General features: G+C 70.0%; 48 protein-coding genes and 3 riboswitches (2 of these 51 running past the window's edge). Of the genes, 33 read left to right on the forward strand and 15 right to left on the reverse strand.

Features of this window, described 5'->3' with window-relative positions:
- The 18 genes from ACO07H_RS13490 to ACO07H_RS13575 all read left to right on the forward strand — a co-directional run.
- Nucleotides 1-1,387, forward strand: partial view of an ATP-binding protein gene (locus ACO07H_RS13490; protein WP_422014929.1) — the 3' portion only. The gene continues 728 nt to the left of window position 1, outside the view; 1,387 of the gene's 2,115 nt are visible here — the last part of the coding sequence; the start codon falls outside the window, past its left edge; the stop codon is at nt 1,385-1,387.
- 276 nt (nt 1,388-1,663) lie between these two features.
- Nucleotides 1,664-2,146, forward strand: coding sequence for a hypothetical protein (locus ACO07H_RS13495; RefSeq protein WP_422014931.1), 483 nt, complete (start codon nt 1,664-1,666; stop codon nt 2,144-2,146).
- Nucleotides 2,143-2,526, forward strand: a complete 384-nt coding sequence (locus ACO07H_RS13500) for a hypothetical protein (protein WP_422014933.1) — start codon at nt 2,143-2,145, stop codon at nt 2,524-2,526. Before ACO07H_RS13495 ends, ACO07H_RS13500 begins: the two co-directional genes overlap by 4 nt.
- A 154-nt stretch (nt 2,527-2,680) precedes the next feature.
- On the forward strand, nt 2,681-3,106 hold the full coding sequence (locus tag ACO07H_RS13505; protein ID WP_422014935.1) for a hypothetical protein: 426 nt from the start codon (nt 2,681-2,683) through the stop codon (nt 3,104-3,106).
- Between the two features lie 241 nt (nt 3,107-3,347).
- On the forward strand, nt 3,348-3,677 hold the full coding sequence (locus tag ACO07H_RS13510; RefSeq protein WP_422014937.1) for a hypothetical protein: 330 nt from the start codon (nt 3,348-3,350) through the stop codon (nt 3,675-3,677).
- Nucleotides 3,678-3,712: 35 nt separating this feature from the next.
- Complete coding sequence (locus ACO07H_RS13515; RefSeq protein WP_422014939.1) at nt 3,713-4,810, forward strand: hypothetical protein; 1,098 nt, start codon at nt 3,713-3,715, stop codon at nt 4,808-4,810.
- Nucleotides 4,811-5,024: 214 nt separating this feature from the next.
- Nucleotides 5,025-5,894, forward strand: a complete 870-nt coding sequence (locus tag ACO07H_RS13520) for a lipid A biosynthesis acyltransferase (RefSeq protein ID WP_422014941.1) — start codon at nt 5,025-5,027, stop codon at nt 5,892-5,894.
- Complete coding sequence (locus ACO07H_RS13525; protein WP_422014943.1) at nt 5,891-6,811, forward strand: aspartyl/asparaginyl beta-hydroxylase domain-containing protein; 921 nt, start codon at nt 5,891-5,893, stop codon at nt 6,809-6,811. Before ACO07H_RS13520 ends, ACO07H_RS13525 begins: the two co-directional genes overlap by 4 nt.
- A gap of 107 nt (nt 6,812-6,918) precedes the next feature.
- Complete coding sequence (locus ACO07H_RS13530; RefSeq protein WP_422014945.1) at nt 6,919-10,170, forward strand: amidohydrolase family protein; 3,252 nt, start codon at nt 6,919-6,921, stop codon at nt 10,168-10,170.
- 144 nt (nt 10,171-10,314) lie between these two features.
- Nucleotides 10,315-11,571, forward strand: coding sequence for an MFS transporter (locus ACO07H_RS13535; protein WP_422014947.1), 1,257 nt, complete (start codon nt 10,315-10,317; stop codon nt 11,569-11,571).
- A 9-nt stretch (nt 11,572-11,580) separates the two neighbouring features.
- Nucleotides 11,581-11,678: riboswitch (glycine riboswitch) on the forward strand.
- Between the two features lie 32 nt (nt 11,679-11,710).
- Nucleotides 11,711-11,834, forward strand: a riboswitch (glycine riboswitch).
- 27 nt (nt 11,835-11,861) lie between these two features.
- Nucleotides 11,862-12,974 carry a glycine cleavage system aminomethyltransferase GcvT gene (gene gcvT / locus ACO07H_RS13540; RefSeq protein ID WP_422014949.1) on the forward strand — a complete coding sequence of 371 codons (1,113 nt, stop codon included), beginning with the start codon at nt 11,862-11,864 and terminating at the stop codon, nt 12,972-12,974.
- Between the two features lie 18 nt (nt 12,975-12,992).
- Nucleotides 12,993-13,367 carry a glycine cleavage system protein GcvH gene (gcvH, locus tag ACO07H_RS13545; RefSeq protein ID WP_422014951.1) on the forward strand — a complete coding sequence of 125 codons (375 nt, stop codon included), beginning with the start codon at nt 12,993-12,995 and terminating at the stop codon, nt 13,365-13,367.
- 21 nt (nt 13,368-13,388) lie between these two features.
- Nucleotides 13,389-16,277 (forward strand): aminomethyl-transferring glycine dehydrogenase, encoded by a 2,889-nt coding sequence (gene gcvP / locus ACO07H_RS13550; protein ID WP_422014953.1) that lies wholly within the window; start codon nt 13,389-13,391, stop codon nt 16,275-16,277.
- Between the two features lie 130 nt (nt 16,278-16,407).
- Nucleotides 16,408-17,796 (forward strand): L-serine ammonia-lyase, encoded by a 1,389-nt coding sequence (locus tag ACO07H_RS13555; RefSeq protein ID WP_422014955.1) that lies wholly within the window; start codon nt 16,408-16,410, stop codon nt 17,794-17,796.
- 16 nt (nt 17,797-17,812) lie between these two features.
- The gene (locus ACO07H_RS13560) at nt 17,813-18,610 is read left to right on the forward strand and encodes an NRDE family protein (RefSeq protein WP_422014957.1); all 798 of its coding nucleotides are present in this window, start codon (nt 17,813-17,815) and stop codon (nt 18,608-18,610) included.
- Nucleotides 18,611-18,713: 103 nt separating this feature from the next.
- Nucleotides 18,714-21,560 (forward strand): diguanylate cyclase domain-containing protein, encoded by a 2,847-nt coding sequence (locus ACO07H_RS13565; RefSeq protein ID WP_422014959.1) that lies wholly within the window; start codon nt 18,714-18,716, stop codon nt 21,558-21,560.
- A gap of 76 nt (nt 21,561-21,636) precedes the next feature.
- Nucleotides 21,637-23,019, forward strand: coding sequence for a hypothetical protein (locus tag ACO07H_RS13570; RefSeq protein ID WP_422014961.1), 1,383 nt, complete (start codon nt 21,637-21,639; stop codon nt 23,017-23,019).
- 39 nt (nt 23,020-23,058) lie between these two features.
- Nucleotides 23,059-23,631 carry a hypothetical protein gene (locus tag ACO07H_RS13575; protein WP_422014963.1) on the forward strand — a complete coding sequence of 191 codons (573 nt, stop codon included), beginning with the start codon at nt 23,059-23,061 and terminating at the stop codon, nt 23,629-23,631.
- Here the strand turns inward: ACO07H_RS13575 and ACO07H_RS13580 are convergent.
- Together ACO07H_RS13580 and ACO07H_RS13585 are read right to left on the reverse strand one after the other, a co-directional pair.
- Entirely contained in the window at nt 23,621-24,361 is a 741-nt protein-coding gene (locus tag ACO07H_RS13580; protein WP_422014965.1) for a DUF72 domain-containing protein, read from the reverse strand. The two genes, ACO07H_RS13575 and ACO07H_RS13580, sit on opposite strands and share 11 nt — an antisense overlap.
- A 51-nt stretch (nt 24,362-24,412) precedes the next feature.
- Entirely contained in the window at nt 24,413-25,426 is a 1,014-nt protein-coding gene (locus tag ACO07H_RS13585) for a zinc-binding alcohol dehydrogenase family protein (protein WP_422014967.1), read from the reverse strand.
- Between the two features lie 103 nt (nt 25,427-25,529).
- On the opposite strand from ACO07H_RS13585, the gene ACO07H_RS13590 reads away from it, so the two are divergent.
- Complete coding sequence (locus ACO07H_RS13590) at nt 25,530-26,441, forward strand: LysR family transcriptional regulator (RefSeq protein WP_422014969.1); 912 nt, start codon at nt 25,530-25,532, stop codon at nt 26,439-26,441.
- Between the two features lie 6 nt (nt 26,442-26,447).
- Here ACO07H_RS13590 and ACO07H_RS13595 read toward each other — a convergent pair whose 3' ends face one another.
- The 6 genes from ACO07H_RS13595 to aroC form a co-directional block, all read right to left on the reverse strand.
- Nucleotides 26,448-28,397 carry a MacB family efflux pump subunit gene (locus ACO07H_RS13595; RefSeq protein WP_422014971.1) on the reverse strand — a complete coding sequence of 650 codons (1,950 nt, stop codon included), beginning with the start codon at nt 28,395-28,397 and terminating at the stop codon, nt 26,448-26,450.
- Between the two features lie 166 nt (nt 28,398-28,563).
- Nucleotides 28,564-29,757 (reverse strand): efflux RND transporter periplasmic adaptor subunit, encoded by a 1,194-nt coding sequence (locus ACO07H_RS13600; protein ID WP_422014973.1) that lies wholly within the window; start codon nt 29,755-29,757, stop codon nt 28,564-28,566.
- 14 nt (nt 29,758-29,771) lie between these two features.
- Nucleotides 29,772-31,112, reverse strand: a complete 1,341-nt coding sequence (locus ACO07H_RS13605) for an efflux transporter outer membrane subunit (RefSeq protein ID WP_422014975.1) — start codon at nt 31,110-31,112, stop codon at nt 29,772-29,774.
- A gap of 240 nt (nt 31,113-31,352) precedes the next feature.
- A complete protein-coding gene (locus tag ACO07H_RS13610; protein WP_422014977.1) occupies nt 31,353-34,601 on the reverse strand; it encodes an efflux RND transporter permease subunit in 3,249 nt (1,082 codons plus the stop codon).
- A 29-nt stretch (nt 34,602-34,630) separates the two neighbouring features.
- Nucleotides 34,631-35,794 (reverse strand): efflux RND transporter periplasmic adaptor subunit, encoded by a 1,164-nt coding sequence (locus tag ACO07H_RS13615; protein WP_422014979.1) that lies wholly within the window; start codon nt 35,792-35,794, stop codon nt 34,631-34,633.
- Nucleotides 35,795-35,943: 149 nt separating this feature from the next.
- Entirely contained in the window at nt 35,944-37,047 is a 1,104-nt protein-coding gene (gene aroC, locus ACO07H_RS13620; protein WP_422014981.1) for a chorismate synthase, read from the reverse strand.
- Between the two features lie 163 nt (nt 37,048-37,210).
- Here aroC and uxaC point away from each other — a divergent pair, with 163 nt between their 5' ends.
- From uxaC to ACO07H_RS13640, 4 genes are read left to right on the forward strand one after another with little or no spacing between them, the layout of a single operon-like run.
- Nucleotides 37,211-38,614, forward strand: a complete 1,404-nt coding sequence (gene uxaC / locus ACO07H_RS13625) for a glucuronate isomerase (protein ID WP_422014983.1) — start codon at nt 37,211-37,213, stop codon at nt 38,612-38,614.
- 2 nt (nt 38,615-38,616) lie between these two features.
- Nucleotides 38,617-40,221 (forward strand): UxaA family hydrolase, encoded by a 1,605-nt coding sequence (locus ACO07H_RS13630; RefSeq protein WP_422014985.1) that lies wholly within the window; start codon nt 38,617-38,619, stop codon nt 40,219-40,221.
- On the forward strand, nt 40,218-41,582 hold the full coding sequence (locus ACO07H_RS13635) for a tagaturonate reductase (RefSeq protein WP_422014987.1): 1,365 nt from the start codon (nt 40,218-40,220) through the stop codon (nt 41,580-41,582). Before ACO07H_RS13630 ends, ACO07H_RS13635 begins: the two co-directional genes overlap by 4 nt.
- Nucleotides 41,582-42,259 (forward strand): GntR family transcriptional regulator, encoded by a 678-nt coding sequence (locus tag ACO07H_RS13640; protein WP_422014989.1) that lies wholly within the window; start codon nt 41,582-41,584, stop codon nt 42,257-42,259. Before ACO07H_RS13635 ends, ACO07H_RS13640 begins: the two co-directional genes overlap by 1 nt.
- A gap of 45 nt (nt 42,260-42,304) precedes the next feature.
- On the opposite strand, the gene ACO07H_RS13645 is transcribed toward ACO07H_RS13640, so the two are convergent.
- Nucleotides 42,305-42,772: a CBS domain-containing protein gene (locus tag ACO07H_RS13645; protein ID WP_422014991.1), complete on the reverse strand. Its 468-nt coding sequence runs from the start codon at nt 42,770-42,772 to the stop codon at nt 42,305-42,307.
- A gap of 72 nt (nt 42,773-42,844) precedes the next feature.
- Between ACO07H_RS13645 and ACO07H_RS13650 the strand changes: the two genes are divergently transcribed.
- Nucleotides 42,845-44,143, forward strand: a complete 1,299-nt coding sequence (locus tag ACO07H_RS13650) for an O-acetylhomoserine aminocarboxypropyltransferase (protein WP_422014993.1) — start codon at nt 42,845-42,847, stop codon at nt 44,141-44,143.
- Nucleotides 44,140-44,937, forward strand: a complete 798-nt coding sequence (locus ACO07H_RS13655; protein ID WP_422014995.1) for an alpha/beta fold hydrolase — start codon at nt 44,140-44,142, stop codon at nt 44,935-44,937. The genes ACO07H_RS13650 and ACO07H_RS13655 overlap by 4 nt, the downstream gene beginning before the upstream one ends.
- Here the strand turns inward: ACO07H_RS13655 and ACO07H_RS13660 are convergent.
- Nucleotides 44,922-46,385 carry a flavin-containing monooxygenase gene (locus ACO07H_RS13660; protein WP_422014997.1) on the reverse strand — a complete coding sequence of 488 codons (1,464 nt, stop codon included), beginning with the start codon at nt 46,383-46,385 and terminating at the stop codon, nt 44,922-44,924. The genes ACO07H_RS13655 and ACO07H_RS13660 overlap by 16 nt on opposite strands.
- A 65-nt stretch (nt 46,386-46,450) precedes the next feature.
- On the opposite strand from ACO07H_RS13660, the gene ACO07H_RS13665 reads away from it, so the two are divergent.
- Nucleotides 46,451-46,759 carry an Mpo1-like protein gene (locus ACO07H_RS13665; protein WP_422014999.1) on the forward strand — a complete coding sequence of 103 codons (309 nt, stop codon included), beginning with the start codon at nt 46,451-46,453 and terminating at the stop codon, nt 46,757-46,759.
- Between the two features lie 15 nt (nt 46,760-46,774).
- Here ACO07H_RS13665 and ACO07H_RS13670 read toward each other — a convergent pair whose 3' ends face one another.
- Genes ACO07H_RS13670 through kbl form a run of 3 tightly spaced genes read right to left on the reverse strand, consistent with a single transcriptional unit; the run spans nt 46,775 to nt 49,763 of the window.
- Nucleotides 46,775-47,578: a MipA/OmpV family protein gene (locus ACO07H_RS13670; protein ID WP_422015001.1), complete on the reverse strand. Its 804-nt coding sequence runs from the start codon at nt 47,576-47,578 to the stop codon at nt 46,775-46,777.
- 47 nt (nt 47,579-47,625) lie between these two features.
- On the reverse strand, nt 47,626-48,570 hold the full coding sequence (locus ACO07H_RS13675) for an NAD-dependent epimerase/dehydratase family protein (RefSeq protein ID WP_422015003.1): 945 nt from the start codon (nt 48,568-48,570) through the stop codon (nt 47,626-47,628).
- Nucleotides 48,567-49,763, reverse strand: coding sequence for a glycine C-acetyltransferase (kbl, locus tag ACO07H_RS13680; RefSeq protein WP_422015005.1), 1,197 nt, complete (start codon nt 49,761-49,763; stop codon nt 48,567-48,569). The genes ACO07H_RS13675 and kbl overlap by 4 nt, the downstream gene beginning before the upstream one ends.
- A 99-nt stretch (nt 49,764-49,862) precedes the next feature.
- Between kbl and ACO07H_RS13685 the strand changes: the two genes are divergently transcribed.
- Entirely contained in the window at nt 49,863-50,423 is a 561-nt protein-coding gene (locus tag ACO07H_RS13685; RefSeq protein ID WP_422015007.1) for a helix-turn-helix domain-containing protein, read from the forward strand.
- Nucleotides 50,424-50,462: 39 nt separating this feature from the next.
- Nucleotides 50,463-51,419 (forward strand): Bug family tripartite tricarboxylate transporter substrate binding protein, encoded by a 957-nt coding sequence (locus tag ACO07H_RS13690; protein ID WP_422015009.1) that lies wholly within the window; start codon nt 50,463-50,465, stop codon nt 51,417-51,419.
- A 1-nt stretch (nt 51,420) separates the two neighbouring features.
- Here ACO07H_RS13690 and ACO07H_RS13695 read toward each other — a convergent pair whose 3' ends face one another.
- Together ACO07H_RS13695 and cadR are read right to left on the reverse strand one after the other, a co-directional pair.
- Nucleotides 51,421-51,990, reverse strand: a complete 570-nt coding sequence (locus ACO07H_RS13695) for a TMEM165/GDT1 family protein (protein ID WP_422015011.1) — start codon at nt 51,988-51,990, stop codon at nt 51,421-51,423.
- 8 nt (nt 51,991-51,998) lie between these two features.
- A riboswitch (yybP-ykoY riboswitch) is annotated at nt 51,999-52,177 on the reverse strand.
- 3 nt (nt 52,178-52,180) lie between these two features.
- Nucleotides 52,181-52,642, reverse strand: coding sequence for a Cd(II)/Pb(II)-responsive transcriptional regulator (gene cadR / locus ACO07H_RS13700; RefSeq protein ID WP_422015013.1), 462 nt, complete (start codon nt 52,640-52,642; stop codon nt 52,181-52,183).
- Nucleotides 52,643-52,720: 78 nt separating this feature from the next.
- Between cadR and ACO07H_RS13705 the strand changes: the two genes are divergently transcribed.
- From ACO07H_RS13705 to ACO07H_RS13725, 5 genes are all read left to right on the forward strand, one after another.
- Nucleotides 52,721-54,949, forward strand: a complete 2,229-nt coding sequence (locus tag ACO07H_RS13705; RefSeq protein ID WP_422015015.1) for a heavy metal translocating P-type ATPase — start codon at nt 52,721-52,723, stop codon at nt 54,947-54,949.
- Between the two features lie 318 nt (nt 54,950-55,267).
- Nucleotides 55,268-55,441 carry a hypothetical protein gene (locus tag ACO07H_RS13710; protein WP_422015017.1) on the forward strand — a complete coding sequence of 58 codons (174 nt, stop codon included), beginning with the start codon at nt 55,268-55,270 and terminating at the stop codon, nt 55,439-55,441.
- Nucleotides 55,442-55,614: 173 nt separating this feature from the next.
- Entirely contained in the window at nt 55,615-55,740 is a 126-nt protein-coding gene (locus ACO07H_RS13715) for a hypothetical protein (RefSeq protein WP_422015019.1), read from the forward strand.
- A gap of 115 nt (nt 55,741-55,855) precedes the next feature.
- Nucleotides 55,856-56,980: an efflux RND transporter periplasmic adaptor subunit gene (locus ACO07H_RS13720; RefSeq protein ID WP_422015021.1), complete on the forward strand. Its 1,125-nt coding sequence runs from the start codon at nt 55,856-55,858 to the stop codon at nt 56,978-56,980.
- Nucleotides 56,973-57,112, forward strand: the 5' end (the start) of a protein-coding gene (locus tag ACO07H_RS13725) for an efflux RND transporter permease subunit (RefSeq protein ID WP_422015023.1). 2,938 nt of this gene lie beyond the right edge of the window; 140 of the gene's 3,078 nt are visible here — the first part of the coding sequence; its start codon is at nt 56,973-56,975; its stop codon lies off the right edge, out of view. The genes ACO07H_RS13720 and ACO07H_RS13725 overlap by 8 nt, the downstream gene beginning before the upstream one ends.

Genomic DNA, 57,112 nt, shown 5'->3' on the forward strand with positions numbered 1-57,112 from the left:
GCGGCATCCGGACCTGGAGCAACGCCACTTCACGGACGGCAGCGACAACCTGGTGGCCAAGCATGGCGTCGGCCAGTACGGTCTGGTGGTCGTGGTGTCGCGCAACCTCCGCCAGGTGCTGTCGGGCTGGCACGGGGCCATGCAGCTGACGCTGACCACGCTGGGCCTGCTGCTGCTGATCCTGCTGGGCGCGGTCCACCTCGTGATGCGGGCCGAGCAGCGGCGCCTGCAGACGCAGCGCAGCATGGATGCGCAGCAGTCGCGCGCCAGCAAGCTGCAGGCGCTGGGCACGCTCGCGGGCGGCGTCGCGCACGACTTCAACAACGTGCTGGCCGGCATCGTCGGCCACACCGAGATGGCCCAGGACGGCACCGAGCCCGGCAGCGCCCAGGCGCGCCATCTCGACAAGGTCATGCAGGCCGCGCTGCGCGGCAGATCGCTGGTGGAGCGCATCCTGTCGTTCAGCAAGGGCGGCGCGCGCAGCGCCAGCGTCTTCGCGCTGGAGCCGCTGATCGACGAGGTGCTGGCGCTCATGTCAGGCTCGCTGCGCCCCGGCATCGTGGTGGAGCGCGACCTGGCCGCGCCCGGCGCCAGGCTGCGCGGCGATTCGACGCAGGCTTTCGAGGCGCTGATGAACCTGTGCACCAACGCCATGCAGGCGATGCCGGACGGTGGCCGGCTGAGCGTGCGCCTGGACCGCTGGCAGGCCGGGTCGCCGCAGGTGCTGTCGCACAGCCGCCTGGTGCCCGGCGCCTATCTGCGCCTGAGCGTGGCCGACCAGGGCAGCGGCATCTCGGCGCCCGTGATGGAGCGGCTGTTCGAGCCCTTCTTCACCACGCGCGGTGCGCAGTCGGGCACGGGGCTGGGCCTGGCGGTGGTGCACGGCGTGGTGGCCGAGCTGGGTGGCGCCATCGACGTGCAGAGCGACCCGGGCCAGGGGGCCTGCTTCACGCTCTACCTGCCCGAGTGCACGCAGGACGAAGGCGGCGTGCCCACCGTGCCGCGCGCGCTGCCGCCGGGCCGCGGTCAGCGCGTCATGGTGGTGGACGACGAGGCCGAACTGGTCGGCATGAGCATGGAGATGCTGGCCGCGCTCGGCTACTCGCCGGATGGCTTCGTGGACCCCGCGGCAGCACTGGAAGTCCTGCTGGAGCGCGGCCACAGCTACGCGGCCGTCATCACCGACGAGGTCATGGGCAGCCTCAGCGGCACCCAGCTGACGGCCGAGGTGCGCCGGCACCTGCCCGACCTGCCGGTGCTGCTGGTCAGCGGCTACGGCGGCGCGCTGCTGGCCCAGCGGGCCGCCCACGCGGGCGTGACGCGGCTGCTGGCCAAGCCGCTGCAACGGGCCGAACTGGCCGAGGCCCTGGCGCAGGTCCTGCGTTGACCCGCGCGCAGCGCAGCGGCTGATTGCATCTGCAACGCAGCGCAGCCGGGCGCGTCACAGAACCCGCGAGCGGCATGCGCACAGTCACGCCACGGCATCCAGTTGATGCGGTCGAGCTTGAAGGAGCTGGGGTCATGACAGCGTGGCACCCGAAGTCCCTGGCCGCGACAACGGCCGCTGCCCCGGCCAACGTCGGCTTGCAATCCGGCGTCCGAGCTGCCACGCCACCATCCCTGTCCATCCTGTCCCAGCGCTGACCTGGCACCCGGAGTTCCCATGCAATCTCCCGCTTTCTCCATGCAAACGCGCGCCGATGACGGCAGCGAAACAACCCTGCCGAGTGTTCCCGATCTGGTCGGCCAGCTCTACGAGGACGCACCCATCGTCGAACGAGGCCAGTTGCTGGAGCAGCTGCTGCGTCCGCTGGGCATCCTGTCGCTGTTCGCGATCTCCAACGGCGTGTTCGCCAAGGCCAAGCTGCGCGGCGGCTGGCATGACCTGCATGTGAGGTTCGACGACATCGGCGCCATCCATGGCAGCGACGTGGCCGACCTGGCCGCCTTTGCCCAGCAGGTCAGCGCCGAGGCGATGGACGGCCTGGCCCGGTTCCTCACCGCGTCGCCCGTCCTGCTGGGGTCGGCAACCGCCGCGCTGCTGATCTCGGTGCTGGCGAGGCGCCGGCAGGAGAGGATGGACATCCCTGCGGAGCCTGTCTTCCTGCCCGGGCCGGCCGCGCCTGGACAAGGGGTCCAGCCGTGAGCATGCCTTTGGATGCCGACGCCGAACCCGCCGGAGATGGTCCAGCCGATGTCGGTGCGGGCGCAGCGGGCTATGCCGTGCTGCTGATCCACGCGAATGACATGCCCGCGGCGTCGGGCGTTGCCGGCTGGCTGCAGCAGCTCAAGGCCGAGTACCTGCCGTTGTCCGCTCCACAGGTCGTGCCGATGCTGGACCTGCTGGTGCAGGACCAGCACGGCCGTGTCGTCCAGCACCTCGAGTCCGCGCTGTCCGTCCACCGCCTGTCGCTGCCTGCCGGGTCGTATCTGGTCACGGCCCGCATGGGGAAGATGCGGCGCGGCTACTACCTCAGCCTGGCGCCGGGCAGCGAGTTCGACCTGTTCCTGAACCTGGGCGTGTGAACGCGGCGAACGCGCCGGACATCCTGGGTGGGGCAGGGCGCCGGATTGCAAAGGTCACAAAGCGGTGGCCGCCCCGCAACGGCGGCGACATGCAGGCCGAGCACGATGGTGTGGCGGCATCTTCCGCGCTGCCGGCCCCTGTGGCCTCGACATCATGAACAAGCTCTTCGTCCTGGGTCTGGGCCTTGCCGGCTGCATGGCAGGCCATGCAGCCGACCTGTCGGCCAGCGCCGACGTGGTTCGGTCGCGCGTGGCGGGCATCGCCTATGAGAACGGCGGCATCGGCCGCGAGGAAGTGGCCGAGATGGCCCGCAGCCGCGGCCGCTACGACCTGCACCTGAGCTTCTCGCAAGGCCCGCACGACGCCTATGTGGCCGGCGCCGAGCTGCGTGTCATCGGCCCGGCCGGCACACCGGTTTTCCAGCTCGCCCACGCCGGCCCGTTGACCGACCTGGCGTTGCCGGCCGGACACTACCGCGTGCTGGCCCGCTTCGGTGCCAGCGAGCGGATAGCCCACGTGGACGTCAGCCCGGGCCACCCGACCGCTGTGGCGCTGCACTGGGACCACGACGCCGGCTGAGTACCGGCCGTCACCGCCGGCCCGTGCGCCAAGGCGCCGTATTGGTTGCGACGTGGATGCCCCATGAGCAGCTCGCCGGGGGGTAAACAGATTTGGCGACAATGTGCATTATGTAAAATCAATAAAGCGGGAACCAATCGCTGGGCAACGGCACACAACTGCCATGCCTCGCTCCCGCCCGCCCGCGCCTGCGAGGCGCCGGGAGGCTTTCCAGCAACGCCACGCGCAGGACCGCCTACCGATGATTCCCAAGCTCGACGACCTCAAGGACCGCACCAAGTACAAGCGACTGCTCAAAACCGAGCTGCAGGCCGTGAAAGCCAACCCGGAGGTCTGGGTGCTGTTCGACAAGTTCCAGTTCAACGACAAGGTTGCGCCCCTGCTGCTGGTTGGCGACATGGCCAGCAAGGTGCCGTTCGACGCCGTCAAGGACACGGACGCGCCGATCAAGGGCAAGGGCAAATCCGTGACGATGCACAGCAGAAGGAAGACGGCGTCGTCCAATCTCTGGACGACATCGCCGCGAAGTTCGAGAAGGCCGCCGCGCTCGCGAAGCAGGTGCAGGAGCTGACGGAGGACATCAAGAAGACCGAAAACTCGAAGAATGTGCAAGACGGACGCAAAGGCAAGCAGGCGCAGCAGCGCGCCGCGGAACTGGGTGACAAGCTGAAGCAGCTGAAGCCGCAGCTCGTCACGCTGCAGAAGGAGCTCGACGAGGCCGCCAAGTCCAAGACCAGCGACCAGGCCAAGGTCCGCGAGCTGAACAAGCTGCTCAAGTCTGCCCACGACGCGCTGTCGCTGGGCGCGACGGTCCAGGCCACCGTCGGCAAGCTGGCCGACAACCCCGAGTTGCTGAAAGCGCAGCAGGACATCTCCGCCAAGGTCGGCAAGATGAGCGAGGCGGTGAAGTGGCAGCAGGATCAGGTCAAGAAGACCGAGAGCGGGGTCAACACCCACGGCACCGGCCGCCACGGCGCGCAGACCGGCCTGGCCAAGCAGGCGCAGCGCGTGTCCAGCGACGTCACGCCCGACCAGCCGCACAACGAGGGCGGCACGGCGCGCATCAAGGGCACCTGGAAGACGCACAAGATCGACATCGTGAAGACGTCGCAGGGCAAGGAGAAGCTCGAGAAGCCGGCCCAGCTGGTCACGGCCGTGATCGACGAGATGAGCCGCACCTTCGCCGCGTCGACGTCGTCGCTGTTCCTGAACCCGGTGCTGGAGAAGGAAGCGGTGGACCGCGCGCTGGCCATTGCCAACCAGGCCAAGGACTGGACGCAGTGGCAGGACGGCACCACGTGGAAGCCGCTGACCAGCCTGACGGTGGTCGTGCCGCCGCCGGCGACGGCCAAGGGCTACGGCCTGCAGGTCGGCCGCGCCGACGGCTTTGTCAAGAAGACCGCTGCCGCCGCTGCCGCGCTGGTCAAGGACTTCGACAACGGCAAGATCAAGACCGTCGACGAGCTGTTCAAGAAGCTCGACGTGCAGCTGGTGACCGACCGCACCGGCGTCGGCGCCGCGCTGGTGCCGCATGCGCGCGTCGTGCTGGAGCGCGCCAGCAGCGCCGCCGCATGGAGCAGCAAGACTTACTTTCCGACGTCCGACCCGGTGGGCTGGGAATGCGCCAAGGGTGTGGACCTCGCGAACAAGCAGGTGCGCGGCAACGGCATCGCAGCGCGCGTGGCGGGCAACTTCACGCGCTGACGGCTGGCCGCCGGCAACGTACTCGGCAGCCCGAGCGCCCTCCCCGTTGAGTCCCGACGGCCGGCGGGGCCTCGGCCTGCGCTGACAATGCGCGCTTCGCCCCGCACCTGGCCGCCCGAGCGCAGGATGCGGCCCGGTTTTCGCTCAGCGCCCGATTCATGTGCCAGATCAATGACTTCGCTTCACGCCGGACGGTCCCGCCGGGAGCCCGCCGGTGGCGTTGAAGCTCCTTATCGGCCTGGTCTGGCTGCTGAGCTGGCTGCCCTTTCGCGTCATTGCCGCGCTGGGCTGGCTGATCGGCCACGCGGTGGCCAGCGTGCCGTCGTCACGGCGGCGCATCGGCCGGCGTAACCTGGCACGCTGCCTGCCGGACTGGACGGCGGCCGAGCGCGGCCGGTTGCTGCGCCGGCATTTCGTCGCCATGGTGCAGATGCTGCTGGAGTACGGCTACTGCTGGTTCGCGTCTCCGGAGCGGCTGCGGCAGTTGATGAAGATCGAGGGGCTGGAGCACCTGAAGGCGCTCGACGGTCGGCCGGTCATCCTGATGATGCCGCACTTCACCGGGCTGGACATGGCGGGGCTACGGGTGTCGCTGGAGACGCCGCTGGTCAGCATCTATTCGCGCCAGAAGGACGCCTGGCTGGACGAGTTCTTCCGCACGCGGCGGCTGCGCCTGGGCACGGGCATCATCTTTTCGCGCCAGCAAGGCACGCGGTCGGTGATCCGCGCGCTGCGCGACGGCTATCGCCTCTACTACCTGCCCGACCAGGATTTCGGCCATCGCGACTCGGTGTTCGTGCCGTTCTTCGGCGTGCCGGCCGCGACCATCACGGGCCTGTCGCGCATGGCGGCGGTGGCCAACGCAGCGGTGCTGCCCTGCTACCCGCGCCGGGAAGCCAACGGCTACACGCTGGTCATCGAGCCGCCGCTGGCCGACTTCCCGAGTGCGGACGCCACCGCCGACGCCGCGCGCATGAACGCCGTCATCGAAGCCCAGGCGCGCCGACAATTGCACCAATACTTCTGGCTGCACAAGCGATTCAAGTCGCGCCCGCCCGGCGAAGCTGACTTCTACGCCTCATGACCCACGACATTCCCTACTTCAAGATCGCCATCGTCGCGGTCTTCGTCGCCAGCACGGTCTACGTGCATTTCCGCGGCCGCGTGCGCCTGCGCTTCTTCCGCCAGTTGACCGATCACTCGACCTTCATGGCGCCGATCAACTGCCTGATGTATTTGTTCTCCAGGCTGCCGGCCAAGCCCTATCTGCCGGTGTCGGGGTTCCCGGAGCTGCAACTGCTGCAGGACCACTGGCAGGACATCCGCGCGGAAGCCTTCAAGCTGGCCGAGGCCGGCGAGATCAAGAAGTCCGACAAGTACAACGACGCCGGCTTCAACAGCTTCTTCAAGACGGGCTGGACGCGTTTTCACCTGAAGTGGTATGGCGACGCGCATCCTTCGGCGCGCGAACTTTGCCCGGTGACGACCGGGCTGCTGCAACGCATCCCGACCGTGAAGGCGGCGATGTTCGCGGCGCTGCCGCCGGGTGGCCGGCTGGTCACGCACCGCGACCCCTTCGCCGGCTCGGTGCGCTACCACCTGGGCCTGGTCACGCCCAACAGCGACGACTGCTACATCTCGGTGGACGGCGAGCGCTACGCGTGGCGCGACGGCGAGGGCGTCATCTTCGACGAGACCTACCTGCATTACGCCGAGAACCAGTCGGACGTGATGCGCATCATCCTGTTCTGCGACGTCGAGAGGCCGCTGACCAACCCGGTGGCCCGCTGGTTCAACCACTTCATCAGCCACACGCTGATCCGCGCCGCAGCCGCACCCAACTCGGACACTGACAAGACCGGCGGCATCAACAAGGCCTTCGCCTACGTGCAGCAGGTGCGCCTGTTCGGCAAGCGCATCAAGGCGAAGAGCCGCTTCGCCTACTACGGCCTGCAGTGGCTGATCTTCGGCGGCCTGCTGGTGTGGTGGCTGTTCGGCTGAACCGCCACGGCGCCACGCTCCGTGGCAACCCTGAATGACGAACGGGACGCCCTCGCAGCGGGCGTTAACCTGATGCGTTTGCCCTGACGCCTTCAACCAAGACTGCCATGCATCGTCTGAAAGCCATCCCCGCCCTCCTCCTCGCCGCCGCGTTGTCGGCCCACGCGCAGGAGGCCACGCCGGCCAAGCCGCCGGCCTGGAACGTCAACACGCCGCCGGGTGTGGCCAAGACGGCCCACATCGACGTGAAGACCGGCACCTGGATGAGCGTGGACGTGAGCCCCGACGGCAAGACGGTCGTGTTCGACCTGCTGGGCGACCTCTACACGCTGCCCATCGGCGGCGGCGAGGCCAAGGCGCTGACGCACTCCATCGCCTGGGAGCAGCAGGCCCGCTTCTCGCCGGACGGCAAGCAGATCGCGTTCCTGTCCGACGCCGGCGGCGGCGACAACGTCTGGGTCATGAACGTGGACGGCAGCAACCCGCATGCCGTCACCAAGGAAGACTTCCGGCTGCTGAACAACCCGGTCTGGCACCCGAACGGCCGCTTCGTGCTGGCGCGCAAGCACTACACCGGCACCCGCAGCGCCGGCTCGGGCGAAATCTGGCTGTTCGCCGTGGACACGGCCGATGCCGCCAAGAACAAGGGCGTGCAGCTCAACGAGAAGCCGAGCTGGCAGAAGGACCTGGGCGAGCCAGCCCTCTCGGCGGACGGCAAGTACCTGTACTACAGCCAGGACACAACGCCCGGCCGCGTGTTTGAGTACAACAAGGACGGCACGGCGGGCATCTACACCATCTTCCGGCAGGACTTGACGGACGGTTCCGTCGAAGCATTTGTGCAAGGCCCCGGCGGCGCGGTGCGCCCGACGCCCTCCCCTGACGGCAAATACCTCGCCTTCGTGCGCCGCGTGCGCAACCAGAGCACGCTGTTCCTGAAGGACCTCGCCACCGGCGTCGAGCGCCCGGCCTGGGGCGGCCTGTCGCGCGACCTGCAGGAGATCTGGGCGATGTGGGGCGTCTACCCCAGCTTTGCGTGGATGCCCGACAGCAAGGAGCTGGTCGTCTGGGCCGAGGGCAAGATCTGGCGCATCGACCCGTTCAAGGGCACGGCGGCCGACATTCCCTTCCACGTCAAGGACACGCGCGAGTTGCGCGAGCCGATGCGCTTCGCGCAGGAGGTGGCGCCGGACCGGTTCGCCGTGCACCAGTTGCGCGGCGCGCAGGTGTCGCCGGACGGCAAGCGCGTCGTCTACTCGGCACTGGGCTCGCTGTATGTGAAGGACTTGCCGGACGGAGCGCCGCGCCGGCTGACGAAGCAGAACGACGCGATGGAGTTCGCGCCCCAATGGTCGCGCGACGGCAAGAGCCTGGTCTACGCGACCTGGCGCGACGACACCCAGGGCACCGTGCGCCGGCTGGATGTCGCCTCAGGCAAGGACACCGCCGTCACCAAGGAGCCCGGCAAGTACCTGGACCCGCGGCTGTCGCCGGACGGCAAGCTGGTCGTCTACCGCAAGGTCAAGGGCGGTGGCCTGACCAGCCCCTGGCACAGCCTGGAGCTGGGCCTGTACCTCGCCGCGGCCGACGGCACGGGCAAGCCCGAGCGCATCGCCAACGAAGGCAGCGGCGCGCAGTTCGGCGCGAAGAACGACGAGCTGTTCTTCACCAAGACCAGCAGCACCAGCGAGGTCGAGCAGCGCTTCTCGCTGATGCGCTTGAACCTGCGCGACCGCAGCGAGACGGAGGTCGCCCGCAGCGACCTGGCGACGGAGTACAGCGTGTCGCCCGACGGCCAGTGGCTGGGCTTCACGGAGCGCTTCCACACCTATGTGACACCGCTGCCCAACGTGCAGGGTCAGTCCGGCAAGGCCATCGTCGTCGGCTCCAAGATGCAGGCCCTGCCCGTGCGCCAGCTCGACGTGAACGCCGGCAACGCGCTGCACTGGAGCGGCGACAGCAAGAAGCTGCACTTCACGCTGGGCGACGAGCTGTTCACGGCCAACGCCGAAGGAAAAGACAAGGCCAGCGCGCAGAAGATCGGCTTCGAGCAGGCCGCCGACAAGCCCACCGGCAAGATCGCACTGACCGGCGCCCGCCTCGTGACGATGAAGGGCGACGAAGTGATCGAAGGCGGCACCGTGCTGGTGGACGGCAACCGCATCGTCGCCATCGGCAAAGACATCGCCATCCCGGCGGACGCGAAGCGCATCGACGCCAGCGGCAAGACCATCGTGCCCGGCTTCATCGACGCGCACTGGCACGGCGCGATGAACGACGCCGGCATCATCCCGCAGCAGAGCTGGGTCAACCTCGCCTCGCTGGCCTTCGGCGTGACGACGCTGCACGATCCCAGCAACCAGAGTTCAGCCGTGTTCACGCAGAGCGAGATGCAGCGCGCCGGTCTCGTCACCGCGCCGCGCATCTACTCCACCGGCACCATCCTCTACGGCGCCAGCACGCCGTTCTCCTCCGTCGTCAACAGCCTGGACGACGCGCTGACGCACCTGAACCGCCAGAAGGCCGAGGGCGCCATCAGCGTCAAGAGCTACCAGCAGCCCCGCCGCGACCAGCGCCAGCAGGTGCTGGAGGCCGCCCGCAAGACCGGCATGATGGTGGTGCCCGAGGGCGGCGCGCTGTTCCAGAACAACATGAGCATGGTGGTGGACGGCCACACGACGGTGGAGCACTCGCTGCCCATCGCCGAGGTGTGGGACGACGTGACGCAGCTGTGGAGCCAGCAGGCCACCGGCTACACGCCCACGCTGAACGTCGGCTACGGCGGCCTGGACGGCGAGCACTACTGGTATGCCCGCACGGAGGTCTGGAAGCATCCGCTGCTCAGCCGCTACGTGCCCCGCGCGGTGCTGGAGCCGCGTTCCATCCGCCGCGTCACGGCGCCGGAGGAAGACTTCAACATCCTGCGCGTGGCACGCACGGCCACCCAGCTGTCGCGTGCCGGCGTCAACACCTCCATCGGCGCCCATGGCCAACGCGAAGGCCTGGGCACGCACTGGGAGATGTGGATGTTCGTCATGGGCGGCATGACGCCCATGGAGGCGCTGCGCACCGCGACCATCAACCCGGCGCGCAACTTCGGTTTCGACAAGGACCTGGGCTCGCTGGAGCCCGGCAAGCTGGCCGACCTGGTCGTCATCGACGGCAACCCGCTGGCCGACATCCGCCAGAGCGACCGCATCTCGCAGGTGATGCAGAACGGCCGCCTGTTCGATGCCATGACGATGAACCAGCTCGCACCCGTCGCCAAGACGCGCAAGCCGCTGTTCTTCGAAGGCGCGGACGGCGGCACCATGCCGGTCGATGCCGAGGCGCTGGAATCGGGCCACATGGGCGATTGACGAATGACGCGGGGCGCGGTCCGCGCGAGCCCGGCGCAGCCTTGCGCCTTGCAGGGGCGAGAAGGCCAACGGCGGCGCTGACAGGCCCCATTCCCTACACTTCGCCCGCTCCGCATCCAACGCCGTCCACCGGCCTTTCGCGCCTTGTCCTCGCCCTCCTCTGCTGCGCCCGCCGTGCCGGCGTCCAGCATCTACCGGCACGCCGGCTTCACCCACTTCCTCGTCGCCCGGTTGCTGGCCGTGCTGGCCACGCAGATCCAGGCCGTGGTCGTCGCCTGGCAGGTCTACGACCTGACCCGCGAGCCCATCGCGCTGGCCTATGTGGGCCTGGCGCAGTTCATCCCCATGCTGTTGCTGCTGCTGCCGGCCGGCGACCTGATCGACCGTTTCAGCCGCAAGCCCATCCTGGCGGCGAGCTGGGCCGTCAGCACCGTCTGCTCCGCGTCGCTGTGGTGGCTGTCGGGGCACGGCTCGGCGGGCGTGACCGGCATCTACGCCGTGCTGGTGCTGTTCGGCTGCGCGCGGGCCTTTTCGGCTCCGGCGCTGCAGAGCCTCTTGCCGCAGATCGTGCCGCGCGAGCAGCTCGCCCAGGCGCTGGCAGCCAACAGCATGCTGCTGCGCGTGGCCAGCATCGGCGGCCCCTTCCTGGGCGGCCTGCTGTACGCGGCGGGCGGCGGCGCGCTGACGTATGGCGTGTGCTTCGCCAGCCTGGGACTGGGCACCGTGCTGCTGCTGCGTGTGCCGGTGGCACGCGCGGTGGCCGTTGCCGCCGGCGGCACGATCTGGCAGCGCTTCGGCGCCGGCATCCGCTTCATCCGCGGCCGGCCGATCATCCTGGGCACCATCTCGCTGGACCTGTTCGCGGTGCTGCTGGGCGGCGTCGTCGCGCTGCTGCCGGTGTACGCGCACGAGGTGCTGCATGTAGGCCCCGCCGGCCTCGGCGCGCTGCGCAGCGCCATGGCCGCCGGCGAGGTCGTGACGGGGCTGTACCTCGCCACGCGGCCGTTCGACCAGCACGTCGGCCGTCGCATGTTCTGGGCCGTGGCCGTGTTCGGCATGGCCAACCTGGTGTTCTCGCTGTCGCACTGGTTCTGGCTGTCGCTGCTGGCACTCGCCGTGGCCGGCGCGGCGGACATGGTCAGCATGTACATCCGTGGCGCGCTGGTGCAGTTCTCGACGCCCGACGACATGCGCGGCCGCGTCAACGCGGTGAACATGCTGTTCATCGGCTCGTCCAACGAGCTGGGCGAGTTCCGTGCGGGTACCGCGGCGCATGCGCTGGGCGCCGTGCCGGCGGCCGTCACGGGGGCGCTGTGCACACTGGGCATCGTCGCGCTGTGGAGCCGGCTGTTCCCGCGGTTGCGCGCCGTGGACAAGTTCGAGGAAGCCTCGGCCGGCTGATGGCTAGAATGCCACCTGTCAGGAGAGCGCTCCGGGATTGTTGGGGGCCGCCGAAGGCGCAGGGTCTTGGGACTCGAACGCTCAGGCAAAAGGACTGACACACGTCTTGAGTGAGCGCCGCCACTGGCAGACACTCATGGCGTTCCTCACTGGAGAGAGGCCGGCCAATCCTGGATTGCAGCCGGTCCACCGAAGGGGCAAGCTTGTGCGGGACCGCCAACCGCCTTGTCAATCTCTCAGGTACCCCGGACAGCGAGGACATCCAAACCCGAATTCCGTCGGAGCCCTTGATGTCCTCTTTGCTGCAAACGCCTCTTCACGCCCTCCACGTCGAACTCGGCGCCAAGATGGTGCCCTTCGCCGGCTACGACATGCCGGTGCAGTACCCGACCGGCGTGATGGCCGAGCACAAGCACACGCGCGCCGCCGCGGGCCTGTTCGACGTGTCGCACATGGGCCAGGTGCGCCTGGTGGGCGCCGATGCCGCCGCCGCGCTGGAAACGCTGGTGCCGGTCGACATCGTCGACCTGGGCGTCTTCAAGCAGCGCTATGCCCTCTTCACCAACGAGCAAGGCGGCCTGCTGGACGACCTGATGGTCTGCAAGCGCCCCGACGACTTGTTCGTGGTCGTGAACGCCGGTTGCAAGGAGCAGGACATCGCTCACATGCAAAAGCACATCGGCAGCCGCTGCGAGGTCATCCCTGTCCCTGAGCGCGCGCTGCTGGCGCTGCAAGGCCCGCAGGCGGTGGACGTGCTGAGCCGCCTGAACCCCGAGGTCGCCCAGCTGACCTTCATGACGGGTGGTTTCTTCAGCCTCGATGGCATTGACACCTTCCTGACCCGCTCGGGCTACACCGGCGAAGACGGCTACGAGATCTCCGTGCATCAGGATGACGCCGTGGCACTCGCCCGCAAGCTGCTGAGCCACGCCGAGGTCAAGCCGATTGGCCTGGGCGCACGCGACTCGCTGCGTCTGGAAGCGGGCCTGTGCCTGTACGGCCACGACATCACCGAGGCGACCACGCCGGTCGAGGCGGCCATCACCTGGGCCATCCAGAAGGTGCGCCGCGCCGGCGGCGCCCGTCACGGCGGCTACCCGGGCGCCGCCGTCATCGACGAACAGCTCGCCAACGGGCCGCTGCGCAAGCGCGTGGGCCTGGTCGGCCAGGAGCGCATGCCCGTGCGCGAGGGCGCCAGGATCGTGACCGCGGACGGCACCGAGATCGGCGTCGTCACCAGCGGCACGCTCGGCCCGACAGTCAACCAGCCGGTGGCATTGGCCTACCTGGCCAAAGAACACGCCGCCGTTGGCACCGAAGTCTTCGCCGTCGTGCGCGACAAGCGCACGCCCATGGTCGTCTCTTCCACCCCTTTCACCCCCAACCGCTACTACCGCGGCTAATCCACGGAGCCTTCAACGATGAGCATCAAGTACACCCCCGACCACGAATGGCTTGAAGTCCACGGCGACGGCACGGCCACGGTCGGCATCACCGTGCACGCGCAGGACGCACTGGGCGACGTGGTCTTCGTGGACCTGCCCGAAGTGGGCAAGACCTACGCCGAGAAGGACGTCGCCGGCGTCGTCGAATCCGTCAAGGCCGCCGCCGACGTCTACATGCCCGTGGACGGCGAAGTCGTCGAAGTGAACGAAGCCCTGCGCGACGACCCGGCGCTGGCCAACACCGACCCGCTCAAGGCTGGCTGGTTCTTCAAGGTCAAGCTGAGCAACCCCGCCCAGCTCGACGCGTTGATGGACTCGACCGCCTACGACGCCCTGCTCAAGACTCTTTGATTCAAAGCTGTAGACCACGCCATGCCGACGCCGCTCTCTCAACTCGAAGACGCTTCCGAATTCCACGCCCGCCACATCGGGCCGGATGCCGTCGATGAATCCCTGATGTGCGCCGCCGTCGGCGTGGCCAGTCGCACCGCGTTGATCGACGCGGTCGTGCCCAAGTCCATCCGCCGCGCGCAAGGCATGAAGCTGCCCGCGCCCATCACCGAGGCCGGCGCGCTGGCCGAGCTGAAGGCGATTGCGGGCAAGAACAAGGTCTACAAGAGCTTCATCGGCCAGGGCTACTACGGCACGCACACGCCGGGTGTCATCCTGCGCAACATCCTCGAGAACCCCGCCTGGTACACGGCCTACACGCCCTATCAGGCCGAGATCTCGCAGGGCCGCATGGAAGCCATCCTGAACTTCCAGACGATGGTGACCGACCTCACCGGCATGGACATCGCCAACGGCTCCATGCTGGACGAGGCCACCTCGGCCGCCGAGGCCGTGACGCTGGCCAAGCGCGGCGTGAAGAGCAAGAGCAACACGCTGATCGTGGCCGGCGACGTGCACCCGCAGACCATCGAAGTGATCCAGACGCGCTGCGCCCCGCTGGGGATCGAGGTGAAGGTCGGCATGGCGCCCGCGCTGATGGCCGAGAACGACTACTTCGCCGTCGTCTGCCAGTACCCCAGCACCACCGGCCTCATCCATGACCTGAAGGCCTTCGCCGACCAGGCCCACGCCAAGAGCGCCGCCTTCATCGTCTGCACCGACCTGCTCGCGCTGACGCTGCTGGTCTCGCCCGGCGAGTTCGGTGCCGACATCGTCGCCGGCAACAGCCAGCGCTTCGGCATGCCCATGGGCGCCGGCGGCCCGCACGCGGCCTTCCTGGCCTGCAAGGACGAGTTCAAGCGCTCCATGCCCGGCCGCCTGGTCGGCGTGAGCAAGGACGCGCAAGGCCACCCCGCCATGCGCCTGGCGCTGCAGACCCGCGAGCAGCACATCCGGCGCGAGAAGGCCACGTCCAACATCTGCACGGCCCAGGTGCTGCCGGCCGTCGTCGCCAGCATGTACGCCGTCTACCACGGCCCGCAAGGCCTGAAGCGCATCGCCGAGCGCGTGGCCAGCTACACGGCCATCCTGCATGCGGGCCTGAAGCGCATGGGGCACAAGGTCGTCACGCCGCACGTGTTCGACACGCTGTTGGTGGAATGCGAGCCGGCTGGCGTCATGGCCAAGGCAGTGGCGGCTCAGGCCAACCTGCGCAAGATCAGTGACCAGCATGTCGGCATCGCACTGGACGAGACCAGCTCACGTGCCGACATCGAAGCCATCTGGAGCTGGTTCGCTCCTGCGGGTGCCACGGTCCCGACGGTCACCGAATTCGCCGCGGGAGTCGAAAGCCTGATCCCCACGCAGCTGCGCCGCACGACCGCCTTCCTGACCCACCCGGTCTTCAACACCCACCACAGCGAAACCGAGATGCTGCGCTACATCCGCAGCCTGTCGGACAAGGACCTGGCACTGGACCGCAGCATGATCCCGCTGGGCTCGTGCACGATGAAGCTCAACGCCACGGCCGAGATGATCCCCATCACCTGGCCCGAGTTCGCGGACGTGCACCCCTTCGCGCCGCAGGACCAGCTCGCCGGCTACACCGAGCTGGACCAGCTGCTGCAGGCCTGGCTGACCGAATGCACCGGCTACGCCGGCATCAGCCTGCAGCCCAATGCAGGCTCGCAGGGCGAGTACGCGGGCCTGCTGGCCATCAAGGCCTGGCACGAGTCGCGAGGCGACCACCAGCGCAACGTCTGCCTGATCCCCGAGTCCGCCCACGGCACCAACCCGGCTTCCGCGCAGATGTGCGGCATGACGGTCGTCGTCACCAAGTGCGACAAGGAAGGCAACATCGACCTGGCCGACCTGAAGGCCAAGTGCGAGCAGCACGCTTCACGGTTGGCCGCGATCATGATCACCTACCCCTCCACCTACGGCGTGTTCGACACGCACGTGAAGGAGATCTGCGCGACGGTGAAGGCCCACGGCGGCCGCGTCTACGTGGACGGCGCCAACATGAACGCGCTGGTCGGCGTGGCCGCACCGGGCGAGTTCGGCGGTGACGTGAGCCACCTGAACCTGCACAAGACCTTCTGCATCCCGCACGGCGGCGGCGGCCCGGGCGTCGGCCCGGTCTGCGTGGTCGAAGACCTCGTGCCCTTCCTGCCGGCGCACCGCACGGCGGGCTTGGGGCTTGCGACGAACATCGGCGCCGTCTCCGCCGCGCCGCTGGGCAACGCGGCTGTGCTGCCGATCTCCTGGATGTACATCCGGATGATGGGCGCCGAGGGCCTGAAGAAGGCGACCGAAGTGGCCATCCTGTCCGCCAACTACGTCGCGGCCCGCCTGAGCGACCACTACGACATCCACTTCTCCGGCGGCATCGCCGGCGTCAAGGGCGGCGGCGTGGCCCACGAGTGCATCCTGGACCTGCGCCCGCTGAAGGACAGCTCCGGCATCAGCGCCGAGGACGTCGCCAAGCGCCTGATCGACTACGGCTTCCACGCGCCGACGTTGAGCTTCCCGGTGGCCGGCACGCTGATGGTGGAGCCGACCGAGAGCGAGTCGCGCGCCGAGCTGGACCGCTTCATCGACGCGATGATCCAGATCCGCCACGAGATCGCCGACGTCGAGGCCGGCAAGGTCAGCCGCGAGGACAACCCGCTGGTCAACGCGCCGCACACCTCGATGGTCGTCAGCGCCACCGAATGGACGCACGGCTACAGCCGCGAAGCCGCCGCATTCCCTCTGCCCTCGCTGCGCCGCCAGAAATACTGGTCGCCGGTGGGACGCGTGGACAACGTGTGGGGCGACCGGAACCTGTTCTGCAGTTGCGTGCCACTGAGCGAATACGAAGAGGCTTGACCCACCCCCTACCGGCTTCGCCGGCCCCCTCAAGGGGGCGCTGCCAGTGGCCTGGCAAAGCCAGTTCCACAGCACAGCCGCTGGATGAGTCGGGCGGCCACAAGCCGCCCTCTACTGAATCGAGGCAGATATGGCCGTTTCCGTTTTCGACCTCTTCAAGATCGGCATCGGCCCGAGCAGCTCGCACACCGTAGGCCCGATGCGCGCTGCGCGATTGTTCGGCCTGCGGCTGCAGCACGACGGCCTGCTCGGCCAGGTGGCGCGCGTGCAGGTCATCCTCTACGGCAGCCTGGGTGCCACGGGCAAGGGCCACGGCAGCGACAAGGCCGTGCTGCTGGGCCTGGCCGGGCATGAACCCGACTCGGTGGATGTCGAGGCCATTCCCGCGCTGATGGAAGCGATCCGAGCGGGCGACTTGAACCTGGTCGGCCAGCACAAGGTCGCCTTCGACGAAGCCAAGGACCTGATCTTCAGGCGCCGCGAGACGCTGCCCTTCCACGCCAACGGCATGCGCTGCATCGCCTTCGACGCGGAAGGTGCCGAGATCGCCAACCGCGTCTACTACTCGGTCGGCGGCGGTTTTGTCGTCAGCGACGAGGTGGCGGCCGACGGCAGCAAGCAGAAGGTGATCGCGCCCGACACCACCGTGCTGCCCTACCCCTTCAAGTCCGGCGACGAGTTGCTGGCGTTGACGAAGCGCCACGGCATCTCCATCGCCGAGCTGATGCGGCGCAACGAATGCCACTGGCGCACCGAGGCCGAGATCGATGCCGGCCTGATGAAGATCTGGGCCGTCATGCAGGCCTGCGTCACGCGCGGCTGCAAGACCGAGGGCATCCTGCCCGGCGGCTTCAAGGTCAAGCGCCGCGCCGCGCAACTGCATCGCGACCTGACGGCCAACCCCGAGGCGGCGCTGCGCGACCCGCTGATGGTGATGGACTGGGTCAACCTGTACGCGCTGGCCGTCAACGAGGAGAACGCCGCGGGCGGGCGCGTCGTCACGGCGCCCACCAACGGCGCGGCGGGCATCATCCCCGCGGTGCTGCACTACTACACACGCTTCGTGCATGGCAGCACGCAACAAGGCGTCGTCGACTTCCTGCTGACCGCCGCGGCCATCGGCATCCTCTACAAGGAAAACGCGTCCATCAGCGGTGCCGAGGTCGGCTGCCAGGGCGAGGTGGGCGTGGCCTGCTCGATGGCCGCCGCCGCCCTGTGCCAGGTCATGGGCGGCACGCCGGAGCAGGTCGAGAACGCGGCCGAGATCGGCATGGAGCACCACCTGGGCCTGACCTGCGACCCGGTCGGCGGCCTGGTGCAGATCCCGTGCATCGAGCGCAACGCCATCGCCTCGGTCAAGGCCATCAACGCGGCGCGCATGGCGCTGCGCGGCGACGGCACGCACTTCGTCAGCCTGGACAAGGTCATCAAGACCATGCGCGACACCGGCGCCGACATGATGACCAAGTACAAGGAAACGGCCCGCGGTGGCCTGGCGGTCAACATCGTCGAGTGCTGAAGCGCCCCGCTGAGCCATGTGTCTCGCCGCGTTCGCGCTGAACGCCCACCCGCGCTTTCCGCTGGTCATCGCCGCCAACCGTGACGAGTTCTTCGCCCGCGCGGCGGCACCGATGGCCTGGTGGACGGACCGGCCCGACATCCTCGCCGGCCGCGATCTGACGGCCGGCGGCACCTGGTTCGGCCTGTCGCGTGCCGGCCGGCTGGCACTGCTGACCAATGTGCGCGAACCCGGCCGGCACAATCCGGCCGCACCCTCGCGCGGCGCGCTCGTCGTCGACTGGCTCACCAGCGATCTCGATGCAAGGGCTTTCGAGGCTGCGCTCAAGCCCGGTTACAACGGTTTCAACCTCGTCGCCGCCGATCTGGCACGCAATGCCTGGCATTGCATGGGCAACCGCGCGTCGGCAGCCCAGCGGCTGACGGACGGCATCCACGGCGTGTCCAACGCCTCGCTGGACACGCCGTGGCCCAAGACGCTGGGCCTCAAGGCCGCGATGGCCGAGGCCCTGGCGGCGGCCGACACGGCGGAGCAGCTCGCCGGGCAGCTCTTCGGCGCCCTCGCCGACCGCACGCAGCCGCCCGATGCCGCCTTGCCGGACACGGGCGTCGGCCTGGATCGCGAACGCCTGCTGGCACCCCGCTTCGTGCGCATGCCCGATGCGTGCGACCCGCGGCTGGCCATCTATGGCACACGCTGCGCCACGGTGCTGGTGCGAGAAGCCACGGGCCGGACGCTGATCGTCGAGCGCAGCGTGGCTGCGGACGGCCACTGGACCGGCCAGGCGGCCCAGGCGCTGACCGCCTGGCCCTGAAGCCGTTGCGATGGCGGGCAACGCCCATTTGCCTGCCTGGGGGGTGAGCTGCTATACACGACGCTAACGCCGTCCCTCCACTGAACCGCTGCCCGAACCCCGCATGTCGACGCTGCCGCTACGTCGCCTGGCCCTGATGCACTGGACGGCCCAGGCCGCCCTGCTGATCGCCGCATTCACGGCAGCACGCTGGGTGTTCCAGTGGGAGTTCGCCAATTTCATCCCCGGCCTGCGCGACACCGGCATCGTCTCGGCGACGCTGCTGCTGGTGCTGGGCGCCGCGACGGGCGTCATGTCGCTGTGGCCCAGCGCCCACGCACCCAGCGAGCGGGCCGCACAGGCCATCCGGCTGGTGGCACTGGCGCTCGCCGTGATGCCCGTGCTGATGCTGTTCGAAGCCTTCAGCGGCATCTCGCTGGGCATCGACTTCGCGCGAGCGTCCACCCAGCCCACGGCCCTGCATCCCCATCCGGGGCGCATCTCGCCCAATGCCTGCGTGGCCTACCTGCTGCTGGCGGCCAGCCTGGCCGCGCTGGCGGGCCCGGTGACGAAGGCGGCCCTGCAGCGAAGCGCCCTGCTCATCGGCGCGGCCATGCTCATCACCACGCTCGGCCTGCTGGGCTACCTGCTGCACGTGGAGATGCTGTACCACTGGGGGGCGTTCAACCGGATGACGTTGCCGGTGGCCGTGGGTCTGGCGCTGATGTCGGTGGCACTGTGGCAGCAGCGCCAGGCCTGGAGCGGCGAGAGTCAGCGCGTGGACATGCACGAGCAGCGCATCACACGGCGTGCGATGGGCGTGCTCGCCGTCGTGGTCATCGCCGCAGGGGCGGGCGGATTCGCCGCGCTCGAATCGGATTTCGAGCGCGCGCGTGCCGAGGAAATCCACGCCACCACGGTCGTCGCCGGCGACGCCTTCACGGCCACGCTGGATGCCGGCATCTGGCTGGCTGAGACCATCTCGGCGCAGCCGCTCGTCGTCGATCAGCTGACCCGCATCGCCGCCAGCCCGGACGATGCCGCGCTGCGCGAGCGCCTGCGCGTCATGACCGACAGCCTGCTCACCGGCAGCCTGACTGCCGCGCGCTTCCTGGACCCGTCCGGCCGCACGCTGACCGAGGCGGGCCGCTTCGCCGAAACGCGCGAGACCCCCACGCTCGCGCTGTCCACCGGCTATGCGATCGCCACGCGGCTGTTCCTCGCGGACGGATTCGTGCTGCACACCGAGCGGCCCGTCGTCGAGCGCGGCGAGGTCGTGGGCCACTTCGTCAGCGAGCAGCGCCTGGTGCTGATGGACCGCCTGGTCCGGCGCATCCGCGACAGCGAGGCCTCGGCCGACGTGCTGATCTGCAACCGCGTCGCCGACGTCGCAGCCTGCCTGCCCTCCAAGCTCGAAGCCCGGCCGTTCACCGTGCCGATGTTCAACGCGGACGGCCGCATCAACCTGCCCATCAACCGGGCGTTGCTGGGCGAGTCGGGCGTCGTGCTGACGCCCGACCTGCGCGACGTGCCCGTCGTCGCGGCCTTCATGCCGCTGGAAAAGACCGGCCTCGCGCTGGTCACCAAGGCCGACATCGAGGACGTGTTCAGCGTCATCCGCCAGAGCCTGGCCGGTCTCGCCCTGCTGGTGGTGGCGCTCGTGACGGCCGGCACCTGGGCCATGCGGCGGCAGGTGCGCCCGCTCGTCAAGCAGCTCGCGGCCAGCGAGGAGCGCATGCGCGACGTCGCCAACGCCATCCCGGCCATCGTGGGTGCCTTCGACGCCGAGCAGCGCTGCGTTTTCGCCAACGACCTGGCGCTGAAGGTGCATGGCCTGCCCCGCGACCAGGCGCTGGGCCTGCCCCTGCGTACCGGCCTCGGCGAGGAGAGCTATGCGCTGCACCGCCCCTATGTGGAGGCCGTGCTGAAGGGGGAGCGCCAGTCCTTCGAAGGCGCGCTGCCCTGGCGCGGCGGCATGGGCTACTTCAAGATCAACCTCGTGCCCATGCGCGACCCGCAGACCGACGCCGTCAGTGGCTTCTACCTGATGACGTTCGACGTCACCGAACTGCGCCGCGCCCAGCTGGAGCAGGAGCGCAGCGAGCGCCGCCTGCGCTCCATCGCCGACAACCTGCCCGTGCTGATCTCCTATGTCGACCTTGAGCATCGCCTCACCTACGCCAACGAAACCTACAAGCACTGGATGGGGATGGACCCCGCGCTGGTGGTCGGCACGCACCTGAAGACGCTCATCGGCCCCGAGCTGTACGCGCAGCGGGAGCCCCACATCGCCCGGGCCCTGACCGGCGAGCGCTTGACGTTCGAGGTCGTGTCCCTGGCGCTCGGCGTCACGCGCCACCTGCACACCGTCTACATCCCCGACCGCCACAGTGATGGCAGCGTGCAAGGCCTCTATGCCTTGTCGACCGACATCACCGAGGCCAAGAAGGCCGAGCGCCTGCTGCAGGACCTGGCCCGCAACGACCCGCTGACCGGCCTGCCCAACCGGCGCGAGTTCGAAAGCCGGCTCACGCTGGCCCTCGCCCGTGCCCGGCGAGACCGGCGCGTGATGGCGCTGGTGTTCATGGACGTGGACCACTTCAAGGCCATCAACGACGGCCACGGCCATGCGGCGGGAGACGCCGTGCTGAAGGAGTTCGCGCATCGCATCCAGCATGCCGTGCGCGCCACCGACACGGCCGCCCGCCTGGCTGGCGACGAGTTCGTCGTCATCCTCGAAGGACTGCAGGACGCCGCCGAAGCCTCGGCCATCGCGGCCAAGCTCGTCGGCGTCATCCGCCTGCCCATCGGCATCCCGGGCGGGCGGGCGTTGAACGTGACCACCAGCATCGGCGTGGCCTGCTGGGGTGGCACGGGCGAAGGCGCCGACGACATCCTCGACCGCGCCGACCGGGCGCTCTACCGCGCCAAGGCGGCAGGCCGGGACAGCTTCGCCCAGACGACCTTCTGACAGCGCAAAAACCGGTGCCGCCACCGGTTGATTCCGTCCCAGCGCCAGCAACACGCCGGGACACAATCCGGCCGTCGTGACCGCCGTCGCCCTCTCCGCCCTTCCCCGCCGCGCGCCACTGCAGCCGAGCCAGATGCAGCGCTGCCTGCTGCTGGCCGTGCTGTTGCACGTCTGGCTGGTGCTGGTCTTCGGCAATGCGACCGGCACCGCCGCGCCGGGCCAGGGCGTGTGGGGCAGCCTGACCGTCAAGCTGCTGGGCCGCAGCGGTGGCGAACCCGGCGCACCGCCTGGCGACCCGGTGCGCGAGGCGCGCGACAACGGCGCGGCTGGTGAAAACGGCCAGCAGCGCCAGGGAGGGCAGGTACGCCCCACCCGGACCGCCACGGCCGCACCGGGCGCTGCCGAACTGGGCCGCTGGAACCCGCGCGAGGTGCCGCCCGAGGCCCATCGCACGGACGAGGTCTCACCGGCAGCGCCGAACACCTCGACATTGGAGCTGCCGGAAGGTTTCCGCCCGGTCGAACGGGAACGCCTCACCCTGCCGGCGCAAGCCCCGCCGCTGCAGATGCCCGCCGTGGAACTGCCCGCCGCCATCGGCAGGCTGGACGCCCGTCCCGACACGACCGCGCCCCCCCTGCCCTCACCCGCAAGCCTGCGGGCGAACCGCCGCGCCGCGCTGCCGCCCGTGACGGCGGACCTCCCGGCGCCGGTGCGCCGGCTCGAAGCCCCCACCGAGGCCGTTGCCGCGCCCGCGTTGCCCCGCCCCTCGGAACTGCGCAGCACCGCGCCAGCCTTGCCGTCGACGAGCGCCGCGCTGCCGGCACCCGTGCAACGGCTCGAAGCCCCGACTGCGGCCGATGGCAACGGCGTGGCACCGCTGACGCGTGCCAGCGGGCTGCGCACGCCAGGCGACGTGACCACCAGGCCGACGGCCATGCCCGATGCGCAGGATCTGCCCGCGCCGGTGCGGCGGCTGGAGGCAACCGACAACGTCGTGACACCGCTGCAGCCCGCCATCAACTCGCCCGCGCCGCTGGCGGCGCCCAGCGCCACGATGGTGACCGAGGTGTCCCAGGTCCTGCCGGGCCAGGTCGCGACGCCTGCCGACGCCGCGCATGGCGACCCGAGCGCCAACGCGTATGCGCCCAAGGCATCCGCCGGTTCGCCCGACGCGGGCTCGCGCCTCGGCCCGGACCTGGCCGTGCCCCCTTCGGCCTCCGCCAGCGCGCCGCGCGCGCCGCTGAACCTGTCGCTGCCCCGCAGCGGCGACATCGCGTCTCGCCGCGGCCCCGGCCTGGTCGAGCTGCTGCCGCAGCCGCCCGAGCGCAAGTCCAGGCTGGAACAATCCATCGAGGACGCCACCAACGCCGACTGCCGCAAGGCCTACGCCAACGCCGGCCTCCTCGCCGCCGTGCCGCTGGTCCTCGACGCGGCGCGCGGCAAGGGGTGCAAGTGGTGAACTCTTTGTCCCACCGAAACCCAGCCACACAGCTCACCTATGACACGCAAGAACCGCCTCCTCGCAATCGCCTTGCTCTCGGCCGCAGGCGCCGTGGCAGCCGCGCCAAGCTGCGTGATCTCGGAAAGCGACCTGCACGCCAACCAAGCCTTGACGTTCTCGGACTTCGACCAGGTCGGCAGCCTGCCAAGCACGGCACGCAAGCTCAGCGAGCGGGGGTGCTATGTCGAAGCAGCGACCGCCGGCGAGCACTACCTGCTGTTCGGTCCGTCACCGACGCTGCGCGAGCGCTCCATCATCGTCTGGCATCTCACGCAGAACCTGGCGATGGCCGGCAAGGAGCCCGAGGCCGCGCATCTCGCCGCCGCGGCGATCCGCGCCCACGACCCCAGCGACGATGCCGATGACTTCCAATGGAACGCCTATGTCCGCGGAACCTGGGCCTTCCTGACGAAACGGCGCCCGCTGTTGCTGGCCTCCATCCAGCGTTTGCGTTCAGCCGGCGGAGAGCGCAACCACATGAACGCCGGTGTGCTCGACAGGTTGGACCTTTGCTTCACGCGGTCTTATGCAGATGCGTATGCCAGCCCGGCCTGCCGCATCAAGCCCTGACGGCCGTCAGCACCTGCAATTGCCGCGCGTTCTGCAGCGCCGCACCCGCCGCGGTGTTGTCGAAGATGCACCAGGGCTGAACGCCCCCAGGCAGCGCCCGCAGTCGGCGGGCCTGGGCATCGAGCCAGGCGTCGTCATAGGACGACCAGTAGGTCCGCGGCGAGCCGTGCCATCGGAAGTAGGGCACGCCACCCCGCCAGCCGCCGGGCGCGTCGGCGCCGGGCCACTTGGCCGGGTCCACCGCCGCGCGCGACACCTGGTGGTCGCACATCAGTTGCTCGGCCTGCGCCGTGAACCAGCTCGCGTGTCGAGGTTCGCAGACCACGGCACCGTCGAAGACCGACCTCAGCTGTTCGAAGAACCGGCCCGCCACGCCGGCGTCGAACGCCAGTGACGGCGGCAGCTGCACCAGCAAGACCGCCCACTTCTCGCCCAGCGCGCCCGCCTCACCCACGAACCGCGCGAGCAACGCCTGCGAGTGCAGCAAGCGCTGCTCGTGCGAGATCTGCTTCGGCAGCTTCACCGCAAAACGGAAGCCCTCAGGTGTGCTGGCGGCCCATCGCGCGTAGGTCTGCGGCCGATGGCTGCGGTAGAACGACGAGTTGATCTCCACGCAGTTCATCACGGCCGCATAGCGCTGCAGTTGCGAACCCTCGGCTGCAAATGCATCCGCCTGCTCTGCCCGGATGGACCAGCCTGCGGTGCCGATGAAGACGGCTCGCTGCGTCATGCGGCCAGCGTAGAGGCTGGCCTGCGCACGGCGCGTCGGACAACGCCGAGTTCAGAACCCGTTCAGCACCAGCTTGCCGCGCATGCGGCCGCTCTCGATAAGCGCGTGTGCGCGCTTCAGGTTGGCGGCGTTGATCGGGCTCATCTGTTCGCTGACCGTCGTGCGCAGGTGGCCTTCGTCCACCAGCGCGGCCACGCGGGCCAGCAGCCGGCCCTGCTCGGCCATGTCGGCCGTGCCGAACAGGGAGCGCGTGAACATCAGTTCCCAGTGCAGCGAGAGGCTCTTGCGCTTGAGCGCCATCACGTCCAGCGGCTGCTCAGGGTCGTCGATCAGCGCGATGCGGCCCTGCGGTGCCGCCGCCTCGACGAGGGCGGCCCAGTGCTGGTCGGTGTTCGTGAGGCTGGCGGTGAACGCCACCTCCGCCACGCCGGCCGCGACGAGCTGCGGTCGCAATGGCTGGGCGTGGTCGACGACCAGGTGCGCGCCCATCTCCTTGGCCCAGGCCTGCGTCTCGGGCCGGCTGGCCGTGCCGATGACGCGCAGCTGCGTCAGCTGCCGCGCCAGCTGCACGAGGATGGAGCCCACGCCGCCCGCCGCGCCGACGACGAGCAGGCTCTGCCCCGCGCCGCCGCCCTCGGGCACGCCCAGGCGGTCGAACAGCAGCTCCCAGGCCGTGATGGCCGTCAGCGGCAGCGCGGCGGCTTCGGCGTCGGGCAGGCTCTGCGGCGCGCGGGCGGAGATGCGGTGGTCCACGAGCTGGAACTCCGCGTTCGAGCCGGGCCGGTTGATGGCGCCGGCGTACCAGACGCGGTCACCGACGGCGAAGCCCTGCACCGCGCTGCCCAGCGCATCCACGGTGCCGACGGCATCCCAGCCCAGCACTTCGGGCTTGCCGTCCTGCGGCGCCCGGCTGCGGCGGACCTTGGTGTCCACCGGGTTCACGGAGACGGCCTGCACCCGCACGCGCAGGTCGCGCGGGCCGGGTTCGGGCGCGGGCAGTTCCAGGTCCATGAGGGCCTGGGGGTGGTCGATGGGCAGGGATTGCAGGTAGCCGACGGCTTTCATGGGTGTCCTTTGAAGCAAAGCAACGAATGACCTGGATGGTGAGGCGTGCCATTGCATCCAGAAAGCCTAGGATCAGCAAATCAGTTTCACCACAAAAATGAAGATGGATCGCCTCGCGCCCTTGCAGCTCTTCGTCGCCGCCGCGGACGCCGGCAGCTTCTCCGCCGCAGCGCGCCGGCTGGACGTGGGCGCCGTGCAGGCCAGCGCCACCATCGCCCGGCTGGAGCGCGAGCTGGGCGTGCGGTTGTTCGAGCGCTCCACGCGCCGGCTGCGGCTGACCGACGCCGGCGAGCAGTGGCTGCCGCATGCCCGACAGACGCTGGCCGCCTGGGACGACGGCCAGGCCGCGCTGCGCAGCGCGGCCGGCGACGCGCAACCGTTGCAGGGGCGGCTGCGCATCAGCCTGCCCAGCGACCTGGGCCGGCAGCACCTGTGGCGCTGGATCGAGGAGTTCGCGGCCGGTGAAGCCGGCGCCGGGCTGCAGCTGGAGCTGCGCATCAGCGACCGCATCGCCGACCTCGTGCACGACCCGGTGGACTTCGGCGTGCGCTACGGCGAGCCGCCGGACTCCGGCCTCGTCGCGCTGCCACTGGCGCCCGACAACCGCCGCGTGCTGTGCGCCAGCCCCGCCTACGTCGCTCGGCACGGCCAGCCGCAGACGCCCGCCGACCTGGCCCGCCACGACTGCCTGCGTTTCGTGCTGGGCGACAGCCTGCACGGCCGCTGGCGCTTCACGTCGGCCGAGGGCGAAACGGTTGCCATCGAGACTGCCGGCCACCGCATTGCCGACGACGGCGGCCTGGTGCGCGAATGGGCGCTGGCCGGTTTGGGGCTGGCGTACAAGAGCCGGCTCGACGTGGCCGGCGACCTCGCCGCCGGCCGGCTGGTGCCTCTGCTGCCCGGCTGGCTGGGCGAGCCCGCGCCGCTGCACTGGATGGCCGTGGGCCGCCACCGCATGACACCGGCGCTGCGCCGGCTGGCGGCCGAGCTGCGCCGCCGCTGCGGCCAGCTCTGAGCTGGGTCACAGCCGCGCCAGCGCCTCCACCGGATCCAGCCGCGCCGCGTTGCGTGCCGGCAGGAAGCCGAAGACGACGCCGATCAGCGTGGACACGCCGAACGCCCCTGCGATGGCGACGAGCGAGATGCTCATCTGGAACTTGTCGCCCGCCACGTGGTTGAACAGTGCGGCACCGCCCACCGCCAGGCTCACGCCCAGCGCGCCGCCGATGACGCACACCAGCACCGCCTCGACGAGGAACTGGCGCAGGATGTCGGCCTGCCGCGCGCCCACCGCCATGCGCACACCGATCTCGCCGGTGCGTTCGGTCACGGACACCAACATGATGTTCATGACGCCGATGCCGCCCACCAGCAGCGAGATCAGCGCGATGGACGAGATCAGCAGCGTGATCGTGGCAGTCGTCTGCTCCACGGTCTGGCGGATGCTGTCGGTGTTCATCAGGAAGAAGTCCTCCTTGCCGTGGCGCTGCGTCAGCAGCTTGCGCACGCCCTGCTCCGCCACGCTGCTGGACACCTGGTCGCTGACGCGCACGGCGATGCTCTGCAGGTAGTCCTGGCCGTTCACGCGGTTCATGGCCGTGGTGTACGGGATCCACACGTTGATCGCGTCGTCGTTGCCGAAGGCGCTGCTCTTCTTGGCCGTCACGCCGACGATGCGCACCGGCAGCGCGCCCAGCAGGATGACCTCGCCCAGCGCGTTCTCGCCGTTGGGGAACAGCGTCTTGCGCGCGTTGTCGTCGATGACGGCCTGCTGCGCGCGCTGCTGCACGGCGGCAGCGTCGAAGCCCTGGCCGGTGGCGAACGTGTAGCCGCGCACGCGGAAGAACTGCTCGCCCACGCCGCTGACGCTGGCCGACACGTCCACGTTGCGGTAGCGCAGCCCGGCGCTGACACCCACGCTGGGCGTGACGCTGTCGACATAGTCGAGCTGCGCGAGCGCGTCCGCATCGCCCGCGCGCAGCGTGCGCACGGCTGCCGCGCGGCGGTCGCCGAAGCCGCTGCCGGGGCTGACGTTGATGGTGTTGGTGCCCATCGCGCTGATGTCGGCCAGGATGCGCTGGCGCGAGCCCTCGCCCAGCGCCACCACCGACACGACCGAGGCGATGCCGATGATGATGCCCAGCATGGTCAGCAGCGTGCGCAGGCGGTGGCTGACCATCGCCCGCCAGGCCATGCGCGCGGCCTCGCCCAGCCGCCCGGCCAGCCCGCCGAAGGCACTGCCGCTGCGGGCCGGCGCGGCGCGTTCGCGCTGCACCAGCGGCGGCGCGTCGGGCTGGCGGCGGTCGGCGACGATGACGCCGTCGCTGATCTCGATGACGCGCTGCGCGTGCGCCGCGACCTGCGCGTCGTGCGTGACGAGGATGATGGTGTGGCCGTCGGCGTGCAGCTCCGCCAGGATGCGCATGACCTCGCGGCCGCTGGCCTGGTCCAGCGCGCCGGTGGGCTCGTCGGCCAGGATCACGTCGCCGCCGTTCATCAGCGCCCGTGCGATGGACACGCGCTGCTGCTGCCCGCCCGAGAGCTGGCCGGGCCGGTGGTTCAGCCGCTCGGCCAGGCCCAGCCGCTCCAGCAACTGGCGCGAGCGCTGGTGGCGCGCGTCGGCCGGCGTGCCCGAGTAGATGGCCGGGATCTCGACGTTGCCCAGCGCGTTGAGGTCGCCCAGCAACTGGTAGCGCTGGAAGATGAAGCCGAAGTGCTCGCGGCGCAGGCGCGCGAGCGCATCGGGCGCCATCGCGCCGGTCTCCTGGCCGGCCACACGGTAGCTGCCGCGCGTGGGCCGGTCCAGGCAGCCGAGGATGTTCATCAGCGTGGACTTGCCCGAGCCGGACGGGCCCATGATGGCCACCATCTCGCCGGCCTCGATGTCCAGGTCGACGTCGCGCAGCACGGCCACCGTGCCCTCGCCGGCAGGGAATTCGCGGACCAGGCCGCGCAGTTCAAGCAGCGCCATCAATGAGCCCCTCGCCCAGCCCCGCCGCACTGCACGCGGGCGGCGCTGGTCGGTCCCCCGAGGGGACGGCGACGCCCGCGGCATCGAGCCGCGAGCACATCGCCCTGGCGGGCCGGCTTGGGAGCGGCCCGGCGCTCGGTCCGCAACACAGCAAGACAGGTCATGTTCAGAACGGCGGGCCGCCGCGGCGCTGGTTGCTGCCCGCGGCACCGGGCGGTGCGGCCTCGGTGGTGACGACCTGCTCGCCTTCCTTCAGGCCTTCCAGTACCTGGGCGCGCACGCGGTTGTTCAGGCCGATGCGCACGACGCGTTCGACGACGCGGCCATCCTCCAGCACGCGCACGCGGTAGCGGTCGGCGCCGGCCTTGGCGCCCAGCGCCGCGCTGGGCAGCGTCAGCGCCTTCTCGGCACGCGACAGCACGATGCTGGCCTGCGCCGTCATGTTGATGCGCAGCTTGTTCTCGGGGTTGGGCACGTCGAAGATGCCGTTGTAGTAGACGGCGCTGGCCGTGCTGGTGGACGTGCTGGCCGTCGTCGTCGAGTCGGTCGCGATGGTCGTGGGGCCGGGCTCCACGGCGCGCAGCTTGACCTCGTAGCGGCGATCCGGCTCGCCCAGCAGGTTGAAGTAGACCGGCATGCCGGGCTTCACGCGCGGCACATCGGCCTCCGAGATCTGCGCCTTGACCGTCATCACGTCCAGCTTGGCCAGCTTGATGATGGTGGGCGCGGACTGGTTGGCGTTCACCGTCTGGCCCTGCTCGGTGACGATGGCCACGACGACGCCGTCCATGGGCGCGGTGACGCGCGTGTAGCCGAGGTTGACCTGCGCGGTGTTGGCGGCCATCTGGGCCTGCACGATCTGCGCCTCCTGCGCGGCGATGTCGGCGCGGCTGGTGGTCAGTGTGGCCTCCGCCGCTTCGAGGTCGGCACGTGCGCCGGCGTCCACGGCCACCAGCTCGCGCAGCCGCACGGCCGCCAGTTCGGCCTGCTTGAACGCCGCCTGCTTGGCCTTCAGCAGCGCCTGCGCGCTCTGCAGCGCGGCCTCCGAATTGCGCAGGTTGTTCTGCTGCGTCATCGCATCGATCTCGGCGATGAGCTGGCCCTTCTCGACCTTGTCGCCCAAGGCGACCAGCAGCTTCTTCACCTCGCCGGTGACCTGCGCGCCGACGCTGACCTGCTTGAAGGCGCCGATGGTGCCGGTGGCCAGCACGCTGTCCTCGATGTCGGCCACCGTGACAGGCGCGGTCGCGACGGCCGGCGGTGGCGGCGACGTGAACCAGACGCGCTTGACGACAAGACCTGCCACCAGCAGCACCACGGCCAGGGCGACGAGCCGCCCCGGTTTCAACGATTGCTTCATCGTGTCATTCTTCATCAGGGGTTCCAGCCGCCACCCAGCACCTTGTAGAGCGCCAGCCGGTTGCCTTGTTCAGTCAGGCGCAGGTCGATCAGCGCCTGCTGCGCCGCGTACAGCGAGCGCTGCGCATCCAGCACTTCCAGCATGCCGGTGCTGCCGGCGCGATGCAGTGCATCGGCCAGCATCAGCTGACGCTCGGAGCTGGCCAGCAGCGCGCGCTGCGCGGCCAGGCGCTCGGCCAGCGTGGCGCGCTCGGACAGCGCGTCGGCCACCTCGCGGAAGGCCGTCTGGATGGCCTTGTCGTACTGCGCGATGGCGATGTCGCGGTCCAGCCGCGCGCTGTCCAGCGCTGCCGCGTTGGCGCCGCCGTCGAAGAGGGGCAGGCTCAGCGACGGGCCGAAACTCCAGCTGCCACTGCCCGACTTGAACAGGCCGGACAGTTCGTTGCTGGCCGTGCCGGCCGAGGCCGTCAGGCTGATGCGCGGGAAGAACGCCGCGCGCGCCACACCGATCTGGGCGACGCTGGCGCGCAGCTGGTGCTCGGCCTGCAACACGTCGGGGCGGCGCTGCAGCAGTTCCGCGGGCACGCCGGCCGGCAGCTCGACAAGACGGCCGGGCTCGCTCAGGTTCTGCTCGGAGGCCGGTGCCAGGTCGGCCGGCAGCGCGGCGCCCAGCAGCAGTTCCAGCGCGTTGCGGTCCTGCTCGACCTGCGTCGCATAACGCGCCACGTCCAGCCGTGCCGATTCCACCAGCGACTGCGACTGCGCCAGCGCCAGGCCGGTGATGGCGCCCAGCGCGTGGCGGCGCTGGTCCAGCGCGAGGCTGCTGCGGCGCGTCGCCATCGTCTGCGCGGCCAGGCGCTGGCGCTCCAGGTCGGCGGCCAGCGTCAGCCAGGCGTTTGCGACCTCGGCGACCAGGCTGATCTCGGCGCTGCGCCTGCCGGCGTCAGTCGCGAGGTAGCTCTGCAGTGCGGCCTCGCTGAGGTTGCTGACGCGGCCGAACAGGTCCAGCTCGAAGGCCGACAGGCCCACGCCGGCGGACAACGACGTGCCCAGGTTCGAGCGGCTGGCATTGGCCGTGGCGCTCACGCCAGGCAGCCGCGAGGCGTCCTGGATGCGGTACTGCGCCCGCGCGCGCCGCACGTTCAGCGTGCTCACGCGCAGGTCGCGGTTGTTCGCCAGCGCCAGCTCGACGGTGGCGCGCAGGCGGGGGTCAGTGAAGAAGTCCTGGCGGCGCACCTCGGCCGGGTTGTCGGCCGGCACGGCCACCCGCACGGGCTGGGGAATGGCCGGCACCGGCTGCTGGTGCAGCGGCGCCAGGTTCACGCAGCCCGACAGCAGGGCTGCGCCGATTGGCAAGGACAGAAGACGGATCATCGAAAGTGCAAAGGCCGAAGCTCCCATGTGCAGCATGCCGCCACTTTACAAAGCGAACTGGGCTTCGCCGAAGGTGCACAGGAAAAGAAAGATGTGCGCCAACCCCGGTCCTCGACACAAACGCACCGGGCCGCCAGCACCCGCGAAAAAAGGCCGGCCTCCGAGGAGACCGGCCGAGGCGAGCAAGCGCTCGAGGCGTTGATCTGGGCTCGCCCGCTGGGGTCAGTCCTTGTCTGCCGGCATCGCGCCGGGCATGCCATGCTGCGGCAGCGAGGAGGCACCAGCGTGAGCACCGGTGTCGGCGGCCGCCACGGGCTTCTTCTCGCGGGTCAGGTAGCTGTACAGCACCGGCACCACAACCAGCGTCAGCAGCGTCGACGTGATGACACCGCCGATGATGGCGCGGCCCATGGGCGCCTGGATCTCGCCACCGTCGTTCAGCGCGATGGCCATGGGCAGCATGCCGAACACCATGGCCGCCGTCGTCATGATGATGGGGCGCATGCGGGTCAGGCCGGCCTGGCGCAGCGCTTCCTGCACGGTGGCGCCGGCCTTGCGGGCGTGGTTGGCGAAGTCCACCAGAAGAATCGCGTTCTTCGTGACGAGGCCCATCAGCATGACCAGGCCAATCATGGAGAACACGTTCAGCGTCGAGCGCCACAGCAAGAGCGCCAGCATCACGCCGATGAGCGCCAGCGGCAGCGACGCCATGATGGCGATGGGCTGGATGAAGCTGCCGAACTGGCTGGCGAGCACGATGTAGATGAACACCACCGCCAGGCCCATGGCCGCGAGCAGGCCGTTGAAGGCTTCGGCCTGCTGCTTGCCGGCGCCGTCCACCTTGAAGCTGATGCCGGGCGGCAGTTGCGTGCTCTTGACCAGCTTCTGCACGTCGGCGTTCACGTCGCCGCTGGGGCGGCCCTGCACGCCAGCGAACACGGCCTCGCGGCGCTGCAGGTTCTCGCGGCGGATGACCTCTGGGTTGAACACGGGCTCGATGGTGGCCACCTGCTCCAGCAGGATGGAGGCGCCGTCCTTCGAGTAGGCGACCGGCAGCTTGCCCATCTGCTCGACACGTTCGCGCTGCTCACGCGGCAGGCGCAGCAGCACCTCGACCTGATTGCCGTCCGGCGTCGTCCAGTTCGTGGCGACCTCGCCGTTGACATAGGCGCGCAGCGAGGCCGCGATCTGCGGTGTCGTCAGGCCCAGCTCGCGAATGGCCGAGTCCTTCAGGCGCACGGCGAAGGCCGGCAGGCCGGGTTTGACGGTGGTGTCCACGTCCACGACGCCGGGGATCTGCTTGAGCTTGGCGGCGAAGTCGTTGGCGCTCTGCGTCAGCAGTTCGGAATCGGCACCCAGCAGCGTCACCCAGACGGGCTTGTTGTTGCCCACGCTGACCTCCACGCCGGGCAGGCGCGCGATGTCGCCGCGGATGGCGTCTTCGACTTCCTTCTGCGTGCGCTTGCGTTCGCTGCGGTCCACGAGGTTGATGTTCAGCGCGGCCTGGTTGCGGCCCGTGGCCATGCCGTCGCCGGTGCTGCCCACGACGGTGGAGACCGTCTTGATCTCGGGGTAGGCGCGCAGCAGTTCCTCCACCTGCAGCACCTTGGCGTTGCTGCGGTCCACGCTGGAGGCGTTGGGCAGCCGCAGGTTGATCTGCGTGAAGCCGTTGTCGGTCTCGGGCACGAACTCGCTGCCCACCAGCGGCGCCAGCATCAGCGCGGCGACGAAGCTGCTGGCGGCACCCCACATCACCAGGCCACGCGGCGTCAGCGTCGCGAAGCGCCACACCCGCCTGGCGGCCTTGATGCGCTTGCCGTCGGCGTCGAACGGGCGGCCATAGGCCGGCACGGGCGGCACGAAGACGCGGTAGCGGCGGCCGGAGAAGGTCCAGTCCATGAGGCGCTCGTAGCCGCCGTGCAGGCGGTCCATGCCCCAGTCGGTCGCGCGGATCATGTGGCCCAGCACGGGCCAGTGCTTGATGCGCGCGCTCGGCGGGTCGTGCCAGACCGAGGACATCATCGGGTCGAGCGTGAAGCTGACGAACAGGCTGATCAGCACCGCCACGACGACGGTGATGCCGAACGGAAAGAAGAAGCGGCCGATGATGCCGTTCATGAAGGCCACGGGCACGAACACCGCGCAGATCGCGAAGGTGGTGGCCATGACGGCCAGGCCGATCTCGTTGGTGCCGTCGGCCGCCGCCGTGTGGTGGTCCTTGCCCATGCCGACGTGACGCACGATGTTCTCGCGCACGACGATGGCGTCGTCGATCAGCAGCCCGATGCACAGCGACAGCGCCATCATCGTCATGAAGTTCAGCGTGAAGCCGAACGCGTACACGGCGATGAAGCTGGAGATGACGGCGATGGGCAGCGTCAGGCCCGTGATGATGGTTGAACGCCAGCTGTGCAGGAACAGGAACACGATGGCGACCGTCAGCAGCGCGCCTTCGATCAGCGTGTGCTTGAGGCCGCTCAGCGAGCTCTTGACCCAGTCGCTGTTGGAGTAGATCAGGCGCAGCTCCACGTCATTGGGCAACACCTTGCGCAGCTCCTCCACCGCACCCTTGACGGCGTCGCCAGTGGCGACGATGTTGGCGTCCTGCTGCTTGAAGATGTTGAAGCTGACGGCCGGCTGGCCGTTGATGCGGGCGATGCTGTCACGCTCGCGTTCTCGCTCCACCAGCGTCCCCAGGTCGCCCAGCGTCAGTGCCAGGCTGCCGCGTCGGGCGACGACGATCTGGCTGAAGGCTTTCGGATCCTTCACGCGGCCTTCGACGCGCAGCGTGGCGTCCGAGTACGCATCCGACAGCAGGCCCACGGGCTGGTCGGAGTTGGCGTCGGCCAGCGCCTTGGAGATCTCGGCCGGCGTCACGCCGTAGGCGCGCAGGCGCAGCGGGTCGAGGTCGATGCGCACCTCGCGTGTGACCATGCCGCCGATGTCCACCTTGGCCACGCCTTCCACGCGCGACAGGCGCTTGGAGACGATCAGGTCGGCCATCATGGACAGCTCGCGCGGACCGCGCGTGGGCGACAGCAGCGCCATGACGACGATGGGCTGCGCGTTGTCACCCTGGTAGCGGATGACCGTGGGCGGCTTGGCGTCCTTGGGGAACGCCGACTGCGCCTGCGACACGCGGTCGCGCAGGTCCTGCATCGCGCGGCCCATGTCGGCGTTCAGGCTGAACTCGACGTTGGACTGCACGCGGCCCTCGAAGCTGCGCGACTGGATGCGCTCGATGCCGGCGATGGTGTTCAGCGCCTCTTCAAGCGGCTTGGCAATCTCGCGCTCGACAGCCTCCGGGCTGGCGCCGGGATAGCGCACGTCGATGTAGGCGCCCGGCAGCGAGATGTCGGGCATCTGCTCGACACCGAGGCGGGCATAGGCGAACAGGCCCAGCACGCACAGTGCAACCATGACCATGGTTGCGAACACCGGGTTCTGGATGGAGACGCGGGTGATCCACATGGCGGCGCCCTCTTTCTTTTAGTTGTGGGTTACTGCGTCACCGTCGCCTGGCCGGCGGCCACGGCGATCTTGGATTTGGCGGACACGATGACGGCCTTGTCGCCCTCGCGCAGGTTCTCGAAGCGCGCTCCCAGCACCTGCGCGTCGGTCTTGATGCCGCCCAGGATCTCGACGCGGCCATCCCGCGCATCGCTGCGGCCGGTGGTGACGATGCGGCGCGCCAGCGTGCCGTTCTCGATCAGCCAGACCTGCTCCTGTCCGGAGTTGCGCGTGATGGCCGTGATCGGCAGCGTCAGGCGCTGCTTGTCGTCCTGCAGCACGGCGGTCGCGACCGCGTACTGGCCGGCGCGGTAGGCCTCCTTCGGGTTGTCCATCGTCAGCGTGACACCGATGGAGCGCGTGCCGGGTTCTGCGGCCGGCGCAATGCGCGCGATGCGTGCATCGACGGGCTGATCCATTCCTTCCACCTTGACCTTGACGGTCATGCCCGGCTGCAGCCGGCCGACCTCATGCGTGCCGACCAGGCCAGCCAGCTCCAGCTTGGCGAGGTCGACGATGGTCAGGATCTGCTGCTCGGCGGCGAGCTTCTCGCCGGGCAGCGCGTGGCGCTTGGCGACGATGCCGCTGATGGGCGCCACCAGCGCGGCCTGGCGCATCGTCACCTGCAGGGTTTCGAGCTGCGCGCGCGACGCCTGCCAGTTGGCGCGGGCGGCCTCGTAAGCAGCGCGGGAGGACTCCAGCGCCGTGGGCGCGATGAAGTGGTTGTCCGCCAGGCCGATGTTGGCCTTGTGCGTGCGTTCGGTCTGCTCCATCTGCGCGCGCATGGCCTCGACGCTGGCGTTGCGCTCGGCCACGCGGTGGCGCAGCTCTTCCAGGTCCACCTGGCCCAGCGTCTGGCCGGCGCGCACGCGGCTGCCCTCGCCCACGGCCAGGTCCAGCAGCGTGCCGTTGGACTTGGCGCGCACGATGGCCGTGCCCGGCGCCACCAGCGGGCCGCTGAACTCGATGACGGCGGGCATGGACACCAGCGTGGGCTTGACGACCTCGGCCGGCACGAACTCCAGCACCGTCTTGGCCTTGTCGTCGCCCGGCTTCTTCGGTGCGTCGCCCTTGCTCGCCATCACGGCGACGCCGGCACCACCCACCAACAGCACGACGGCAGCGACGCCACCCAACTTCCACGACTTGCGCATGACTCCCCCGGACGCTTCTCTGATACAGACGTTTGCAGTCTAGAAACGAGGGCGTGACAACGCAGCGACGTTGTGACGAAACGCGGTTTGCGAGGGCTGAGCTGCACCGGCCAGCGATCAGGCCGGGCCCTGCGCGGACAGGCCGCGGATCAGCGCGGACGCGCTGCAGGAATCGGGTCGACCGGCAGGCTCACGTCGCCGCACTGCGCCCTGTGACGAAGGGCATGGTCCATCAGCACCAGTGCCAGCATCGCCTCGGCGATGGGCGTGGCGCGGATGCCCACGCAGGGGTCGTGGCGGCCGAAGGTTTCCACCGTCGCCGGGTTGCCCGCGCGGTCGATGCTGGCCTTGGGCGAGCGGATGGAGCTGGTGGGCTTGATGGCGATGCTGGCGACGATGTCCTGGCCGGTGGAGATGCCGCCCAGCACGCCGCCGGCGTTGTTGCTGGCGAAGCCTTCGCGGCTCAGTTCGTCGCCATGCTCGCTGCCGCGCTGGGCGACGACGCCGAAGCCGGCGCCGATCTCCACGCCCTTGACGGCGTTGATGCCCATCAGCGCGTAGGCGATGTCGGCGTCCAGCTTGTCGAACAGCGGCTCGCCAAGGCCGACTGGCACATGGGTGGCTTCGACGCGTATGCGCGCGCCGACGGAGTCACCGGCGCGGCGCAGGTCATCCATGTAGGCCTCCAGCGCGGCGATGCTGCTGGCGTTGGCGGCGAAGAACGGGTTCTGGCCGACATGCTGCCAGCCCTCGAACGGGATTTCGATGTCGCCCAGTTGCGTCATGCAGCCGCGGAACTCCGTGCCGTAGGCGGCCTTCAGCCATTTGCGCGCCACCGCGCCGGCCCCCACCATGGGCGCCGTCAACCGCGCCGACGAGCGGCCGCCACCGCGCGGGTCGCGCACGCCGTACTTGCGCCAGTAGGTGTAGTCGGCGTGGCCGGGGCGGAAGGTGTCGAGGATGTTGCCGTAGTCCTTGCTGCGCTGGTCGGTGTTCTTGATGAGCAGGCAGATCGGCGTGCCGGTCGTGACGCCCTCGTAGACGCCGGACAGGATCTCCACGGCATCGGGCTCGTTGCGCTGGGTCACATGCCGGCTGGTGCCGGGGCGGCGGCGGTCCAGCTCGGGCTGGATGTCGGCCTCGCTGAGCGGCATGCCCGGCGGGCAGCCGTCGATGACGCAGCCGATGGCCGGGCCATGGCTCTCGCCGAAGTTGGAGACGCGAAACAGTTCGCCGAAGGTGCTGCCGGACATGCGCGATCCAGAGGTGAGCCCGGGGCTCGGGAAGGGGTGGCGATCTTAGTTCGCCGCGCCTGGCCCGCCCCGGGCGATCCCGCCAACGCTGCCGCCGCGAGCGGCGAAGGCAGGCCTTCTGAAATATCAGATAATGTTGTCTGCCATTTCATCTGGAACCTCCATGCCCGGCTTCATGGACCCCGATTTCCTGCTCGACACCCCGGTCGCGCGCCAGCTTTTCCACGAGGTGGCCGCCGGCCTGCCGGTCATCGACTACCACTCGCACCTGCAGCAGGGCGAGATCGCCGTGCGCAAGCGTTTTCGCAACCTGACGGAGCTGTGGCTGGGCGGCGACCACTACAAGTGGCGGCTGATGCGCAGCGCCGGCGTGGACGAGGCCTTCATCACCGGTGCGGCCAGCGACGAGGACAAGTTCCTGGCCTTCTGCCGCGTGCTGCCGCTGGCGGCCGGCAACCCCATCCACCACTGGAGCCACCTGGAGCTGCAGCGGCTGTTCGGCGTGCACCTGACCATCAACGCCGTCAACGCGCCGCGCATCTGGGCCGCGGCCAACGAGCGGCTGGCGGGCATGGACTGCTGGGACTTCCTGGCCCAGGCCAAGGTCGAGGTCGCCTGCACGACGGACGACCCGGTGGACGACCTGGCCCAGCACGACGAGATCGCGCGCTCGGCGCTCGCCACCCGCGTGCTGCCGGCCTACCGGCCCGACCAGGCGATGCGCATCAACCGTGCCGAACTGCCGGCCTACCTGGAGCGGCTGTCCGCGGTGTCGGGCGTGCTGGTCACGGGCTTCGCCGGCCTCGTCGACGCGCTGGCTGCGCGCGTCGCCTACTTCCACGCCCGCGGCGCGCGCATCTCCGATCACGCGATCGACACGCCGCTGCCCGCCGGCCCCATCACCGCCGCCGACTGCGAGGCGCTGCTCGCCAAGCGGCTGGCCGGCGCGCAGCTCAGCGAGGCCGAGCTGGGCGCCTTCCAGCGCGGCCTGTTGCAGGCGCTGGGCCGCGTCTATGCGGAGCACGGCTGGGCGATGTGCCTGCACATCGGCGCGCAGCGCAACAACAACACGCGCCGACTGCGCGAGCTGGGGCCGGACACCGGCTACGACGCCATCAGCGACTTCACCAGCAGCGCCGGCCTCGCCGCGCTGCTGGACGCGCTGGACGCCGAGGACCGCCTGCCCAAGACGCTGCTGTTCTGCCTGAACCCGGCCATGAACGAGGTGTTGAGCACGCTGATCGGCGCGTTCCAGGACGGCCAAGGCGGGAATCCGGCGGGCAAGCTGCAGTTCGGCCCGGCCTGGTGGTTCAACGACCACAAGGACGGCAACCTGCGCCAGCTGCAGACACTCGCCGCGCACGGCGTGCTGGGCACGTCGGTGGGCATGGTGACGGACTCGCGCAGCTTCGCGTCCTACCCGCGCCACGAGTACTTCCGCCGGCTGCTGTGCCGCCAGCTGGGCCAGTGGGTCGAGGCCGGCGAGTACCCGGACGACGCCGACGCGCTGCACAGGATCGTCCGCGGCGTCTGCTACGACAACGCCAAGACCTACTTCGGGCTCTGAACATGACGACCGCCCTGCTGCGCATCCACCCCGACGACGACATGCTGGTCGCGCTGCGCGACCTGGCCGATGGCGAGACGCTGACGCACGACGGCGACACCCTCACCACGGTCGGCCCCGTCGCGATGAAGCACAAGCTCGCGCTGCGCGACGCCGCGGCCGGCGACCTGCTGAAGCTCTACGGCGTGACGGTGGGCCGCGCGACGCAGCCCATCCGCCGCGGCGAGGCCGTGACGACGGCCAACCTCGAACATCACACGGCCGAAGTGCAGCTCGGCGAGACGGCCGCCTACGCCTGGCAAGCGCCCGACGTGAGCGGCTGGGCAGGCCAGACCTTCGACGGCATCGTCCGCGCCGATGGCCGCATCGGCACCGCCAACCACTGGCTGGTGTTCCCGCTCGTGTTCTGCGAGAACCGCAACATCGAGCAGCTGCGCCAGGCCGTGGAGCGGCCGCTGGGCTATGCCACCGACGAACTGGCCGACTTCACGCTGGGCCTGCTGGGCGAAGCGCTGAATGCGCCGCCGCGCACGCCGGCCCGGCCGTTCCCGAACGTGGACGGCGTGCGCTTCATCACCCACGCCGGCGGCTGCGGCGGCACACGCGCCGACGCGCGGCGCCTGTGCGCGCTGTTGGCGGCCTATGCGGACCATCCCAACGTGGCCGGCGTCACCGTGCTGAGCCTGGGCTGCCAGAACGCGCAGATCGCGATGTTCAAGGAGGCGCTGGCCGCGCAGAACCCGGCCTTCGACAAGCCCTGCCTCATCTACGAGCAGCAGCGCTGGTCCAGCGAGGCCGACATGATGAAGGCCGTGCTGCAGGACCTGCTCAAAGGCCTGGCCGAGGCCGACCAGGTGCGCCGCCAGCCGGTGCCGCTGTCGGCGCTGAAGATCGGCGTCAAGTGCGGCGGCTCGGACGGCTTCTCGGGCATCTCGGCCAACCCGGTGATGGGCCTGGTGTCCGACCTCGTCGTGGCGCTGGGCGGCGCCAGCGTGCTGGCCGAGTTCCCGGAGCTGTGCGGCGTGGAGGCCGAGTTGATCGCGCGCTGCGAGCGGCCCGAGGACCGGCGCCGCTTCGTGGACATGATGCGCGCCTTCGAGGCGCAGGCGCGCGCGGTCGGCACCAGCCTGGCCGAGAACCCCAGCCCCGGCAACATCCGCGATGGCCTCATCACCGACGCGATGAAGTCCGCGGGGGCGGCGCGCAAGGGCGGCGGCTCGCCCATCGTCGCCGTGCTGGACTACGGCGAGGCGGCGGCCAAGCCGGGGCTGTCGCTGCTGTGCACGCCGGGCAACGACGTGGAATCGGTCAGCGCGCTGGTCGGCTCGGGCGCCAACGTGGTGCTGTTCTCCACCGGCCTGGGCACGCCCACCGGCAACCCCATCGTGCCGGTGCTGAAGATCGCGAGCAACACGCCGCTGGCGCAACGGCTGCCGGACATGATCGACTTCGACTGCGGCCCCGTGCTGGCCGGTGAGCCCCCAGCGCGGCTGGCAGCGCAGTTGCTGGCGCTGGTGCAGCAGACCGCGGGCGGTCAGTACCCCGCGCGGGCCGAGCGGCTGCGCCAATACGACTTCCTGTTCTGGAAGCGGGACATCTCGCTGTGAGCGCGCGGCCCGTCAAGGTCCTGCAGTTCGGCCAGGGCGTGTTCCTGCGCGGCTTCGTCGACTGGATGCTGCAGGTGCTCAACGAGCGCCAGGGGCTCGATGCCGGCGTCGTCATCGTGCGGCCCACCAGCCGCTCCACCGCGCCGCTGATGACCGCACCCTTCCATGTGCTGCTGCGCGGCCTGGGTGACGATGGTCGGCCGGTGCGCCAATGGCAGCGCGTGGACTGCGTGCAGCGCGAGCTGGACCCGACGACGCACTGGGACGCGCTGCTGGCGCTGGCCGCCGAGCCGGCGCTGCGCTTCGTCGTGTCCAACACGACCGAGGCCGGCATCGCCGTCAACGACACGGACCGCTTCGACGACCGCCCGCCGACTGCCTTCCCGGCCAAGCTGTGCCGCTGGCTGCATGAGCGCTGGCGGCGCGGCGGGGCCGGCGTGGTGCTGCTGCCGTGCGAGCTGGTCGAGGCCAACGGCCCGGCGCTGCAACGCGCGGTGCATCACTTCGCCATGCGGTGGTCGCTGGAGGCAGGCTTCCTGGCCTGGCTGGCCAATGAATGCGTCTTCTGCTCGACGCTGGTGGACCGCATCGTCAGCGGCGCGCCGGGCGACGACGAGCGCGCCGCGCTGGAGGCCGAACTGGGCCGGCCCGATCCGTTCATGGTCTGCGCCGAGCCCTTCCACAGCTGGCTCATCGAAGGGCCGGCAAGCCTGGCCGACGAGCTGCGGCTGGACGGCGCCGGCCTGCATGTGGAACTCGTGCCGGACCTGCGGCCCTACCGCCAGCGCAAGGTGGGCCTGCTCAACGGCGCGCACACGCTGCTGGTCGCGCCGGGCCTGCTGATGGGGCTGGACAGCGTCGGCGACGCGATGCGTGACGACACGCTGGCCGGCTTCCTGCAGGCCGCGCTGGCGGACGAGATCATGCCCGCATTGCCGTTGCCGCGTGAACAGCTGCTGCCCTTCGCCGCGGCCACGCTGCAGCGCTTTCGCAACCCGTTCGTGCAGCACCGGCTGGCATCCATCGCGCTGAACAGCTGGCCCAAGTTCGTCACGCGGCTGCTGCCGCAACTGCTGCGCTACCGCGAGCTGACCGGCCGCTGGCCGCCGCGCCTGGTGCTGGGCCTCGCGGCGCTGATGCACCTGTACCGCGACCCGGCGCTGCGCGCCAGCGACTCGCCCGAACACCTCGCCTGGTTTGCCGAGCACGGCGCCCAACCCTGGCCCGGACTCGCGCGCGGCTGGCTCGCCAGGCGGGACCTGTGGGGTTGCGATCTCACAGAACTGGAGGCGCCGCTGACCGAGGCGCTGGCGCGCATCGCGCGCGACGGCATGAGGCAGGCGTTAACCTCCGCCGCCTGATGAAGCACGCCAAGCGCCCCTCCGCCGCCAGCCAGGTCCACGACGCGCTGCGCCAGCGCATCCTCGCGCTGGAGCTGGCGCCGGGGCAGCGCCTGAGCGAGCAGGACCTGGCCACCGAGTTCGCCCTGAGCCGCACCCCCGTGCACGAGGCCGTGCAGCGGCTGACGGACGAGGGGCTGGTGGAGGTGCGCCCGCGCTCGGGCACCTTCGTCGCGCGCATCCCGGTGCACGAGCTGGAAGAAGCCATGCTGGTGCGCACGGCGCTGGAGCTGGCGCTGCTGGAGCGCTGCGCCGCGGCGATGACGCCCGACGGCCTGGCGCGGCTGGACACGCTGCTCGACGAACAGCGCCGCTGCGCGCAGGCCGATGACCGGGCGGGCTTTCACCGGGCCGACGAGGGCTTCCACGCCACGCTGGCCGAACTGGCCGGCATGCCCGGCGTCTGGCGCACCATCGCCCAGGCCAAGACCCAGGTGGACCGCTTTCGCCGCCTGACGCTGCCCCTGCAGGGCCGCATGCAGGAGGTCATCCGCGAGCACGCCGCCGTCGTGGACGGGCTGCGCAACGCCAGCGCCGCGGACGCCACGGCCGCGATGCGCCGCCACCTGGACCATGTGCTGCCCGCCATCGCGATGACGCGGGCTTTGCAGCCCGACTACTTCGTCAACCAGCCCTGAAACGACAAGGCGGCCCGCAGGCCGCCTTGCGGGACCCAGAAGGCCTCAGGCCTTGGCGGCGTCATCCGTCGCGCTCTCCTCGACCGGCCAGTCGCGGATGTAGGCCTTGAGCATGCGGTTCTCGAAGTCCTGGCTGTCCACCACGGCCTTGGCCACGTCGTAGAACGAGATCACACCCATCAACGTGCGGCCGTTCATGACCGGCATGTAGCGCGCGTGCCGGCCCAGCATCATGCGGCGGATCTCGTCGATCTCGGTCTCGGGCGTGCAGGTCAGCGGGTGGTCGTCCATGACGGTGCGCACGATGGTCGAGCCGACCGCGCCGCCGTTCTTCACGACGGCCTGGATGACCTCGCGGAAGGTCAGCATGCCCACCAGTTCGCCGTGCTCCATGACGACCAGCGAACCGATGTCGCGTTCGGCCATCACATCGAGCGAATCCTTCAGGGGCTCGTCGGGCGAGACGGTGAACAGGGTGCCGCCTTTGACACGCAGGATATCGACGACTTTCATGGTTGTCTCCGAGACGAATATGCCCGGGCAACATAGCACACAATGCCCGCGCCTCCACCCAAAACAAACACCATGCCGGGCTTCGATACATTGGCTTTGCATGCCGGCGCCGCACCCGATCCGGCCACCGGCGCGCGGGCCACGCCGCTGCACCTCAGCACCTCCTTCGTCTTCGAGAGCAGCGAGCACGCCGCCTCGCTGTTCAACATGGAGCGCGCCGGCCACGTCTACAGCCGGCTGTCCAACCCGACGACGGCCGTGTTCGAGGAGCGCATGGCCGCGCTGGACGGCGGCGTCGGCGCCGTCGCCACGGCCAGCGGCCAGGCCGCGCTGCACCTGGCCATCTGCACGCTGATGGGCGCCGGCGGCCACGTCGTGGCGAGCACGGCGCTGTACGGCGGCAGCCACAACCTGTTGCATTACACGCTGCGCCGTTTCGGCATCGAGACGACCTTCGTCAATCCGCGCGACCTGGATGCCTGGCGCGCGGCCATCCGGCCCGAGACGCGGCTGCTGTTCGGCGAATCGCTGGGCAACCCCGGGCTGGACGTGCTGGACATTCCCGCCGTCAGCGCCCTGGCCCACGACGCTGGGCTGCCGCTGCTGGTGGACGCCACCTTCACGACGCCCTATCTGCAGCGCCCCGCGGAACTCGGCGCGGACCTGGTCTACCACTCGGCCACGAAGTTCCTTTGCGGCCACGGCACGGTGGTGGGCGGCGTGCTGGTGGACGCCGGCTCCTTCGACTGGGACACGGCCCACGCCGCCAGCGGCCGGTTCGCCACGCTGTGCGAGCCGTATGACGGCTTCCACGGCATGGTGTTCAGCGAGGAAAGCACCGTCGGCGCCTTCCTGCTGCGAGCGCGCCGCGAAGGCCTGCGCGACTTCGGCGCCTGCATGAGCCCGCACACCGCCTGGCTGATGCTGCAAGGGCTTGAGACCCTGCCGCTGCGCATGGCGCGGCACGTGGCCAATGCCCAGGCCGTGGCCGAGTTCCTGGCCGCGCAGCCGCTGGTCGAGAAGGTCAGCTACCCGGGCCTGCCCTCGCACCCCGACCACGCCCTCGCGCACAAGCTGCTGCCCAAGGGTGCCGGCGCCGTGTTCTCGTTCGACCTGAAGGCCAGCCGCGAGCAGGGCCGCGCCTTCATCGAGGCGCTCAAGCTGTTCTCGCACCTGGCCAACGTGGGCGACGCGAAGTCCCTCGTCATCCACCCGGCCAGCACGACGCACTTCCGCATGGACGACGCGGCGCTGAAGAGCGCCGGCATCGGCCCGGGCACCATCCGCCTGTCCATCGGCCTGGAAGACCCGGCCGACCTGATCGACGACCTCAAGCGCGCGCTGAAGGTGGCGGCGAAGGTGGCCGCATGAAGCTCGTCGTCGATGGCCAGGAGGCCTATGCGTACACCGGCGGCAAGCCGTTCGACCCCGCCCTGCCCTGCGTGGTCTTCATCCACGGCGCGCTGAACGACCACAGCGTCTGGACGCTGCTGGCCCGCTGGTGCGCCCACCATGGCCACGGTGTGCTGGCGGTGGACCTGCCCGGCCACGGCCGCAGCGGCGGTGCGCCACTGACCAGCGTCGAAGCCCTGGGCGCCTGGGTAAAGCGGCTGCTCGACGCGGCGGGTGTCGGCCAGGCCGCGCTGGTGGGCCACAGCATGGGCTCGCTGATCGCGCTGCAGGCGGCCGAGCGCGCCAGCACGCTGGTGATGGTGGGGACGGCCTACCCGATGAAGGTGTCCGAGGCGCTGCTGGCCACCGCGCGCGACCGGCCCGAAGACGCGATGGCCATGGTCAACGCGTTCTCGCATTCGCTGGCCAGCGCCAAGCCGGGCTACCCCGGCCCGGGCGCCTGGCTGCGGGGCGGCGCACTGGCGCTGATGCGCCGGCTGCAGGCGCGCCAGACGGCCGTCAACCTGTTCGAGAACGACTTCCAGGTCTGCGACCGCTACACCGGCGGCGAGGCCGCGGCCGCGCGCGTGGGCTGCCCCGTGCACTTCATCCTCGGCCAACTGGACCAGATGACCAGCCCCCGGCAGAACGCGGTGCTGGGCGCGCTGCTCAAGCCGCAGACCCACCTCGTGCCCGCCGGCCACGCGCTGATGGCCGAGGCCCCGGACGCCGTGCTGGCGGCGCTGCGGCGCTCGCTTCAGCCCAGCGCGTAGGCCGCGGGGTCGGGCCGGCGCACGGCCCGCACGTAGTCGCGCGTGAAGCCGGGCCAGATCGCGACGATGCGGCCGTTCTCGGCCCGGTACCAGGAGCGGCACTGGCTCCACACCGAGCCGGCCAGGCGCTGCTGTTGCGCGGCGTCCTGCGCGGCCGCCACGTCGGCCTTCACGGCGATCCAGCGCCGGCCTTCGCGCTGCACGCGCTGCATGCAGGCGATGGCGTGCTGCACCTGCGGCTCGATGTACAGCAGGGTGGAGGTGTGCCCGGTGGCCGTGTTGGGCCCCAGCATCAGGAAGAAGTTGGGGAAGCGCGGCACCGTGATGCCCAGGTAGGCGGCGGGACCGTCCCGCCATGCATCGGCCAGCCGTTGCCCGCCCAGCCCTTCGATGCGCGTCTCGGCCAGCGGGTGCGTGGTGTCGAACCCGGTGGCGCAGACCAGCGCGTCCAACGGGTGCTCGCGGCCGTCCGCCGTCAGCAGGCCGCGTGCGGTGGCGCGCTTGATGCCGGCTGTGACCAGTTCGGTCTGCGGCCGCGCCAGCGCCGGGTAGTAGTCGTTGGAGAAGATGATGCGTTTGCAGCCCAGCGGATACGGCGGCACCAGCGCTTCACGCAGCGTGGGGTCGGCAACCTGGCGCTTCAGGTGCGAGGCGGCTGCCGCCTGCATGAAGCGCCGGGTCCAGGTACCCTCGTCGAAGCCACGGCGGCTGCACTCCAGCACGCCGGCCCAGGCCCAGCGCGTGAAGCGCGCGTACGGTGCCCAGCCGGTCAGCCAGCGGTCGAGGCGGCCGTAGCGGCGGTCCACGCGCGGCATCACCCAGTTCGCCGTGCGCTGGAACACGCTCAGGTGCGCCACAGCGGGCGCCAGCGCCGGCACGAGCTGCGCGGCTGTCGAGCCGGTGCCGATGACGCCCACGCGCAGGCCGGCCAGGTTCGTGGCCGTCGGCCAGCGCGCGCTGTGCAGCAGCCGGCCCTGGAAGTCGGCCAGGCCCGGGATGTCGGGCCAGCGAGCCCGGTTCAACGCGCCCGTGCTGCAGACGAAGAAGCGCGCGCTGAGCCGCTCGCCGTTGTCCAGCAGCAGCCGCCAGCGGCCGGCCCCGGCGTCGAATCGGGCCTGGGTGATGGCGCGGCCCAGCCGCATCTGCGCGGGCAGGCCGTGCGCCTGCGCCAGGCGCTGCTGGTAGCGCTGGATCTCGGGCGCGTCGGCGAAGCGGTGCGTCCAGTCAGCGTTGGGCGCGAAGCTGAAGCTGTAGGCAGGCGCCGGCACGTCGACCTGGGCGCCGGGGTAGCGGTTGTCCCACCAGGTGCCGCCGATGCCGGCCGACTTCTCGACGATGACGAAGTCCATGAAGCCCGCTTTCTGCAACTGGATGGCCATGCACAGCCCTGACATGCCCGCGCCAAGGATGACGACGTCGAGCTCGGTGTGGGGTGCCGCAGGATCCATCGGCTGATTATTGCGAGGGCAAGCCCGCTTGCCGCCCGGCACCGAACCGCGCTTGAATCGAGCGCATGAGCACCGAACGCTTCTCCCGCTTCGCCGACTTCTACCCGTTCTACCTGGCCGAACACGCCAACCCGACCTGCCGGCGCCTGCACTTCGTCGGCTCGACGCTGGTGCTGGCCTGCCTGTGGCGGCTGCTGGCGACGGGCAACGTGGCCTGGCTGCTCTACGCGCTGCTGTGCGGCTACGGCTTCGCCTGGGTCGGGCATTTCTTCTTCGAGAAGAACCGGCCGGCGACGTTCAAGTACCCGCTGTACAGCTTCATGGGCGACTGGGTCATGTACGCCGACATCTGGCGCGGGCGCGTCAAGCTCTGACGCCCTGACGCGCGGCTAGTTCCGCCAGGCCAGGCCGATCGCGGCCCCCGTGCCCAGGCGCTTCTCGATCAGCGGGCTGCCGGCCACCGGCCCCATCAGGCGGCTCACGCCGGCCGAGCCGAACGTGAGCCAGTGCTTGTTGATCGGCCGGATGAAACTGACGCCGGCATGCACGTCGCGCAGCCCGGCGCCGGGCTCGTAGAACGGCTTGCCGCTCTCCGCCACCGCCGACTGCGGCACGCCGAAGTAGCTGCGCAGGTTCTGCGCGTTGGCGGCCGAGATGCCGGCGCCGCTGGTGATCTCCAGCGTCGGGCTGCGGTACAGCCGCCAGCCCAGGTCCAAGCCCAGCGTCATGCCGCCTTGCCGGCCCAGCAGGTCTTGCGACAGCGTCGCGCCGACGTTGAAGTCCTTGGTGAAGCTGTAGCTCGTGTACAGGCGCGCCCGCAGCGTGCGCCGCACATCGGGCAGGCCGCGCGTGGTGCTGGCGTCGCCGCTGCCGCGGCCGCTGTCCATGCGCAGCGCCACGCCCAGGCGCAGCTTGTCGGTGTCGATGAAGGCCGTGCTGGCACCGCCGCCGGCCTCTTCCTGGCCGAAACCCAGCAGCGAGCTGGCGCCCGATGTGCTGATGCGCACCCGCCCCAGCTTGAAGGCCCACAGCGGCTTGAGCTTGGTCACGCGGCCACTCGCACCGTCGTACTCCGGCTGGTTGGCGACGGAGGCGCCAATCAGGTAGCGCGCCGGCGCGCTGTCCGTGCCCTGCTGGGCTAGCGCGGGTGCGGTGCCGGCCGTGGCCAGCAGTGTGATCAACGCGGTTCTCATGCGCCCAGCGTAGCAGCCGTTGGCCGATGCGTCCGTTCAGTTCAGCTTCAGGCCGCCTTCAATTCGCGTGTCAGCTCGGTCAGCATGTCGTCCACCATGGCGTCCAGGTCGTACTTCAGCTGCCAGCCCCAGTCCGCCTGCGCGGCGCTGTCATCGATGCGCTGCGGCCAGCTCGCCGCGATGGCCTGGCGGAAGTCGGGCACGCAGTCCATCGTGAAGGCCGGCAGGCGGCGGCGGATGCTGGCCGCGATGCCTTCCGGCGTGAAGCTGACGCCCGCGAGGTTGTAGCTGCCGCGCTGCCTGATCGCTTCAGCCGGCGCGTTCATCAGCTCGATGGTCGCGCGCAGCGCATCGGGCATGTACATCATCGGCAGCGCCTGCTGGGCTTCGAGGAAGCAGGTGTAGCGGCCGTCCTTGATCGCCGAGTGGAAGATCTCGACGGCGTAGTCCGTCGTGCCGCCGCCGGGCGGCGTCTTCCAGCTGATGAGGCCGGGGTAGCGCAGGCTGCGCACGTCCACGCCATGCTTGGCGTGGTACCAGGCGCACCAGCGCTCGCCGGCGAGCTTGGAGATGCCGTAGATGGTGGTCGGGTCCATCACGGTGGTCTGCGGCGTGTCCACGGCCGGCGTGCTGGGGCCGAAGGCGGCGATGGAGCTGGGCCAGAAGATCTTGTCCAGCTTCTCATGGCGGGCCAGCTCCAGCACGTTGAGCAGGCCCTTCATGTTCAGGTCCCACGCCCACATCGGGTGCTTCTCGCCGTTGGCCGAGAGGGCTGCCGCCAGGTGGTAGATCTGCGTGATCTTGTGGCGCTTGACGACGGTTGCGAGCGCGCCGGCGTCCGTCACGTCCAGGGCTTCGTGCTGCAGGCTGGGCACGCGGCCCTTGGGCGCGAGGTCACTGGTGACGACGGCCTCGGGGCCATGCAGCCGGGCCAGCTCGGTGGCCAGTTCGGTGCCGATCTGGCCATTCGCGCCAATGATCAAGATCTTCATTTCACCAACCCCAGTTCACGGCCGGCCTGCGTGAATGCAGCGACGGCCTGCTCCAGGTGCTCGCGTTCGTGCACCGCCGAGATCTGCACGCGGATGCGCGCCTGGCCCTTGGGCACGACGGGGAAGAAGAAGCCCACCGCGTAGAGGCCCAGCTCCAGGATGCGGGCGCTCAAGCGCTGCGCCATCACCGCGTCGTAGACCATGATGGGCACGATGGGGTGGGTGCCGGGCTTGATCTCGAAGCCGGCGGCCTGGATGGCCTCGCGGAAGTAGGCGGTGTTGGCCTCCAGCTTGTCGCGCAGGGCCGTTGAGCCTTCCAGCAGGTCCAGCACGGCCAGCGAGGCGCCGGCGATGCTGGGGGCCAGCGTGTTGCTGAACAGATAGGGGCGCGAGCGCTGGCGCAGCAGCTCGACGACCTCCTTGCGCGCCGCCGTGAAGCCGCCCGACGCGCCGCCCAGCGCCTTGCCGAAGGTGCCGGTGATGATGTCGATCTTGCCGAACACGCCACAGTGCTCGGCGGTGCCGCGGCCCGTCTTGCCCATGAAGCCGCTGGCATGGCATTCGTCGATGCCCAGCAGCGCGTCGTAGCGGTCGCACAGCGCGCGGATCTTGTCGAGCTGGGCGATGGTGCCGTCCATGGAGAACACGCCGTCGGTGAACACCAGCGTGAAGCGTGCGCCCTTCTCTTTCGCTTCCTTCAGGCAGCGCTCCAGGTCATCGAGGTTGTTGTGCTCGTAGCGCCAGCGCTGCGCCTTGCACAACCGGATGCCGTCGATGATGGACGCGTGGTTCAGCGCGTCGCTGATGATGGCGTCCTGTTCGCCCAGCAGCGGCTCGAACAGGCCGCCGTTGGCGTCGAACGCGGCGGCGTAGAGGATGGCGTCCTCGCAGCCCACGAAACGGGCGATGCGCGCTTCAAGCTCCTTGTGCACGTCCTGCGTGCCGCAGATGAAGCGCACCGACGACAGCCCAAAGCCATGCGTGCGCAGCGCTTCATGTGCCGCCTCGATGACCTGCGGATGCGACGACAGGCCCAGGTAGTTGTTGGCGCACAGGTTGATGACCTCGCGGCCGTCGCTGGTGGTCACGACGGCGCCCTGCGGCGTCGTGATGATGCGCTCGGCCTTGAAGAGGCCGGCGGCACGGATGCCGTCCAGTTCGGTCTGCAGATGTTGATAGAAGGCTTGGCTCATGGTGCCGCTCCTGATGCACAATTCGGTCAATTGAACATGTTCGATATATCGAACTTTTGTGCAGTATCTGAAAATCGTCTATTCCCGTCAAGCATGAGCATGGACACCGAACCGCCCCGCGTCGGCGCCGCCTTGCAGGCGTTGCGCGCCAGCCGTGGCCTGTCGCTGGATGACCTGTCCAAGCGGGCCGGCGTCAGCAAGTCGATGTTGTCGCAGATCGAGCGCAACCAGGCCAACCCCACGGTGGCCGTGGTGTGGCGGCTGGCGAATGCGCTGGGCGTGGAGATGGGCGAACTGCTGGGTGCGGAGCGCGCGGCCACCCCCGCCATCGAGACCGTGCCGGCGCATGCGACGCCCGGCCTCACCAGCCCCGACGGCCTGTGCAAGCTGCGCATCCTGGGCCCCATCGAGCTGGCCGGGCAGTTCGAGTGGTACGAGCTGAGCATCCAGCCCGGCGGCGTGTTGGACAGCCAGGCGCACGAGCCCGGCTCGCGCGAGCACCTGAGCGTGTTGACCGGCACGCTCGAAGTGACGGCCCAGGGCGTGACCAGCAGGCTCAAGGCTGGCGAGACGGCCCGGTACGCAGTAGACGGGCCGCACGCGATCCGCAACGCGGCGAAGTCGGGCGCGACCGCGCTGCTGGTCGTGCTGCACCCCTGAACGCTTCTTAAACTGCAGCCTCCACCCAAGGAGGCATGCATGCAGATCACCCGTCGCGCGACCCTGGCCTCGCTGGCCGCCCTGCCCTTTGCCGCGTGGGCGCAGGACCGGCCGATCCGGCTGCTGGTGGGCTTCCCCGCGGGCGGCGGCACGGACGCCATCGCGCGGCTGCTGGGCGAGGCGCTGCAGGCGTCGCTCGGCACCACCGTTCTCGTCGACAACCGGCCGGGCGCCGGCGGCCAGATCGCCGCGCAGGCGCTGAAGACGGCCGCACCAGACGGCACGACCTTCTTCGTCACGCACGACCACACCATCTCCATCCTGCCGCTGGTGATGAAGCACCCGGGCTTCGACCCGGCCCACGACTTCGTGCCGGTGGCCGGCTTCGCCACCTTTGCGAACGCGCTGGCGCTGTCCGGCGGCACGCCCGCCCACACGCTGCCCGAGTACCTCGCGTGGGTGAAGAAGCAGGGCGGCCAGGGCAACGTGGGCATCCCCGCGCCGGCCTCGGTGCCGGAGTTCCTCGTCAAGCTGCTGGGCGAGAAGAACGGCCTGAACCTGCTCAGCGTGCCCTACCGCGGCAGCGCGCCCATGATCTCGGACATGCTGGGCAACCAGATCAGCGCCGGCGTGGGCTCGGTGCCCGACCTGATCGCCAACCACCAGCAGAAGAAGCTGCGCATCGTGGCCGTCATGGGCCAGCAGCGACAGAGCGTGCTGCCGGAGGTGCCGACCTTCGCCGAGCTGGGCATCGCCGGCTTCGAGGACCTGCCGTACTACGGCATCTTCGCGCCGGCCGGCACGCCGCCCGCCGTGCTGCAGCGCTTCGCCAACGCGGTGGCCGGGGTCATCGCGCAGCCCGGCGTGAAGGCGCGGTTGGCCGAGCTGGGTCTGTCGGTCGGCATGATGACGGGCGCCCAACTCGGCGCCCGCGAGCGCGCCTACTCCGCGGCGTGGGCGCGCCTCATCCGGGCGGGCGGCTTCCAGCCGCAGTGAGTCAGAGCCCGTCGAGCTTCAGCAGCGCGAACACCCCCATCGCGGCGAACATCGCCGCGGCGATGCCGTGCACCAGGCGCATCGGGATCTTCTTGGCGAACCGGTCGCCGACGAACACCGCCGGCACGTCCGCGATCAGCATGCCCAGCGTCGTGCCCACCACCACCAGGACGGGGTTGGGGTAGTGCGCCGCCATCGCGACGGTGGCGATCTGCGTCTTGTCGCCCATCTCGGCGAGGAAGAAGGCAATCAGCGTCGTGCCGAACACGCCCCAGCGGCCCTTGACCTGCGTGTCCTCGTCGTCGATCTTGTCGGGGATCAGCGTCCAGACGGCCATGCCCAGAAAGCCCAGGCCCACCACCCAGCGCAGCGTCGCCGGGCTGAGCACCGACGTGATCCACGCGCCCAGCGCACCGGCCATGCTGTGGTTGACGATGGTCGCGGCGAGGATGCCGAGGATGATGGGCACGGGCCGCTTGAAGCGGGCGGCCAGCACGAAGGCCAGCAGTTGCGTCTTGTCGCCGATCTCGGCCAGAGCCACCACGCCGGTGGACATCAGGAGTGCTTCCATTTTTCGGGGATTTCCTCGGCCGGGGGTGAAGACGGTTGACCACGCGCCTCCCCGGCCGAACCGGAGGCTGCATGGTCAAAGGTCTTGCCAAGTCGTGACCGCTGGCGCCATGGCCGCGAGGCCAAGTGTGTTGACGCGAGCCACCGATGTTGCGTCGGTGCGGCTACTCCCCAATGACGGCGCCAGTCTATCAGGCCGTCTTGCGGCCACCCGGGTGCGCGTGACCGACATGCGAGGCCCGCGGCGCCGGCGCGCTGCCGGTGCGGCTCGACAACTCGTTCAGGATGCCGCAGTGGGCCGCGTCCTGCGGCGCGCCGCACTGCTCCCGCAGCGATTTCAGTTCCGCGCGCAGGCTCTGCAGCTCCTGGATGCGCAGATCCACATGACCGATGTGGGCGTCCAGCAGCGCGTTGACCTCGGTGCAGCTGTCGGTGGGCGCATCCTTGAAACGCAGCAGCACGCGGATCTCGTCCAGGTTCATGTCCAGCGCCCGGCACTGGCGGATGAAGGACAAGCGCTCGACGTGACGGCGGCCGTAGATGCGGTAGTTGCCGGCGCTGCGCTCGGGTGCGGGCAGCAACCCCTCGCGCTCGTAGTAGCGGACGGTCTCGACCTGCGCGCCCGCGGCGCTCGCCAGTTCACCGATCTTCAAGGCAACTCCCGACTTGAGTGAGGCTGGGCAGTCTAGGCGCTTGACTCTGGGGTTGCTACAGGGTTTCAAATTGCCCCCATGGCTTCCCATTCGCATCCGCATCCGCACTCGCACGATCATCACCACGATGACGCCCACGATGACCACCACGGCCACGCGCACGGTCACGACCACTGCTGCGCGTCTCCCGCGCAGCCGCACGCCAGCGAAGCCGGCGTCACCGGCGCGGTCTTCCGCATCCCGACCATGGACTGCGCCGCCGAGGAAGGCGACATCCGCCGCGCGCTGGACGGGGTGAGCGGCGTGCGCGGCCTGCGCTTCCGGCTGGCCGAACGCACGCTCACCATCGACGCCGACGCGGCGGACCTGCCCGCCGCACTCGGCGCCATCCGCCAGGCCGGCTACGACCCGCAGCCGCTGCAAGCCGCAGACGCGCGCCGCGACCACGGCCTGGGCGTTGGCCTGCCGCGCCTGGGCGCTGCGCTGGCCCTGGCGCTGTGCGCGGAGGCGCTGTCCTATCTGATGCCCGACGCGCAGCCGGCGCGCTGGGCCGGCATGGCGCTGGCCGCGGTGGCCATCGGGCTGGCCGGCCTGGACATCTACAAGAAGGGCCTGGCGGCGCTGCGCGCGCTGCGGCTCAACATCAACGCCTTGATGACGGTCGCAGTCACGGGTGCCTTCGTGCTGGGCCAGTGGCCCGAGGCGGCCATGGTGATGGCGCTGTACGCCATCGCGGAGCTGATCGAGGCGCGCGCGGTGGACCGTGCGCGCAACGCGATCCAGGGGCTGATGTCGCTGGCACCGGAAACGGCCGAGGTGCGCCAGGCCGACGGTTCCTGGGCCACCGTCGCGAGCGCCCAGGTCGCCGTGGGCGCCGTCGTGCGCCTCAAGCCGGGCGAGCGCGTGCCGCTGGACGGCGTCGTGACCGAGGGCCGCAGCGCGGTCGACCAGTCGCCCGTCACCGGCGAAAGCATCCCGGTGGACAAGGCTGCGGGCGATGACCTCTACGCAGGCACCATCAACCAGGCCGGCGCGCTGGCGTTCCGGACCACCGCCACCGCGTCGGGCTCGACGCTGGCGCGCATCATGGAGGCGGTCGAGAAGGCGCAGGGCTCGCGGGCGCCGACGCAGCGCTTCGTCGATCGCTTCGCCGCCGTCTACACGCCGGCCGTGTTCGCCATCGCGCTGGCCGTGGCGCTGCTCGGGCCGTTCGCCTTCGGCTGGACCTGGGCGCTGGCGGTCTACAAGGCGCTGGTGCTGCTCGTCATCGCCTGCCCCTGCGCGCTGGTCATCTCCACGCCGGTCACGGTCGTCAGCGGTCTGGCCGCCGCGGCCCGCCAGGGCATCCTCATCAAGGGCGGTGCCTATCTCGAACAGGCGCGCGCGCTGCGCGTCGTCGCGCTGGACAAGACCGGCACCGTGACCGAGGGCAAGCCGCGCCTCGTGCACTGGGAGGCACTGTCGGCCACCGACCCGCAGGCCATCGCCGCCGCGCTGGCGGCGCGCTCCGACCATCCGGTGTCGCAGGCCATCGCCGCCGGCCTGGGGGCTGGCACCGGCACCGGTCAGGTCGATGCGTTCAGCGCGATGCCGGGGCATGGCGTGCAGGGCCGCATCGACGGGCAACTCCACATGCTGGCCAACCACCGCTTCATCCATGACCGCGGACTGTGCAGCCCGGCGCTGGAGGACAAGCTCGCCGCGCACGAGGCGCAGGGCCGCACGGTCACGCTGCTGGCGACGGACTCGCGCGTGCTGGGGCTGTTCGCCGTGGCCGACACGATCAAGCCGTCCTCGACCGAGGCCGTCGCCGCACTGCGCCGCCTGGGCGTGCGCGCCGTGATGCTGACGGGCGACAACGACGCGACGGCCCGCGCCATTGCCGCGCAGGCCGGCATCGCCGATGCCCGCGGCAACCTGCTGCCGCAGGAGAAGCAGGCGGCCGTGAAAGCCTTGCAGGATTCGGACGGGCCGACGGCGATGGTGGGCGACGGCATCAACGACGCGCCGTCGCTGGCGCAGGCCGACATCGGCTTCGCGATGGGCGGCGCGGGCACGCACGTGGCCGTCGAGGCGGCCGACGTGGTCGTCATGAACGACGACCTGCGCCGCATCGCCACGACCATCGCGCTGTCGCGCAAGACACACGCGGTGCTGTGGCAGAACATCTCGCTGGCGCTGGGCATCAAGGCGGTGTTCCTGCTGCTGGCCCTGGCCGGCAACGCGACGATGTGGATGGCCGTGTTCGCCGACATGGGCGCCAGCCTGCTGGTGGTGGCCAACGGGCTGCGGCTGCTGCGTGCATGACGATGCCGATGCAGCCGCGAACTTGACCTTGACCTGTCCACCGTCTTGACCCGGCCTTGCTGCGCCGCAACAATCAACACATCGCAACCTTGGAGCCCGTGCGTGGACAGTGCCAGTCATCGCAGTGAATCAGCGCGAGCCGTGATGGCCGCGGACTGCCTGGTCTCCTGACGCCCGCTCCGGGTGGCAGGCCGGGCGCCTGCCACCGTCGCCGACTCTTCTTGCTCAAGCGCTGATGCGCTGAATCGCTTCGCGCGGCCCGCCGCGCAGGCCAGACGCGTTCGTTCATGCGCGGCTTTCCCGACCCGGAGGAACGCCATGCGCAAGACCCGACCCCAACAACCGTTGCCGGCGATGGCGCCCGCAACAGCACCGGCACGCCCGCCGCAGGCCGCAGCGCCGCGTGACCTGCCCGACGTCGTCGCCGCCCTCGATCGCCTCACGCCCTGGCCCACGCTGCGCCTGCGCTGCGCATTGCTCCGCCGGGGCTGAGCCCACCCACTTTCAACCAGGAGTTGCCATGGACCCCGCCCCTCCTTGGCGCCAACGCGCGCCTGCCACTGCTTCGTTTTCATCTTTCGTTCCACCCCATCGGTCGGAACGCCGCGGAACCGCCCACGTCTAGTGGCTGAGGGGCCTGCGGCGTTGCGCCCCAGGAGAACCTCATGCTGTTCCTGCACCTCTTCCCCTCCCTGATCTCCACCGTCTCCCTGCTGCTGGCCCGCATGCGTCACCGCGCCGGCCGGCGCCCGCATGCGCCGCTGCAAGGGCTGCTCGTGCGGCTGGACTGAGTCGGCGCTGCCGGACACCTCGCCGACAGCCGTTTGACAACACGTTGACACGGCCGGTACGCACGCTGCCGGCCCAGTGCACAGCACCAGAACAAAGACCCGATTGGAGTTCCCGATGAGGATGAATGCCCGCTTCCCGCAAACCCTGCCTTGGCTGCTGATGTGTGCCTGGCTGGCCGGCTGTTCGCCCGCCGGCACCGATGCCGCAGCGATGCCCGACGCCCAGGCCGTCACGCACGAAGGCGCGCTGGTGGTCGTGCCGCCGGCGTCGCCGCTGCGCCGCACGCTGGCCGTCGCGCCGGCACAGTCCAGCGCCGTCGAGCAACCCATCCATGCGCCCGGCTCGGTGGAGGCTTTGCCGGACCACCTCGTGAAGATCACGTCGCCGGTGACCGGCCGCGTCGAGCGCATGCACCGCGCGCTGGGTGACGCGGTGCGGGCCGGCGACGCGCTGTTCACGCTGGACTCGGCCGACCTCAGCGCCGCCTATGGTGACGCCGCCAAGGCGCGCGCGGCGCTGCAGCAGGCCGGCCGCGACCTGGCAAGGCAGCAACTGCTGTTCGACGCCGACATCGCCGCCCGCAAGGACTACGAGGCCGCACAACTGGCCCAGCACCAGGCCGAGAGCGACGCGCAAGTCACGCAGGCGCGCCTGGCGCAGCTCGGTGCGGTCAACGCGGGCGCGCGGCGCCAGTTCGTGCTGCGCTCGCCCATCGCCGGCCGTGTCATCGACATGAGCGGCGCGCAAGGCGGCTACTGGAACGACATCACCGCGCCGCTGATGACGGTGGCCGACCTGTCCACCGTGTCCGTCACCGCCGCCGTCGCCGAGAAGGACCTGGCCTCGGTGTTCGTCGGCCAGAAGGCGCGCATCGTGCTGAACGCCTACCCCAACGACGCGCTGGAGGGCGAGGTGCGCTATGTCGGCGAGGTGCTCGACGCCGACACCCGCACCGTCAAGGTCCGCCTGCTGCTGGACAACCGCCAAGGACGCTTGCGCCCCGGCATGTTCGCCAAGGTCGTGTTCGCCGGGCCGCAGCACACGGCCGTGCTGGTGCCGTCCGGCGCCGTGCTGCAGAGCGGTCTGTACACCCGCGTCTTCGTCGAGAAGGCAGCGTTCAAGTTCGAACCGCGCCAGGTGAGCGTGGGCGCCACGGCGGGTGACCGCGTCGAGATCCTGTCGGGTCTTCAGGCCGGCGAGCGCATCGTCGTGAAGGAAGGGGTGGTGCTCAATGATTGAACGCCTCGTCACCCTGTGCTTCGAGCGGCGCGTCATCGTCTGGCTGGTCTTTGCCTTCGTGGCGCTGTACGGCTGGGCGAGCTGGCGGCAACTGCCCGTCGAAGCCTATCCCGACATCGCCGACGTGACCTC

Source organism: Roseateles sp., assembly GCF_965229315.1.
In the GTDB taxonomy this organism is placed as follows: Bacteria; Pseudomonadota; Gammaproteobacteria; order Burkholderiales; family Burkholderiaceae_C; genus Pelomonas.

Coding starts and splice junctions, on each gene's coding strand:
- ACO07H_RS13495 (WP_422014931.1), top strand. CDS start 1,664: ATGCAATCTCCCGCTTTCTCCATGCAAACGCGCGCCGATGACGGCAGC.
- ACO07H_RS13505 (WP_422014935.1), top strand. CDS start 2,681: ATGAACAAGCTCTTCGTCCTGGGTCTGGGCCTTGCCGGCTGCATGGCA.
- ACO07H_RS13510 (WP_422014937.1), top strand. CDS start 3,348: ATGATTCCCAAGCTCGACGACCTCAAGGACCGCACCAAGTACAAGCGA.
- ACO07H_RS13525 (WP_422014943.1), top strand. CDS start 5,891: ATGACCCACGACATTCCCTACTTCAAGATCGCCATCGTCGCGGTCTTC.
- ACO07H_RS13530 (WP_422014945.1), top strand. CDS start 6,919: ATGCATCGTCTGAAAGCCATCCCCGCCCTCCTCCTCGCCGCCGCGTTG.
- gcvT (WP_422014949.1), top strand. CDS start 11,862: ATGTCCTCTTTGCTGCAAACGCCTCTTCACGCCCTCCACGTCGAACTC.
- gcvH (WP_422014951.1), top strand. CDS start 12,993: ATGAGCATCAAGTACACCCCCGACCACGAATGGCTTGAAGTCCACGGC.
- gcvP (WP_422014953.1), top strand. CDS start 13,389: ATGCCGACGCCGCTCTCTCAACTCGAAGACGCTTCCGAATTCCACGCC.
- ACO07H_RS13555 (WP_422014955.1), top strand. CDS start 16,408: ATGGCCGTTTCCGTTTTCGACCTCTTCAAGATCGGCATCGGCCCGAGC.
- ACO07H_RS13560 (WP_422014957.1), top strand. CDS start 17,813: ATGTGTCTCGCCGCGTTCGCGCTGAACGCCCACCCGCGCTTTCCGCTG.
- ACO07H_RS13565 (WP_422014959.1), top strand. CDS start 18,714: ATGTCGACGCTGCCGCTACGTCGCCTGGCCCTGATGCACTGGACGGCC.
- ACO07H_RS13575 (WP_422014963.1), top strand. CDS start 23,059: ATGACACGCAAGAACCGCCTCCTCGCAATCGCCTTGCTCTCGGCCGCA.
- ACO07H_RS13580 (WP_422014965.1), bottom strand. CDS start 24,361: ATGACGCAGCGAGCCGTCTTCATCGGCACCGCAGGCTGGTCCATCCGG.
- ACO07H_RS13585 (WP_422014967.1), bottom strand. CDS start 25,426: ATGAAAGCCGTCGGCTACCTGCAATCCCTGCCCATCGACCACCCCCAG.
- ACO07H_RS13590 (WP_422014969.1), top strand. CDS start 25,530: ATGGATCGCCTCGCGCCCTTGCAGCTCTTCGTCGCCGCCGCGGACGCC.
- ACO07H_RS13595 (WP_422014971.1), bottom strand. CDS start 28,397: ATGGCGCTGCTTGAACTGCGCGGCCTGGTCCGCGAATTCCCTGCCGGC.
- ACO07H_RS13600 (WP_422014973.1), bottom strand. CDS start 29,757: ATGAAGCAATCGTTGAAACCGGGGCGGCTCGTCGCCCTGGCCGTGGTG.
- ACO07H_RS13610 (WP_422014977.1), bottom strand. CDS start 34,601: ATGTGGATCACCCGCGTCTCCATCCAGAACCCGGTGTTCGCAACCATG.
- ACO07H_RS13615 (WP_422014979.1), bottom strand. CDS start 35,794: ATGCGCAAGTCGTGGAAGTTGGGTGGCGTCGCTGCCGTCGTGCTGTTG.
- aroC (WP_422014981.1), bottom strand. CDS start 37,047: ATGTCCGGCAGCACCTTCGGCGAACTGTTTCGCGTCTCCAACTTCGGC.
- uxaC (WP_422014983.1), top strand. CDS start 37,211: ATGCCCGGCTTCATGGACCCCGATTTCCTGCTCGACACCCCGGTCGCG.
- ACO07H_RS13630 (WP_422014985.1), top strand. CDS start 38,617: ATGACGACCGCCCTGCTGCGCATCCACCCCGACGACGACATGCTGGTC.
- ACO07H_RS13640 (WP_422014989.1), top strand. CDS start 41,582: ATGAAGCACGCCAAGCGCCCCTCCGCCGCCAGCCAGGTCCACGACGCG.
- ACO07H_RS13645 (WP_422014991.1), bottom strand. CDS start 42,772: ATGAAAGTCGTCGATATCCTGCGTGTCAAAGGCGGCACCCTGTTCACC.
- ACO07H_RS13650 (WP_422014993.1), top strand. CDS start 42,845: ATGCCGGGCTTCGATACATTGGCTTTGCATGCCGGCGCCGCACCCGAT.
- ACO07H_RS13655 (WP_422014995.1), top strand. CDS start 44,140: ATGAAGCTCGTCGTCGATGGCCAGGAGGCCTATGCGTACACCGGCGGC.
- ACO07H_RS13660 (WP_422014997.1), bottom strand. CDS start 46,385: ATGGATCCTGCGGCACCCCACACCGAGCTCGACGTCGTCATCCTTGGC.
- ACO07H_RS13665 (WP_422014999.1), top strand. CDS start 46,451: ATGAGCACCGAACGCTTCTCCCGCTTCGCCGACTTCTACCCGTTCTAC.
- ACO07H_RS13670 (WP_422015001.1), bottom strand. CDS start 47,578: ATGAGAACCGCGTTGATCACACTGCTGGCCACGGCCGGCACCGCACCC.
- ACO07H_RS13675 (WP_422015003.1), bottom strand. CDS start 48,570: ATGAAGATCTTGATCATTGGCGCGAATGGCCAGATCGGCACCGAACTG.
- kbl (WP_422015005.1), bottom strand. CDS start 49,763: ATGAGCCAAGCCTTCTATCAACATCTGCAGACCGAACTGGACGGCATC.
- ACO07H_RS13685 (WP_422015007.1), top strand. CDS start 49,863: ATGGACACCGAACCGCCCCGCGTCGGCGCCGCCTTGCAGGCGTTGCGC.
- ACO07H_RS13690 (WP_422015009.1), top strand. CDS start 50,463: ATGCAGATCACCCGTCGCGCGACCCTGGCCTCGCTGGCCGCCCTGCCC.
- ACO07H_RS13695 (WP_422015011.1), bottom strand. CDS start 51,990: ATGGAAGCACTCCTGATGTCCACCGGCGTGGTGGCTCTGGCCGAGATC.
- ACO07H_RS13705 (WP_422015015.1), top strand. CDS start 52,721: ATGGCTTCCCATTCGCATCCGCATCCGCACTCGCACGATCATCACCAC.
- ACO07H_RS13710 (WP_422015017.1), top strand. CDS start 55,268: ATGCGCAAGACCCGACCCCAACAACCGTTGCCGGCGATGGCGCCCGCA.
- ACO07H_RS13715 (WP_422015019.1), top strand. CDS start 55,615: ATGCTGTTCCTGCACCTCTTCCCCTCCCTGATCTCCACCGTCTCCCTG.
- ACO07H_RS13720 (WP_422015021.1), top strand. CDS start 55,856: ATGAGGATGAATGCCCGCTTCCCGCAAACCCTGCCTTGGCTGCTGATG.